We start from the raw sequence: 48,748 nt of genomic DNA, 5'->3' as shown, positions 1-48,748 counted from the left end.
TTAACATTGTTCTCGGCATGATGGTGAGGTCTGGTTGTTTTTTGGCGAAAGTAATTATATCAAATCATCATGCTGTCTAATAATCCCCCGAAAAACATCAACAACCCCTAGATAAAAATTTTTAAAATCACGGTAATGTGACAGAAAAAGGATCAAAATGGTCATGGTTTCACTGGGATACATGTGATCTTGTCGGAGGCGTAAACGATGCCCGCTATCGAGACAAAATTGTTCTCATCGAGAGATGAAAAAATGGAAAAAAATCATCGACATCACAGAAAATTTCAACTAAGTTGTCCATAGCCTATTCCACCTCGGAGCTGTTTTTGGTGTGTACCAAAACTTTGCTCTTGGAACAGGTTTTTCGTCAATTTCTTATCCAGAATTCGGGTTAATGTAAGGTGCGTGTATGTATATAGATATATTAATTATAATATCTGCATTTGCTGGAAGTATACTATCTGGGCTTTTTGGTGGGGGAGCGGGTTTGATTTTTACTCCTACAATTTATTTATTTTTATCTTATGCTAACCCAAATTCTAGTTATATCATGCAAACTAGCATCACAACAATGATAGCTTCTCTAATGATATCTGGTCTAGTTGCTATTGTTAAACATCACAAATACAACCATATTGATTGGAATGTTCTAAAATGGTCTGCTCCACTAATTATAATTGGTTCAATACTAGGTTGTTTTACCATGACTGTTGTTTCAAGCCGATCGGTTATATATGTCTTCTCTTTAGCAACACTAATTCTGGCGATTAGGTCAACACAAAAATTAATTTCTAATACCCAACAAAATAATACAAATAGAGATCTTGGCTGGTTATTTCGTTATATTGGTTGTTTTTTACTAGGATTAATATCAACTTTGTCCGGGGCAGCTTCATTTGTTGTTCCTTATTATGAGAGCATTGGCTTAGATATTAAAAAATCAATAGGGACAACAACTGTTGTAGTCTGGTTGTATTCTGTATTTGTACTAATATTTATGATATCACTCGGCCTAAATAAAAATAACTTACCACCTGGAAATATAGGTTTTTTAAATTATAATTATCTATGGCTATTCATAATACCAACAATACCAGGGGCATTGTTAGGAGCAAAATTAGCCAATATTCTTCCAGAAAGAAAACTAAAAATTGCCTTTACAGTACTATTGTATTTTATTGGATCAAGTATGTTATTTTCATAATACATCTACTTTTGATAACCTATATCTTGAGCAGGTAATGCTGATCGTACTCTGCCAATGCACCCGGCATATCCATGCCAAAACGGGTTATAGAAATCGGTTGCCACGCCGACAGGTGAAATCCAGCACCTCATCGCGGTTATTTTTGCGGCTGATATCCCTGAGTTTTTTGCTCGCCAGTGTTGGTCATTGTCGTCCCTGTTCATTGTGGGCGGTTTTTTCAAGAAAAGTGTCACTGAAGAATTGTATTAACTGAGATTTTGTGGAGATAATTGTCATCGGCTTTATTCTCTGATCTCGGTATTTTGTTTGGCGACAATTATCAGATCGTAAATAAAGCCTTTTTTCTATCTAAAATAACAGGTTGCTGCTAAAGATCTTATTTATGAAGCGTTACTGTGTACGTAAGTCGGTAATAAATCTTCCCTTACGTCTTATCCCATCCATAAAACGAGAAAAAGGAACAAGTTCAATGCCTAGATAGTGTTGTGGCAGTTTTGCATGAGGGAAAAGCCGGTTAACAGACTCGTGAATAACGGTGCTAGGATCGATATGGTTTTTATCGTGATTCATACAGGAAACAACAATCGTAGCCTTGTCATCATAAATTTCGAGACACAACTTGAGTAAAGGTAGCTCATTTTCTATGTTCTTAATCAGCTTATAGATGTCGGTTTCCGTAATAAACGTATTGCCGAAAGGGTATTGTTTTAGGTAGCGTCTTCCATGAATACTGAACTTACGATCTTCATGTCCCAGTGGATCGATCCATTCTGCGTAGTCTCCGACCTCGACGCGGATGGCTGGTGCCGCAGTACGGAGCAGACTGGTCACCACAGCAAGCCCTATTTGTCCCGGTTCTTCAATGACCTCCTTCGTGACTGGATCGACAATTTCCAGGATGCATGTCTGCGGACAGACGTAAAATTCGTTCTGAGAGAAGCCATGTTTCTGTAGGCCAATCAGGCCAGTCTCAGTTGTGGCATATATAAACGGGATAATAACGGCTTCAGGGAACGCAGCCTGAATAAGTTCAGCTTGTTTGCCATAAAACAGCTCTCCCGTACATAAGATGCGTTTTACCTCAGGTGCAGTTATTCCTTGGCTTTGTAGATGATGTGCAAGGCCAAGAAAGATAGAGTTGATACCAGTCAGGACATTTGCCGAAAACTTCTGCCAAGTACTGATGAGATAATCGAAAGGCTGATCAGAGCCAAGAGGTAATTCACTACAACGTCCCGGAAACTGTTCGATGGTGCCGTGAACAAACATAAAGGAAGCACTATTGCCCACACACAGATTTGCGATGATATCTCCGTCTTTTATGAAACCAAACTTCCAATAATAGTTTGCTAGCATCTTCATTGTAGTCAGCCATTCATCTCGCCCAAACAGCGTAGCTTTAGGTTTCCCCGTTGTGGCAGAGGATTGATAGATAATGCCTGCACTCGTATCGGTATTAAAGAAACGGATGGCATCTTTGTTGTGAACAATTTCCATTAATCTTTCATGAGAAAGGACCGGCAGATCCAACAGAGTGGCGCTTTCAGGACTTAGATCAGCGTAAAGTTCCCTGTAAAGCGGTGAATTTGCTTGTGCTAGTGCAACAATTTGTTTCAATGTCCAAATAGTCATCATGTTTCCTCTACTGGTAGAATTGTAACTTCGGGTTTAGTGTCTGTTGTGTCTGGCTGGAGGTATTTATGACAGACTGCTCTGACCTTATTGCAGAAATCCTGCATCTGTGAGGCAGAAACATTGGCATTGGGCATAATTCTCAGGCCAGCTTTATCTCGGGGTACAATCGGGAAGAAGACAGCATAAGTGTAATAGCCTGCTTCTGGCAGTGCTCGTGCGTTGCGGACGAATGTTATTTTTATTTCTATCGTGTTTTAATCGTCCGTCACGTAGCTCAGCTCCGAATTGAAGATGGATCATCTCCAGTAACAATAACAATCTTGTCAGGAACATTTACACCTAGATATATCCATTCAGGTACGATAAAAGACTCAGGAAAAGGTTTCTTATCAGGCATTTTTATAGGTCATGAAGAATTAATATTTTTAGTGCCCTGTCCATTTAAAAACAATTATCACATTACAATCCAATTTATAATTAAAATAAAATGAAAATGTGATATGCAACACATTAATATCATGAAATTCTAATGAATATATATAATTTAAATAAAAATAAGTAGTTATAATTTATTAGGGAAATCTTGTCATAAATATTCCCGCTAAAATATATTCATTTAGCTATAAAGTATTCATAAAAAGGTTTATTATTTGGCATTTTTATAGACTATAATGTGTTGAAGCTATTATTGTTAATGTTGAAATTTAAGTTAGGTTAAATGGTTAGTAGAGGGTTTTCAGCAGCTATTTACACTTCATACTTTTTTGCTTTTTTAGTGTAATTATTGGGGGGTGTAAAATAAGTAATAGAGTAAGTGTCTGTTTTATATTTAAAATTAATGGATAATATAGGATTTAAAATTGTCATTTAAAGTTTAATAAATTATTTAATGCCTAAAGGATTAATTATTAAAATTGAACTGATTTATAAACAATTTAATCCAAGATTAATATTTATTTTCAATATTAATAAGTATAGGGGATTTTATAGTTAAAAGAATATCTAATCTTAATTATAGAATTAAATATTCAATGGATATAAATAACTTTTCATAATTATGATACCTCTTATTTTATTGTTTTCTGTTATTCCTATGGAAAATTGTTTATTATCTTTATTTAAAGGCTGAGTTTAAATTATTTTTCAGGTTAAAAGATAATTATTTAACGAATTTTAATTTTATCTTGCCCGTTAATGGGCAAGAAGTATTTTGGATTAACTTAAATATAAAATTAACATGGTTAATTATATTCTCGTTACTTTAATCATTCATTTAAAACTAAAGATAATAGAGCCTGACGAGCATAAATACCATTCTCTGCCTGTTGGAAATAATAAGCATAGGGCGTTTTATCGACATCGACAGTAATTTCATCAATACGTGGCAATGGATGCAGAACTTTGAGGTTCTCTTTCGCGCCAGTCAGATCAGTGGCGCGTAGAACAAACTGCACTTTTACATTGGCATATTCGGATGGATCAAGACGCTCTTTCTGTACACGAGTCATATAAAGAATATCTAGCTCCGGTAATACTTCTTCAATATTAGCGTGTTGGCTGTAGGTCGCACCTTTTTCATTCAGCATATGAAGAATATGGTTTGGCATTGCTAATGCTTCCGGGGCGATAAAATAAAAGTGATTGCCATTAAATTTCGCCAGCGCTTGTGATAGCGAATGGACCGTGCGGCCATATTTCAGATCACCAACCATCGCGATGTTTAAACTATCCAGCCGTTGTTGAGTTTCCTGAATAGTGAATAGATCCAGCAAGGTTTGAGTCGGATGTTGGTTAGCACCATCACCGGCATTGATAATCGGAGTGTCACCGGAAAATTCAGAAGCCAGACGTGGGGCACCTTCCTGTGGATGACGTATCACGATGGCGTCAACATATTGGCTGATAACGGAAATAGTATCGGCTAGCGTTTCACCTTTCTTACCCAGAGAGGTGTTACTGCTGTCTGAGAAACCGACAACTGAAGCGCCAAGGCGGTGGATTGCTGTTTCAAAAGAGAGGCGAGTACGGGTGGAGGCTTCGAAGAAACAACTGGCGATAACCTTGGGTTTCAGCAATTCAGGTTGTGGTCTGGCTTTCAGTGCAGCAGCAGTCTGCAACACCAATTCCAGATCTTCGCGGCTCAGATCATTTATTGAGATGATATGTTTGCGATATAACGGATTAGCCATTTTTCACTCTCCTCTAATGCTGACATCCGGGGTGGCGATCATGAATTGATTACCGGGCAAAAAAAAGCCCCTCATTGAGGGGCGTTAAATGATTGGTTTAGCAACGGGAAAACAATGACGGCTAGCTGCCTTCTTTCAGGCAGTTGTGCTTGATGACAAAAATAAGCGCTGTCTTTCATGATTTCTCCCGGCAAATTGTGGCGCATTATACTCGCGAAAAATCTTACAGCAAACATTTGACTGAAGAAAAATAATATTGGCAGGAGCATATCTTTAAAGACATCATCCTGCCGATATTCCAACTAATTAAATTTTAAGATCATTTGCTAATGTTGCGACCATTACCGCTTTAATGGTATGCAGGCGATTTTCTCCTTGATCAAACACAATGCTGTGCTCTGATTCAAAAACTTCATTGGTCACTTCCAGCCCTCCATACATATTAAATTCAGCAGCGAGTTGTTTGCCTAATGCCGTTTCTTCATTATGAAATGCGGGCAGACAATGCAGGAATTTGACTTGTGGATTGCCTGTCATACTCACCACATCCATATTGACTTGATAAGGTTTCAAGAGGTGAACTCGTTGTTGCCAAACATCTTTTGGCTCGCCCATAGAAACCCAGACATCGGTATAAAGAAAATCGGTATTTTTAACCCCTTCGGTGATATTTTCCGTCAGAGTAATTTTACCTCCTGTTTTTTCAGCCAGTTTCTGACATTCAGTCACCAGTGCGGCATTGGGCCAGTATTTTTCAGGGGCAATCAACCGAACATCCATACCCGTTAGTGCCGCGGCTTCTAGCATGGTATTACCCATATTGTTACGGGCATCCCCCAAGTAGGCGAATTTGATTTCTGACAATGGTTTTTCTGGTTGATGTTCCTGAATAGTTAGCAGATCTGCCAGTAGCTGAGTAGGGTGAAATTCATCTGTTAGCCCATTCCATACCGGAACACCTGCATATTTTGCCAGCGATTCAACGATTGTTTGGGCATAGCCGCGATATTGAATACCGTCATACATACGGCCAAGTATACGAGCGGTATCTTTGATCGATTCTTTATGTCCAACCTGGTTGCCACTGGGACCGAGATAGGTGATATTTGCTCCTTGATCGTAAGCTGCCACTTCAAATGAACAGCGGGTACGGGTGGAATCTTTTTCAAAAATCAGCACGATGTTTTTGCCTGTTAACAGGGCTTTTTCTGTACCAGATTTTTTAGTCGATTTTAATTCAGCAGCTAGCTTTAGCAAGGCATGAATTTCTGCTGAGGAAAAATCAAGTAACCTTAGAAAATGACGCTGATGGAACGGATTCATTGTTTGGTGTCTCCGTATTTATTGTTTGCATTTAAATTCAATTTATATCTATAAAAATGCAATTTCAACTCCGTATTAGATTTCTTTGATGTAAACAGTGGTTAGCCCGCCTGTGGTGTGGGAGAATGAGTATTGGGACGGCCAACTGCTTGAGGATATTAGGTATGGCAAATCAGAGAGACTTAGAAGAACAACGCGAAGAAACGCGGCTTATTATTGAAGAATTACTGGAAGATGGTAGTGATCCAGATGCACTTTATGCCATTGAGCATCACTTTTCTGCTGAGGATTTTAGTCTGTTGGAAAAGGCTGCGGTTGAAGCCTTTAAACTGGGTTATGAAGTGACTGATGCGGAAGAATTGGAAGTCGAAGATGGGACTATTCTGATGTGTTGTGATGTTATCAGTGAGTGTGGATTGAATGCAGAACTGATTGATGCCCAGGTTGAACAGTTGGTGAATCTAGCTGAAAAAATTGGCATTAATTATGACGGTTGGGGCACTTACTTCGAAGATCCTGATGAGCAAGATGAAGATGATTTGCCGGAGCAGGGTGAGAGTAGACTTCATTAGTATGAGCAGTATGCTAAGAATCCTGTGTTAGTTCTGGTCGTGATTGATACATGTGATTCAAAACAAAATAGTCCTTATCTGCTTTGGCGAATAAGGACTATTGCATTTAATGGACTATTTTATCAAACCGTGTTCTCTAGCTTTTGCAAGAATGGTTCCCTTCCTAATTTGGTTTGCCTCGGTGACTTCCCTTTTTAATTCTTGCCCTAGCTCATTAGAAACCAGATCCTTATGTTTTTCTGCGAGTCCGCTTAATTCTTCTGCGGTGTGAACAATGCCGGTCACTTTCCATACCAATGACAGACCTTTGAATGCCACTTTGGCTACCGGATGTGGTACGACCGCGGCGGCGGTATCCAGTGTGGCGCCGACCGTCGCCCCCAGTGATGCCCCGGTAATTAGCGTATCTGTTGCGACCTCTTTTAAATCATCAGTTGCTTTTTGCAGCTCTTCCAATTTTTCTGGGCTGACGGTAGCAGTAGCTGCTCCTGCCTTAAATACCTTTTTTATACCGTCCAAGGTGAGACTAAAATTATTAATTGCGTCGGTGCCGGCGGCTTTTGTTAGCGCGGTTTTGTTTAGTTCACCTACATTGCCAGCCGCAGCAAATTCTCCAGCAGCCGCGACTAAACTTGCCCCTTCTTTTATTGCTTGAGCGCCAGGGACTTGTCCCTGCGCGAGATGTTCTGCGGCTTCTTTGCGCCCCGTTATGTTATGGGCCATCTGCTTCATCGGGTCATAGTTTGCTTTTAAAGCACTCGCTTTTTGGGTGATTTTGCTGACTTGTTGATCACCGTAGGATTCAGAGACAGGAGATGGCATCTGAGGCTTTTCAACTTGTTGATTTTTATATTTGTAAAGCTCGTATGCCATACCGCCAATGCCTAATGCACCTGTTGCTACGGTTTTAAACATACGCCCATCTTCATCTATGCCGGTCATTGGATTATTTCTTACCATACGGTACAAATTCAGACCATCTACGGTTCCAGCCGGGTCAGCGCTTAACCATCTACCGGCCCACGGTTGATAATAGCGGTAGCCGTAATAGTACAGTCCCGTTGCATCACGCTCTTTGCCTGAATAACGAATGGTTTTGTAACCGGCTTCAACCTGATTTCTCGCCGCCCATACGGCGGTGCCGCCATAGGGGTAATACTCTTCCCAACTAATCATTTCTCCGTACATATCCAGTTCTAATTCGCTGCTGTGTGTAAGATTATCGTAGCTGTATCTGACTTGATCATTATTTATGCCAGTGGGTTGGCCTTTTTCCCAGTGTAGTACGCGTACTTGTGCTCTTCCTGCTTGCCCGACAGTAATAACGTGTAAGTTTTCGGTGATATTGGCGTCGCTTTGTGTGGTGCGTAATTCTAATCCTGGCAGGTAAGTGACTCGTTGTTGTTGTGTGGTATTGGATGTTTGCTGTGCATTTATTTTCAGTAGACGCGTGCCGTCACTGTTATAGCTGTACCACTCACGCGCGGTGTTACCATTTTGGTTCACTTGTTGTAGTGCTCCCCGTGGTGTCCAGTTTAAGGATTGCCCTGATAACAGACTGGTTTGATGACCACCTGCATCAAAGAATGTATCAACGAGATTGGGATCGTTGGTTAGGGTACTGAGGACACCGCGGTTATTACGGTTTGAAATAGTGATATCTGTGGTGTAGTTATTGTTACTTGCCGGAGCACTATGCCGGATTTGTGTCAGGTTGCCGCTATCGTCGTAGGTATAAGTGCGAGTATAGTTAGTGTAGGTGTTGTCATCGGTAGGAAGAGGGGTAATTAAAGGGGGTAGTCGGTTTTCTTGCTGACCAATGTTAGCCATTTCGCGGCCGGTTGCTTTGGTGAGTTGGTACAGAGAATCATAGGAATATGCATTTTCCGGTACTATTTTCTGATTACGCCAGAATCGGGTTGCTTCTGCATCATTACGAATATTGATCACATTGCCAACGGGATCATATTCATAACGTAAATCTTGTAGTGGTTTTGTACTATCTCTAGTTCGGCGGGTTGTAATGTTAATTAATCGTTGGGTCTCTGGTTCATAGGTATATTCCGTAATAACGCCATTACCGTGCTCTTCTCGTAATTTTTGTCCGGCTGCTGACCAGGTAATAGACTGTACAATAACTTTTTCGGCTTGGCCTTTTAGTGTTAACCAGCTACCTTTCAGTTGGCCCGCGACATCATAGGCCAGCCGTTGTATATTTCCCTTGGCGTCGATTTGAGTTAGCAGAGCACCAATGGCATCAGTTTTATGTTGAGTTGTGAATATGTTGCCATTCAGTTTTGTACGCCAGCTATTTTCATCATCACCGCGCCAATTAGCTTCCTGATCGTCGGCTATTAATTGACGAGACTGTGATAAAACCGATCCTGTTAAGGACAAACTTTCCAGTTGTACCAGCCCCGCAGGATCATAATGGCGTATACATCGCCCGGCGAGATTCTGGTTTTTCTCTGCATCTGTATTGTTTGCCCAAATAAGGCGCTCCGTGGTTTTCTCGTTCTTTTGTATTAACTCGGTGACAGCCAGCAAGCGGCCGGGCAAGGTATTACCTTCATAGTGATGGGTCTGACGAGCGCCGATTGCATTGATAGTCAGTATTGGGCGTCCTTCGATATCGTTCAAGGTAATTGTTCGGCCAGCATCGATATTTTCTTCACGCAACGTATTACCAGCAAGATTAAAGATACGAGTAAAGTTTGAGTCACTCCGGTTTTTATATCTACGTGGGTCCGTGCTTTTTACTTGAAATCCTTGAGTATTAAATTGATAGTGAGTGATCAATTCGTTGCTATTGGTTTCATCAGCTTGAGTACGCAGGTATTCCAGCGTACGTATATTCAACCCTCGATTATCTCGTACGCTGACAGATGGGGTATTTCGGTTAATTGCAGAATTGTAGCGACTCATATTGCAGTTCCTTATGTTGTTTTAATCTGTTAGTCGGCTTAATAGTAACGACCTGAGACTTTACTACGGAATGAATAAAATCTTTAACAGAATAGCGTGATAATTTTTGAGGTTGACAGTATGAGAATTAATATTCCAATAGATAGGGATAGAATACTAAAGGGGAAATAAATTATTTTTATTAAATGATGTTTTTACACCGAAATAAATATTTTAATTATTTGATTGTGATTAAGAGGAATTAATAACTGACTTGAATATATATTTAAAGTAATTGTTAACGAGAAAATATTAATTTAATAATGATTGAAATTTTTTGAATGTAAAAAGCGAGATAATTAATTGATAAATAGATAACCACCTCTTGCAAGCAGAGGCGGTTATTTTCTTATTTAGAAACATCGGTGCCGAAATACTGAGTGGAAATGCGTAAATAGGTGCCATCGGCTTTGATATCGGCTAGTGCCTTATCGATAGCAGCTTGTAGTTCCGGTTCGCCTTTACGAATTAGCACACCGACTGGATCGCCATTGGGTTCAGACGCGACAACTTTTACCGGTGCATTAGGTTTGTGTTTCCTAAAATCGAGATAGGACAGATTATCGTTGATAGTCGCATCGGCTCGGCCGGTAGCAACTAAATCGATGGCCTGATTAAATCCTTCGGTGGGGACGATTTCCGCACCAAAACGTTTTGCCAACTGGGCGTAATTGCTGGTTAAGCTATGGCTTGAGGTTTTACCTTTCAGATCGCTAAACGTTTTTATATTGTCATTATTTTTCCGGGTGATAAGTACGGCTTTAGATATGATATACGGGTCGGAAAAGTCATATTTCTTTTTGCGTCCTGGTGTGATAGCGACTTGATTAAGTACCGCGTCATAGCGTTTGGCATCTAGCCCGGCAATAAGGCCATCCCACTTGCCTTCGGTAAACTGGGCTTTAACATTCAGGCGTCGAGCGATTTCGCGGCCAATATCAATATCAAATCCCGTTAAGGCTCCGGAAGCATCGTGATAAGTAAATGGTGGATAGGTTCCTTCGGTAGCGATTTTGAATACGCCTGCTGATTTAATGTTATCAAGATCAGATTCTGCATGAGCAGAATATGCAATGCCGAATTGAATGACACCCGCTAATAATGCGGTAAGCAACACTTTCATTTTCTTTCTCCAAACTGTTAAGAAATCTATTTGATGGTAATGAACTGATTCTAAGATCAATTACGGCAAGGTTATTTTAACGGTGGGTTATATCTCCCAATCCGGTAAAGTATTGGTTAAGGTTGAAACAAATTCCACAGTACGTTGTTTAAGGGCGCGGGTGAAAATCGTTTTCGACGTTCCCGATTCGACGATTTCCCCGGATTCTAAAAATATGACGTCGTGGGCAAGATTAGCGGCCAGACGCAGATCATGGGTAGCCATTAACATCGTGGTGCCTTCCTTAGCCAACTGCTTTAATACGGCAACAACTTCCTGCGATAACTCTGGATCAAGTGCGGAAGTTGGTTCGTCGCATAATAATACTTTGGGCGAAGGTGCTAGTGCCCGGGCAATCGCTACGCGCTGTTGCTGACCACCGGAGAGAGTGGTTGGAAAGACATCGGCCTTGTGTGACATATCAACCTTTTCCAGTAGTTCAAGCGCTCGCTGTTTAGCCTGTTCACGTGACCATTTCTGAACCCAGATTAACCCTTCCATGATGTTCTCAATGACGGTGAGGTGAGGGAAAAGCTGAAAGTTTTGAAACACCATGCCGGTTTGTTGGCGGATCCGTTGTATATCCTTGTGAGCAATCCGCCCTTTGCCGGTGAAGGTCATGCTTTCATTGTCGATTTGGAGCTTCCCGGCCTGGGGAATTTCTAATAAGTTGATGCAGCGTAATAGCGTGCTTTTGCCACTTCCAGATGGGCCAATCAGTGCGGTCAGGTTGCCTTCCTCAATGGTAAGATCGATTTTTTTCAGGACCTTTTGCCCGTCAAAACTTTTTTCAATGCCGGAGAGTTGAATCATCTTTTAATTCCTGTGTGTCACTCTTTTGCGAAAACTTCTTTTCCAGACGGGCTTGTAGTGATGACAATACTGAACTGATGATCAGATAAAGTATTGCTGCCTCAGTATAAAGAATGAGAGGTTGATAAGTTACCGCTGCAATACGTTGTGCAGCAAGGAAAAGCTCCGGTACGGTAATGACTGAGGCCAGTGAAGTATCTTTCACCAGTGAAATAAATGTGTTTGAGAGTGGTGGGATCGCGATTCTTGCGGCTTGAGGTAGAATGATCCGACGCAATGATTGTGTCCAGCTCATGCCGATAGAATAAGCCGCTTCCCACTGCCCTTTTGGTACAGACAATAAAGTAGCGCGAATTATCTCAGAGGTATAGGCGCCAATATTTAAAGTGAAACCAATCACTGCCGAGGTAAATGCACCTAACGTAATGCCGACGCTAGGTAAGGCATAAAAAATAAGAAACAGTTGTACCAGCAATGGTGTGCCACGGATCAGCCAGACGTAGAATTTGGCGACAGCAATAAGTGGTTTTGGCCCGTACAGCCGGATGAGCGCAACAATAAAACCCAGTATTATACCGAGAGTAAAGGTAATAAGCGTTAGTGGAATAGTGAAAGTAAAGCCCGCATAAAACATAGGCCAAAAAGAATCGAGTACTAGATTAAACCAGGAGGGCTCCATATATTTTCCCTATTGTGTAATATAACTATACCCGTTATCTTTCAAGTTGCCTCTTTGTTGGCTGCACTCGCTCACCCCGGTCACATAGTTTGCTATGCTCCCGGGGATTCACTCCTTTGCCGTCGCGATGCATCTTGAAATCCGTAGGGTATATATATTTATAGTGATTTTTTTAAATATCATATGGCAAGCTGTCAACTTACATATATAAGATATAATTATATCTTATGGTTATTTTGGATATATAAAAAAATTTATATAAATTAATATATATAATATTTGACTAAAATATTTTCTGATTACTCAATTCAACACGGTTGATGATAAAGTTCCCTGGTCAGAGTTTGTATTCAACTTTTAGGGAACTGTCTATCTGAATAAGATAATCTTTCACTTATTCGGGAAGATTATCGCCAAAATATTGGGCCCAGATACGCTGGTAAGTGCCATCAGTTTTGATGTCAGTTATTGCTTTATCAATAGCAACTTTTAGTTCTGACTCGCCCTTGCGGAGCAAAACCGCTGTTTGACCTGCATTGGGGGTTGCTGCAACAATTTTTACTGGTGCGTTTGGCTTATGCTTCTTATAGTCCAGATAAGATAGGCTATCATTAATAGTGGCATCGGCTCTGCCGGTACTAACCAGTTCGATTTCTTGACTAAATCCATGAGTGCCGATAATTTCCGCACCATTATCTCTGGCTATTTGGGCGAAGTTGTTGGTTAGAGTATGTGCTGAGGTTTTGCCTTTTAAGTCGCTGAATTTTCTTATGTTATTATTATCTTTATTAATGATAAGTACCGCTTGCGATGTGATATAGGGGATGGAGAAGTCATATTTTTTCTTGCGCTCAGGTGTAATCGCAATTTGGTTAATTACTGCATCAGAACGTCCGGCATCCAGCCCGGCAATAAGTCCGTCCCATTTTCCTTCAATAAATGTTGGTTTGACATTCAATCGGTGTGCAATTTCACGGCCAATGTCGACATCGAAGCCAGTTAAAGTATCCGAGGCGTCGCGATAAGTAAATGGTGGATAAGCTCCTTCCGTTGCTATTCTGAGTGTGCCGGTGGATTTAATCTTATCAAGGGTTGATTCTGCATTAGCTGAATATACGAGACCGAATTGGATAGTGCTTGTCAATAATAGGGTAATAAGTGTTTTCATTTTGTTTCTCCGGGTTGTTATATACCCGTCATCTTTCAAGTTGCTTCTTTGTTGGCTACACTCACTCACCCCAGTCACATAGTTATCTATGCTCCCGGGGATTCGCTCCTTTGCCGCCGCGATGCATCTTGAAATCCATAGGGTATAAATTATTGAATTAATTTATTACTACCTTAATAATTCCCACTGAAATAAATTATTTATGACAATAAATAATTTGATATTTAATTGGGCTAGAATTGCATTATTGTTTTCCTTTTTACTTGTAATAATGTATTTATATGATTTTACTCTCTGTATAATATGCTAAATATAATTATTTAGATATAAAATAAAATTATATCATATTGTCATTTAAGATATATAAATTTAAAAATGAATAAAATAAATATTCACTTATGTTAAGGAGATAGGTATTTTTATTTTCAATATTTTTGATGATGTTTATATAGAATTAATTAAATTTACATTTTATTATTAATTTTATCGTTTACTATTTAAATTAAAAAGCCACTGCAATTCATTGTCAGTGGCTTTGGTGAGAATTTACTTTTTGAAAATATTACAATGCGGCAATGGTTTCTTTCTGAGCCAGCAGCTTCTCTTTGGATGTATTGCAGCTTGCCAGACGTTCACGCTCTTTGGCTACAACGGCTTCGGGCGCACGGCTGACGAAGCCTTCATTTGACAGCTTACCTTCAATGGCACCAATCTCTTTATCCAGCTTCTCAAGCTCTTTATTTAAGCGACTTAGTTCAGCTTCTTTATCGACTAAGCCAGCCATTGGGATTAATACTTCTGCGCCATTAATCAGTTTAGTGACAGAAATCGGCGCTTCTTCACCCGCAGACAAAAGCGTGACAGAAGATAAGCGGCCCATTGCCTGAATAAAATTCAGGTTTTCCGCTACACGACGTTGTGCATCAGCATCGGCATTACGTAGCAAAACTTCCAGAGGTTTGCCCGGTGCGATATTCATTTCAGCACGGATATTACGTACTGCAATAATCGTTTCTTTAATCCATTCCAGATCGTTCAGCGCCAGCTCATCCGTTTTCGCTAGATCAAATTCAGGGAACGGTTGCAGCATAATGGTATCTGCCTCAATTCCCTTCACCACTTTCACCCGTTGCCAGATGGTTTCGGTGATAAATGGAATAATTGGGTGAGCCAGACGCAATAATCCTTCCAGAACTTCAATCAGCGTATGACGAGCACCACTAACTTCCTCCTCTGAACCTTTGTTAATTGCCGGTTTAGAGAGCTCCAGATACCAGTCACAGAACTGATTCCAGGTGAATTCATAAAGAATATTGGCCGCCATATCGAAACGATATGTATCCAGTGCTTCACGATAAGCTTTTACTGTCTGGTTAAATTCAGCCAGAATCCAACGGTCAGCCAACGATAGTGCCATTTCGCCGCCATGTTGGCCACAATCCTGGCCTTCTGTATTCATCAGAACAAAACGGCTGGCATTCCACAATTTGTTACAGAAATTACGGTAACCTTGCAGGCGTTTCATATCCCAGTTGATATCACGACCTGTTGAGGCCAGCGCTGCTAACGTAAAGCGCAGGGCATCGGTACCATGCGCTTCAATACCTGCCGGGAATTGCTTCTCGGTACGTTTGCGAATTTTTTCAGCCAACTGAGGCTGCATCATATTGCCGGTGCGTTTTTCCAGCAGTTCTTCCAAAGAAATACCGTCAACCATGTCCAGTGGGTCAATAACATTCCCTTTGGATTTGGACATCTTCTGACCTTCTTCATCCCGGATAAGACCGGTCATGTAAACCGTCTTAAATGGAACCTGAGGTTTGCCATTTTCATCTTTGATGAAATGCATGGTCATCATGATCATACGGGCAATCCAGAAAAAGATGATATCAAAACCACTCACCAACACATCGGTTGGGTGGAAAGTTTTCAGCGCGTCAGTTTGTTCAGGCCAGCCAAGGGTAGAGAAAGTCCATAGACCGGAAGAGAACCAAGTATCCAGTACATCTTCATCTTGGTTTAAAGAGATATCTGTGCCCAGATTATTTTCACGACGGACTTCTTCTTCACTGCGACCAACATAGACATTACCGTTGGTGTCATACCATGCCGGGATGCGGTGACCCCACCATAATTGGCGAGAGATACACCAATCCTGAATATCGCGCATCCAGGAGTAATACATATTTTCATACTGTTTAGGTACAAACTGGATATCACCATTCTCAACGGCTTCGATAGCTACTTTCGCCAGAGGCGCAGTACGGACATACCATTGATCAGTCAGCATAGGTTCAATAACTACGCCGCCGCGATCGCCATAAGGAACGGTCAGATCATGAGCTTTAATTTCAACCAGCAGGCCCAGTCTTTCGAACTCCGCCACCATCGCTTTACGGGCAGCAAAACGCTCTATGCCTTGATATTCAGTCGGAATATCAGAGCTGTAAGTGTCAGAAATCTCGCCATGAGTATCGAAAACTTCTGCTTTATGACGGATGTTGCCATCAAGAGTCATGATATTGATCATCGGCAGGGCATGGCGTTTACCGACTTCATAGTCATTGAAGTCATGGGCAGGTGTAATTTTTACGCAACCGGTACCTTTCTCCATATCCGCATGTTCATCACCGATAATAGGAATGCGGCGGTTAATTAATGGCAGAATAATTTCTTTGCCGATTAAATCCTTATAACGCGGATCTTCTGGGTTAACTGCTACGCCGGTATCGCCTAGCATAGTTTCAGGCCGGGTAGTCGCAACGATTAGGTAATCTTTCCCCTCTGCGGTTGTGACACCATCGGCCAATGGATAACGTAGATGCCACATAGAACCTTTAACTTCACGGTTCTCAACTTCCAGATCCGAAATTGCAGTGTGCAATTTCGGATCCCAGTTAACCAGACGTTTACCGCGATAAATGAGATTTTCTTGATACAAACGGACAAAGGCTTCTTTTACGGCGTTGGATAGACCTTCATCCATCGTGAAACGCTCGCGCTCCCAGTCAACGGAGTTACCCAGACGACGCATCTGATTGGTAATCGTGCCGCCGGATTCAGCTTTCCACTGCCAGATCTTATCGATAAACGCATCACGGCCATAATCGTGACGGGTTTTGCCTTCTTCTGCTGCGATCTTGCGCTCAACCACCATTTGAGTAGCAATACCTGCGTGGTCAGTACCGGACTGCCACAAAGTATTTTTACCCTGCATTCGTTGATAGCGGATCATGGTATCCATAATGGTTTGCTGAAACGCGTGGCCCATATGCAGGCTGCCGGTCACGTTTGGTGGCGGGATAACAATACAGAAACTCTCACGGCGGGTATCGCCGTTAGGCTTAAAGTAACCACTTTTCTCCCAATGGTTATAAAGAGGTTGTTCAATTTCTTTAGGATTGTACGTTTTATCGAGAGATGGCTCGGCTTGCGTTTGAGTTGCGGGTGTTTTTTCCATTTTATCTTGATACTTAGTATGTTGGCGGCGTTGCCATGGTCAAATTAAAGCCGACGCTGCGATAGGATTTATATCGTTCACGCGCCAACTGTTTCAAATTTTCATCTATAGGAACGAAGTCTATCACTTCATGGAAAGCGGTGGCAAAGTCTGCAAATTGCGGCAACAGATTTATTAGGATATCACGGGGGGCATTTCCCCGTTTTTGCGGCCAACATAACTCAACTGGTGCGCCATATCTTGGCCCTTCACCCGCAAGATTATGTGGAACGAACTGATGAGGTTCCCGTTGCCATAAGGCTTCATCTAACTTTTCTGCCTGCTGCTGATTTTCACAGGCAATGAGTACCCGTTTTCCTGCTCGCCATTGGTCAGCCGCAAATTGACATGCCAACCATTCGTGAGCTTGCAAATCTGCCTGAGGTGATGGCTGTTCCAGTAAATAAAACGTGGCACTTTTCATAATGTCTCTGTTACGGAGAAAGGGCATTGTCAAATGCCCTTTTGATAAACTAAGAGAGGAATCAAATCAATCGTCGTTATTGATACCGGCACTTCCCGCACGATTTAACAGGAATTGTGACAGTAGTGCAACCGGGCGACCTGTTGCGCCTTTTGCTTTACCTGAACGCCAGGCGGTACCTGCGATATCCAGATGTGCCCAGTGATATTTTGTTGCGAAGCGGGACAGGAAACAGGCTGCGGTAATCGCACCACCCCCACCGCTACCGCTATTCGCCAGATCGGCAAAGTTAGAATCGATTTGTTCGAGGAACTCGTCAGTCATTGGCAAACGCCATGCGCGATCACCGGATTGTTCTGAAGCATTGAGTAACTCATGGGCCAGTGGATTATGGTTGGATAACAATCCACTGTAATGGTTACCAAGAGCCGTTATGCAAGCACCGGTTAGTGTAGCGATATCAATGACTAATTCTGGATCAAAACGTTCAACATAAGTTAATGCATCGCACAGAACCAGACGGCCTTCGGCATCGGTGTTGAGTATTTCGACAGTCTGACCAGATAGGGTGGTTAAAATATCTCCAGGTCGGTAAGCGCGACCTCCTGGCATATTCTCGCAGCCTGCCATGACGCCGATGACATTGAGTGGTAATTGTAGCTCAGAAACCACACGCATCACGCCATAAACCGTTGCAGCCCCACACATATCGTATTTCATCTCATCCATGCTACCAGCAGGTTTGATTGAAATACCGCCGGAGTCAAAAGTCAGCCCTTTGCCAACCAGAATGATGGGCTTGGCCTTTTTATCAGGACTGCCTTTATATTCCATGACTGACATCAGAGATTCATTTTGAGAACCTTGACCAACCGCCAGATAGGCATTCATGCCTAGTTCTTTCATCTGCTCTTCACCAATCACTTTTGTTGTAATATGGCTATTGGCAAAATCTGCGAGCTGGCGTGCCTGAGAAGCCAGATAAGCTGCATTACAGATATTGGGTGGCATATTACCAAGATCTTTGGCCGCTTTGATACCGGCAGCAATAGCGAGGCCGTGCTGAATTGCACGTTCACCGCTGGTTAATTCCCGACGGGTCGGAACATTGAAAACCATTTTACGCAGTGGGCGGCGCAACTCATTTTTATTACTTTTTAACTGGTTGAAAACATAGAGAGATTCTTTTGCTGTTTCTACCGCTTGGCGTACTTTCCAATAATTATTGCGGCCTTTAACATGCAATTCTGTTAAGAAGCAAACAGCTTCCATTGAACCTGTTTCATTGAGGGTATTGATAGTTTTCTGAATAATCTGTTTATACTGGCGTTCATCCAATTCGCGCTCTTTACCACAGCCGATAAGCAGAATACGTTCAGATAACACATTGGGAACATGATGCAGCAGCAGTGATTGACCAACTTTGCCTTCTAATTCACCACGGCGTAGCAATGCACTGATGTAACCGTCACTTATTTTATCAAGTTGTTCAGCGATAGAGGAAAGGCGACGAGGTTCGAAAACGCCGACAATGATACATGCACTACGTTGTTTTTCCGGGCTACCGCTTTTTACACTAAACTCCATGCGTTCTCCTGAATCTTAAAGACAAAGGCGGATACTATCGCTAAAATATAGCGTTCCGCATTAATCTACCCCATAGAAAATTAACTATTTATGTTAAGCTAAACGCACTATTTGTTATTATTTAGCTAACTATATAAGTATGTTCTGACTGGGAACCTGAATATGGAATGCTTCGATATCATTTTAGCAGTGAGGAAGCCAAACTGATGCACATAATAAATGGTATATATACAATGAAGTTAGCGATTTTCCTGCAAAAAGACAAGTTTTCACAGGCGTAATAAGCGTGATCATCATTAGATATCTGGTACGGGAAACCCTGAAAAGCCAAGTTGCGATACTCTTTATCCTTTTACTGATCTTTTTCTGTCAAAAGTTAGTGGAAATTCTGGGTGCCGCAGTGGAAGGAGATATCCCGGCAAATTTAGTTTTATCCTTGTTAGGGTTAGGTGTGCCTGAGATGGCGCAGCTGATTTTGCCCCTGAGTCTGTTTCTTGGGGTATTGATGACTTTCAGTAAACTCTATACTGAAAGTGAAATTACTGTTATGCATGCGTGTGGCTTGGGCAAGCGTGTGCTGGTGGTTGCGGCGCTGATTCTGGCGTTATTTACTTCTGCGCTAGCGGCAGTGAATGTCACTTGGGTCATGCCGTGGTCCTCGAAATATAAAGAACAGGTGCGGGCCGATGCTAAAGCTAATCCAAGCTTGGCGGCGATCATGGAAGGGAAGTTTAAACCTTCCGAAGATGGTAATCTGGTGCTCTATATTGGCAACGTGCATGGCAATAAATTTGAAAACATATTTCTTGCCCAGCTTCGCCCCGTTGATAACCAGCGTCCTTCCGTTGTGATCGCTGATGGTGGTCATATGGTGGAGCGGCCTGATGGTAAACAGGTGGTTATCCTTAATCATGGTACGCGTTACGAAGGTACAGCAATGTTGCGTGATTTTAGGATCACTGAGTTTCATGACTATCAAGCGATTGTCGGGCATAGGTCTTCAATCACAGATAGTAATAAAGTTGAACAGAAGTCCATTGCCCAGTTATGGCAGGATAATGACAAGGATTCCCGCGCTGAATTCCATTGGCGTTTGACTTTGGTGCTCTCGGTACTGATTATGGCCATGATGGTTGTACCGTTAAGTGTAGTCAACCCGCGCCAAGGGCGGGTACTCAGTATGTTGCCTGCGATGCTGCTATATCTAATTTTCTTCTTACTGCAAAGTTCTCTGCGTTCTAACGGTAGTAAAGGCAAATTGGATCCCCTTATCTGGATGTGGTTAGTTAACGGGGCTTACCTGATGTTGGCGCTGGTTCTCAATATTTGGGATACCTTGCCGATGCGTAGGATCCGAGCTCGTTTCAAAGACCGAGGAGTAGTCTGATGTTTGGTGTATTGGATCGTTATATCGGGCGGACTATTATACAGACTATTCTGATGACGCTGTTTATGCTGGTATCACTCTCTGGCATTATTAAATTTGTTGAGCAGCTAAGAAAAGTGGGGCAGGGGGAATACACCACTATTTCCGCTGGTCTTTACGCTTTGTTAAGTGTGCCGAAAGATATTCAGATATTCTTCCCGATGGCAGCTTTGCTTGGCGCCTTACTGGGGCTTGGTACGTTGGCAACCCGTAGTGAGTTGGTGGTCATGCAGGCTTCTGGATTTACCCGTATGCAGATTGCTGGCTCAGTGATGAAAACGGCTATTCCGTTGGTGATCCTGACTATGGTTATCGGTGAATGGGTTGCGCCACAAGGTGAACAGATGGCACGTAATTACCGGGCTCAAAAGATGCTTGGTGGTTCTCTGGTTTCAACAACTAAAGGTATGTGGGCGAAAGATGGGGACGATTTTATCTACATCCAGCGGATTGTGAGTGATACAGAGATTAAAGGCGTCAATATCTATCATTTTAGTGATGATAAAAAACTACTCTCTGTAAAGTATGCCGCCAGTGCGGTTTACGATGAGGATAACGACCTTTGGAAACTTTCTCAGGTGGAAGAATCTGATCTGACAGACAGTAAAAAAATCACTGGCTCACAACGTATTTCTGCTGACTGGAAAATTCTCCTGACGCCAGAGCAGTTGAATGTGGTAGCGCTTGAGCCTGAAGCACTTTCCATTAGCGGCTTATATCAGTACATCAAGTACCTTAAGCAGAGTGAACAGGAATCAGGCCGTTATCAACTGAATATGTGGAAAAAAATATTTGCGCCGCTTTCAGTTGCAGTGATGATGTTGATGGCACTCTCTTTCATTTTCGGACCATTGCGCAGTGTGCCGATGGGAGTGAGGATAATAACAGGGATTAGCTTTGGCTTCCTATTTTATGTACTTAATGAGATCTTCGGCCCACTGAGCTTAGTGTACAGCATGCCAGCAGTTTTGGCGGCGCTGTTACCAAGCTTGTCGTTCCTTGCTGTGAGTATTTATTTACTCCTTAAGAGACAGTAGTTTTTAGAAATTGGGGAACCATAGGGATAGGGTTTTTGGCTAAGAAACCCTATCCTGGATATCTCGATTTTAGGACGTAAAAGATTCAAGCTTGATGGTGATTTTTCGACAATGCAGTGACTAGTTGATTAACCCCCGTTGTTACGCTACTGAACTGGCTGTGTTGTTTACGGGTGATCACCACAAACACCCCGATATTTTGTTCGGGGATCATTGCCATATACGTATTGAACCCACCTCCACCACCGGTTTTCTGATAAATACCCGGTACATCGCCGCGGCCGTTCATGTAAACCCACCCAAGGCCAACGCCATCTGCCTGACCGGCAACATCCATCCCTTTAATTGAAGCCAGAGCGGAACGCTTAAAATAAATACCTTGTTCGCGACTCGCGGTTTGTTTACGTAACTGACTGTCTGATGATAAAAATTGCTGCATCCAGCGCTGCATATCTTTTGGTGTTGAATAGATTCCACCACTGCCTGCCGCAGCGATCGTATTTAGACATGGACTCGGCTTATAACTTTCCATCAAACGAGCACACTGAGAGCGGTTTGGTGTCAGTGTAGTGTCTTTCATGCAATAAGGTCCGGTGATCTTATCGTGTAACAAACGGGTGTATGGCTTACCCGTAGCCTTAGAGAGCGCATCTGCCAATAAATCGTAAGCCAGATTGGAATAAGATGCTGTTGTGCTTGGTGCGGAGTCTAATTGAGCTGTTTTTAGCCAGGTCCAGCGATTGGCTTGTGTAGGCCAGACAAAAACAGGACGCCCCCATCTACCTTCCGGTTGCTCACGAGGTAAACCACTGGTATGGCTTGCCAAGTGGAATAACCGGATAGGTTGAAGAGGGCTGTATTGGGGCACTTTCACGCCATAATAGCTATAGTCCTGCAACGGATCGGTGGAGCGCAGAACCTCATCCTCTTCGAGCTTGATCATAACCTCACTGGTCATCAACTTAGTCAGCGAGGCAATACGGATGATTGAATCAGGCTTGGGACGGATGCCGTTTCCCGGACGAGTTTCACCGAAACTGCGGTAAACCGTTTGATTATTATCAATCACCACCATCGCCATGCCTTGCGCATTGCTGCCGTTGAAAATATCCTGTGCATACTGATCAACCAACTGTGAAGCCAGCTTTTTAGTTCTCGCATTTCCTTCGAACACTTCCCATTTCAATGGTTGTTTCTTCGGTTGCAGAAACTTTGCCGAATATATTTTATTTGAAGAAGAGCAGGCTGTAAGAGCCAACATCATGGTAGAAATGGAGAAAATCTTAAAAAACTGTTTATTCATTTTGAATTGACCAATCAGGCATATTTCCAGTGAATTCACAAACAGGCTAAAGATAGCAAAAGCGGCTATTTATTCTTTTTAAACAATGCCATCAACGCACCAATGACAATGCCCAAAAAGATCCCGGCACCAATCCAGCTAATAATCGTCATAACCATTTACCTCATAGTGAACTATCATGCTGAGATTATATAAGGTGATTATAGGTTGTCTATCAGCGTCGGATGTTTCAGCTAACTATGATTGTAAAAGTTGTTGCGGGGAGAGTCGTTTTTTCTCTGGTATTGTAGAGAAGGCGTTATTTCAGGTGGAAAAGACATTGCTAGGTGTACTTTTTAGGGTTTTGATGTTCAGTAATTGAACGCACATTTGTGTTGAGAAATGAGTTTGATCTTTTTTTCAACACTTAAACCAAAGTTAGAGGGATAACAGTTGCTAACAGATCGCTGACAGGTATAATGACCCTCGTTTTCCGCATACTACTTACTTCAGTGCCGAAGTGGCGAAATCGGTAGACGCAGTTGATTCAAAATCAACCGCCTTCGGGTGTGCCGGTTCGAGTCCGGCCTTCGGCACCATGACTATGTTCATAGCAGTTCACCAAAGTCCACTTATCCAAGAAAACTCCTTATAAATCAAATAAAATAGTCTATCAAGGTCTATTGTCGTCCGTTGCAATCCACATATCTGTGGGGGCATAATTGGGGGCATCTTCCGATTCGATTAATAATGTGCCCCCAACATGAAACTCAATGCCAGGCAAATAGAGGTAGCAAAGCCAAAAGATAAAGCCTATAAACTCGCTGATGGTGGCGGGTTGTATCTGGAAATTACTCCGAGAGGTTCAAAATACTGGCGTATAAAATACCGCCGACCTACTGATAAAAAAGAAGACAGGTTAGCATTTGGGGTTTACCCGGTAATTTCTCTTGCTGATGCCAGAGCTAAACGTGATGAGGCTAAAAAACTGATAGCTAGTGGTATAGATCCCAAAGCAACACAGAAAGAGACACAAGCTGAGGCATCAGGCGAATTCAATTTTGAAACTATTGCTAGGAAATGGCACTCCAGTAATAAGCGGTGGGGTGACTATAACCGGGCGCGTGTACTGCGCAGCCTTGAACAATACATCTTTCCTCATATTGGTAAAATTGATATCCGTCAGTTAAAGACTAGTCATCTATTAGTACCTATCCGAATGGTGGATGATGCAGGAAAGCATGATGTAGCTCAACGGCTCCAACAGCGGGTAACTGCTATCATGCGCTATGCCGTACAAAATGACATTATCGACAGTAATCCGGCTATAGATATGGCCGGGGCGCTGACCATGCCTAAAACTAAACATTATCCTGCATTGCCATCCAATTGCTTTCCTGAATTATTGGAACGTATAAGTCATTACCGTGGCAGGAAAATTACACGTTTAGCGGTGGTACTGACTTTACTCACTTTTGTGCGTTCTAGTGAGTTACGTTTTGCACGATGGGATGAAATTGACTTTAATAGTTCAGTGTGGGAGATACCTGGTCAACGAAATCCAATCGAAGTAGTTCGTTATTCTTACCGTGGCATGAAAATGAAATCAGCCCATATTGTGCCGTTGAGTAATCAGGCAATAGATATCTTACAGCAACTTAAAGAGCTTAGTGGGGACAATGAACGGCTTTTTCCCGGCGACCATGATCCTAATAAAGTTATGAGCGAAAATACGGTAAATAATGCATTACGAGTGATGGGATATGATACAAAAACGGAAGTATGTGGGCATGGTTTCAGAGCGATGGCTTGTAGCGCTTTAGTTGAATCCGCCTACCAATAAACCCATGATCTTTCAAATTATAAATCATTTCTAAATATGGGTTGTAAGAATCAACGGTTTTGAATAATAACAAAAATGCGGTTAATGTTGATGATGACAATGTTATAAAATCAACATATTTTTTTACATAAACAGGGACGGTTGAAGGACTAATGGTAAACATCATATACAAAATGAAGCCAAAGACGAGTGGTAAAATAAATAAAAAATGTGGAAGTTATAATCAAAAAAAAGATCGATTGTGAAACAGGTGGCTATTATTATTAATGGGAGAACGAAATAAGAAAAATAATGTTTGGTTTGTAACATTCTGGGAAGGTTTTGCGAAGTTTCCTGCTCAGGTTTTTTAGGTGTCTGATATGTTAGATCAATATTACAGTGTATTTCGATTCCATCAATAATACCTTTGAGATTTACATCACCTATTTTTTTACTCTAGCCTTCTGGTATTGCTTTGTTGTTTTCGCTCATTACATTTACCTTCACTTTGATAAGATCAGAACGGTTGGTAACATTCTATTCCTTTTTAAAACAAGGAGACAGCATAGCTTGAATGTTTTTTTAACGTTTCCTATGAATTTTGTTTTACCTTTTCAGACCAAAGGAAGGAAAAACAAGGCAACTCAGAGAAGCGGAGCTTCGATGAGTTAGCCCTTGCTTTGACATTTGTTGCTAAGAAATTTTAAGCCACTCTCTTGTCAAAAGTGGCTTTTTGTAAACGTGAAAATTAATTTTTATAAAAGTAATTATAAACTTGAATATCTCGGTCTTAGATAGAAGCGATAAGGTTTATTAAAATAATCTAATTCATAGTATTCTAGATTATAATCAATATCATGATTTTCGTAGAAGAAAGCATCATCCTTACTGACCTGTGTTTCTGGATCTATAAGATTTTTTCTTCTTGCATCAAAAACTACCAAGTAGGCTTGAGGTAATCTTTCAGGACTACTAGTGAACTCGTTATCTATGTACTCAATTAATTGTTTAGCACCTTCTCGTGCCCTGTTTTCGTCATAGATAGTATAAGGTTTATTAGGATTCTTTGGTGCGATTTTTAAAGAAGTACCAAGCCATTTTATTTCAATAAGAGCGGTTGCTTTACTGTGAAACCATGAAATTTTTATATCTACGGGTTTTGTATCATCTGTATTTTGTTCTGCCCTAACATCAGCATCTTTTAATGTCATATTCAAAGCCTGAACGAGAGAGTTACGCATGATATGCTCTGGTTTGTTGGTTAAAAATAACCTTGCACCAGCGACTCCATTGTGCCAAATGGATTGAAGAATTTTACATGTTGTCTCTCTCGCCATTTTGATATAGTACGTTTTCAAAGCATCATCTAATGAATGGTAAGTTGGCGCACAAAAGTTGCTTGTTATCATTGGTGAAAGAGGAACTACTTCATCAGTAAAGGAGCCAATGTAAAAATGCTCTTTTTTATTATTGAGGCTATAAAATATATAATTTTTACGCAATGTTTCGTCATTGTGTAAATCGTTGTTTTCAGTTATTGATAAAGCACAGGCTCCATCATTTAAAACTTCAAAAGATATACATTTGTCTGTTCGCGATGATATTATTGTATGTATGTTTTCAAAACCATAAATAAGTGTGAAATTCCCTTTTGGGAATATCATTTCTTTATTGTCAAAGTTTTCAACTTTAATGCAAAACATTAAATTAAAGCTTACCCTTTCTGCTGGGAAATGTTGATAAAATATCTTTATCCTATCCATTAAAAAAGAAAGTTTATCAGTACCGTTCTTACCAAAGACTTGATTTGCATGAAGTGTCGGACTACTTGCAATTAAATCACGAATTCTTCCAAGGTCTGCCTCGATAAACATAAAATTATCCTTCAGTTCTCATAATACGGGCAGATAACCAAATTACAGCAGGTGATAATAAATCTTTATTTTCTTTCCCAATCATTTTTGATATGACATCATATTCGTCATATAAAATATCTATGTTGTCTTCATCATCCAGCAATGGAGCCGCTTGAGCCAGGCTCGTGCTTAAAGACATGCCCGGAGAATTTTTTATTGCATTTCTGATTGCATCCGATGGTATATTGAGTCCACATTGTAATGCTGTACTGATTAGTTCTCTTCTATTTGCTAAAGATTTGTCATGAGAGAAGTTATTAAGTTCAGTGGTTATAATATCTTTATTTGGATGAAACAAACCATTATCATCGCTATAAATAAATCCTTTAGTCAATAAAAAATCTATGGCGTGTTGCAATTTGTTAGAAAAAGGGAATCCATATGTTGTTACGGTATATTTATAACCCCAACTACTTATTGACTCACCCTTGAATAAAGCCAAGACACATGATAGATAAGAAAAAAGATGATACTCTACAAAAGATATAGGACGTAGTGATGCCGGCATTTCATCCATTATAATAAGTGAATCAAAGTATGCGGACGGTAGTATTTGTTTCATGATCACTCCATGGCTTCTTCAATATCGTTATAGGCTCTGGTGAACAAACCCTCCTCACTTTTCTGAACTTCTGTAAGGTTCGTCCATTCTGTCATTTTTACTATTTGCATACCTTGTTTTTTTTGCAGATTAGCAAGTCTTAATACAAGATACGAACTTCTTAGATTTGCAGTCATAAGTATGAAGTTGTTTTGTTTCGCATATTTAGAAAACATCGAACCTGCTCTTGCTTCATATGCTATATCTAAAGAACCTTCAGGAGTATCAATAAGTAGTGTAGCCGAACCATTGCACATGAATTCAGTTATTGCCATTCTTAATGCAATATCAATAAAAAATCTCTGACTTTCTGATAATTTATCTGAAGTAGTTCTTAGCTTATTATTCATATGTAGCGTCAGACCAAATCCGGATTTTGTCTTCGGCTTATGGGGTTCTAAAACTACATCTACTGGCATTCCAATGAATTCTTCTGCTAATTCTCTAAATCTTAGAACAAAAGATTCTGCGTATATAGAATAATTTACCTTCAACTCTTTTTCATATTTTCTTAATTGCTCTCGGAGTTCATTTCGTTTTTTATAGAAGGCCAAACTGTTTTTATTAAATTTTTCTTTCTGTGCTTCAAGTTCTTTTATTTCCTGAGTGAAATAATTAGGATTTGGTGTGCTCCCTAAAAGAATTGCGCTTCTATTGTCACTTTCGAATGAATCAAGCTCTCCTTGTGCTGCTTGTTCATTAGCTTCAGCAATATTTAACTCGGAAATTACCCGGTCTAAAGCTTGATAAGTTATCTCAAGCTTTTCTTTAATGTCTGCTCTTTCTATATCGATATTTTTGATTTTTTGAAGTGCGAGTTTATCTGCATCAGAATCATCAATTACTTTCGATAAGCATAATGGACATTTATTTTTGGATATTATGTCTTCCAGATGTTGAGAAATATCATTTGATTCAGAATTACATAGAGCACATTTATGATATTCTATACTTACCTTGATTAACGGATGATATCTCAAGTGGCTCATATTAGACAGACGAGATGAAAACTCCTTTCTATATTCAACCTCTAATGCTGAATATTTTGAATTTAATTCAGCACATTTCACTTCTAAGTCTTTTTTTTCTAAGTTTATATGAGAGGTTCTATTTTGTGCATATTTTACATTCTCACAGAGTTTTTTATGTCTTTCTAACGTTTGTGCTTGCGATAAACCATCATCACTATGCTTATCCCTCATCGCTGATAATAATTCATCAATTTGACGTGTTATCTGTTTTGCAGCAAACTTGGCGTTTCGTCCTCTTGAATCCTCTTTTTCCATTTCATTCTGTAGATTTTCAGCTAAAATAGCCACTGATGGATCTGTTCCAAAAGCAATATATAACGCATTTGTTAATATATCGTCATTCCAGAGCAATAAATGTCTTGATTCATCAAATACAGATATAAAATGGAAAAGAAAAATATATTGGCTAAAATCCTTTAATCCTGTCAGTTCGATTATTTTTTGCTGATAAACTGATTCCATTTCATCAGCATTACTGTTGCTTGTATCTAATGCTATATGTTTATTATTTTCGAGGTCTTCTATCGATAAGTTTGAAACTTTGCCATCAGAAAATAAATGACGTGTTACTTCTATTTTTGTATTGTTACATTCTAGAAGTACGGATACTTTTGCTCGTTCACGTAAGTTTTCACTTATTCGACCGTTAAAATAATCAGTTGTCCTTGTGTTCTTGGTCGCATTCTTAGCATATTCAGGAGCCGTTGAGAAATTTTTCTCAGTAAGTGGAATCGCCCCAGTTATACAGTACGTAACAGAGTTAAGGAATGTGGACTTTCCTAATCCATTAGCACCGATTAGGCAATAAACATTTTTATTGACTTCCGTTATAATATTTGGATTGCTTGTATATAAATCAAAATCGTATAGTCTAACTTGTCTAATTATAGGTAAGGTGATCTTATTTCTTCCGGTGGTCATGATTTTACCTTATTTTCTTGAAAACTAAACAATGTTCAGATAGTTCAAATTTACCGCCATGCTGGGAACTACTCCTCATTGAACGTATCTCTCCTTTTTCTTGGAGAATAAAACCAAGAGGTACTAAGATTTCTTCAAGTATGACACCAACGTCAATATGAACACCTGCATATTGGCTATCACCTATAGCTACTATAGCATGATGATTTATAGGTAATATTCTACTAAACTCTTTAAAAATAGTTTGAAGATCTTCGAAATAATTATAAACCATTTCAGGAATGTTTTTGTTCCAAAGCTCCTTCCTGGATTTATTTAAATTATCGAATACCTTTATTAAGGTCTTAGAATTTAATTCTATGTCGGCATCGAAATTCCATTTCGCTTGAACATGAGAACGAAATGTTTGATTCCTTAGTTTTTTGTTGTCAATGTTATTTTTAAGGTAGTCTAACATCCATAACTCAATATTATAGACATCAGTATAATCAAAAGAATTAGGGTAAGGGGGTGAGAAAATAATAACGTCTGCTTTTTCAATATCTTTTAAAATCTTTCTTGTATCACCGTTATGAATTAAGTGTGTACTATTATTTTGTGTGTGAAATAATTCAATGTCTTCCAGTGCATTGTATACTGCCTTGTTCATAGACCTAATTACATCATGCCCTGTTTTAACTCTTGAATCCCAATTACGTCTATATCTTCTACCTTTACCATTAACAATAGCATTGCTATTTTCAATAAGAACTGAACCTAATAATACCTTGAATAGACGAGCTTCATCATCCGACATTACTTTCGAACTCCGGAGCAATGCTCTGATAGTAGAATATGTATTTTTATAGAATATGAATCTACCTTTTATCCCCGGTTCTGTAAAAGATAAAGGCATACCTGGAGTTAACAAGAAATCATCGGTAATAATTTCTAAATTATTAATTATCTTTTTATACTCCTTCAAAAAACTTTCAGGAGAGACATAATTTAATTTTACTGAGACTAAGTCTGATAGAAATGGATTAACTTCTGTTCCAATTGAATTGATTCCCATCATTTTGCAGGTGACGGCAGTTGTTCCACTCCCCAAAAATGGATCTAAACATGTATTGACTTCATATGGTAATGAGGCCAGGGTGTCAACGACGAACTTTGGAGAAAAGGCTTCCTTAAAGCGGAACCAACGTTGAAATGGGAGGTTTATTGTCCCTTGGTTGGAAGATGTTGGAGCTTTTTCATTATATTTTGAAAGCCACTTGCTGAAATTATCGTGTTCACTCTTGGCAATGAACCTGAAAGAGTTGGTAATAGTTTCATTGATTTCTGACTGCCAGAATGACATATTTCGTATATCCATAAATTTATTTTCTGCCTTATACCACATTTTTTAATGAAAATCAATGAATTATATTTTTTATTTCCATTGATAATAAATGTCAATATTTGTAGTAATAAATAAAATTGTACGAAAATAAATTATTCACATAATATCATTTTTATAAATGAAAATTGTTTGTTCGATTATCACAAACTTGGACTGATGGTATCTTAATTAATAGGTTTTATTTTAATCCATTAAGATCATAAGGATAGTTGCGATGTACGAGTCCGGTCTTCTCCATAAACTTACGTAACTACCTGAAAAAATAATAAATTACTTAGCTTTTGAGTCTATAATCGCCCATTCGTATCCGTTGACATCCATGATATTTGGGGGCAGTTCTTTTCGATAATAAGTTGACCCCCAAATTATGCCTTATAACAGACATGGAAGCTCGTGCGTGAAAAAGAATACAAACTTACTGATATATAAGGTTTGTATCTTCTCATCAAACCCAGTTGTTCAAAATGGTGGTATCTGAAATATCGGTTTGCGGGTAGGGAAAGCTAGGGAGCAACACGATAGTATTAAGATAATGATCCGTAATGGCATCAATCTCAGTAAAAAAAGGAGGTAGAAAAACAAGAAAAGAGGGCGTTCAGAATTCTGTGTCACGTTAATTTAGCGGTTACAACGTTATCACATTATCCAAACGCCCTTCAAAGTAAATATAGAGTTGCGACAGTGTTAGATTCCAGCTCTGTATTGGCATTGTCCATTTTTCCTGTGCATTGAGAAGCCCCAGATAAAGCAGTTTCATCAGACTGTTTTCATTCGGGAACGCCCCTTTAGTTTTTGTCAGTTTCCTGAACTGACGGTGGACTGACTCGATGGCATTGGTTGTGTAAATCACCTTGCGGATGCCCGCCGGATAGCGGAAATAACCCGACAGGTTACCCCACTTACGACGCCAGCTCTGGATGACTACCGGATACTGTTGACTCCATTTCGCATCCAGTTCGTCCAGAGCGCTTTCTGCTGCGTCTTTTGAGACCGCACGATACACGGGTTTCAGATCAGCCATGAAGGCTTTGTGGTGCTTTGAAGCTACGTATTTGATGGAGTTACGGATCTGGTGAATGACGCACAGCTGCACCTCCGTTTGCGGGTATATGCTGTTGATCGCTTCCGGGAAGCCTGTCAGGCCATCAACGCAGGCGATGAGAATATCTTTCAGTCCGCGGTTTTGCAGGTCTGTCAGCACGGATAGCCAGAAGTTTGCGCCTTCGTTTTCAGACAGATACAACCCAAGGACTTCCTTTTTTCCCTCAAGATTGAGCGCCAGTACGGTATAGACAGCCTTACTCACGTAACGACCATCCTCACGGATTTTGTAATGGATGGCGCCCAGCCAGATAAAGGGATAAATGGCTTCCAGCGGGCGCTGCTGCCACTGTTTTAACTCGGGAATGACCTTGTCTGTCACAGCGCTGATGGTGGCGCTAGAGACGCTGAAGGCATACAGGTCTTCAATTTCCCGGCTGATATCGGTGTAGCTCATCCCGAGGGCAAACAGGCGGATAATCTTCCGCTCTATCTCGTCTGATAACGTGGTCTGGTGCTTCTTAACCAGTTGGGGCTCAAAAGTCCCATTACGATCCCGTGGTGTAGCCAGTTCAAAGTTACCGGTCGGGGCTTTGATGGTCTTTTTGGTGGAACCATTCTTCCTGTTGGCCTCAAGGTCATTAGCCAGATAGGAATCAAGTTCGGCAGCCAGAGCGGCTTCAGTAAGCTGCTTAATCAATGGGGTCAGGATGCCATTCTTACCGGTCAGTGCCTGACCTTCCTGAAGCGCTTTCAGGGCTTTGTCGAAATCGAAAGATTGAGTCATGTATCATTCCTTTTTGAGATATATTACTGGAATGACACAGAATTTCTAACACTCCCCAAGAAAATGTCAGACTGGGGCTGAATTATTAGCCCCTTAATAACCCCAAGTATTATTTGATATTGGCAAAGGTGCACAGCAATTTAGCTGCACACTAATACAGTGCCAGGCGCAACGCTTCTTTACTCCGCTAGCTATAAAGCACTAAGTCAAAGCTCGGTTTGTACTGGTTAATAACCAGAGGATCGCAATTTTAGCTATTTGACATATAGTGAAGTTATCAGGTCAGCGTTTCTGAACCTACCCTTAAGCTTAGCGTGAATCATATTCCTTATCTAACCGTTCATACATGCTCATAGCAGATTCCATCCAACTGTAATCTATTCAGCAAGTAAACCGCCGTTACCTCTTGAACATTGGTTTTTTCTGTTATAGTCACAACAACAATCATTTAAACAACTTTTTGATTTTTCTTTTCTATTTGATAACGAACAGGACGACCGAGTTTTTTCACTTGTCCCTCATCAATAGCTCGTTTTAACCATTCCTTCAATTGAGATTTATGCAGACCAGTGTTCTCGATAAGGGTATCAAGTGTAATAGGGCTTACTGTCAATCGATGGAGCTCAGTAATAAACAATTGATAAAAATCCACAGCCTGCATTACAGTTTTTTCTGCTTCTGCTTCTGCTTCTGCTTCTGCTTCTGCTTCTGCTTCTGCTTCTGCTTCGTGATCGATTGAACCCTGGATTTCATCTTGTTCGATTGAGTGAGCAACAATTATTCGATTTTCCGCTACCTCTAGATCAAATTCCGATGCAGGTTTCGCAAATAATTCTGACTGTGCTGGCATGAAAAATAGATCAACCTGTTCAGCTTCTTTCTGCGAAGCAGTAGAGTTTTCTACGGAGAACAAATCAGAAACCTTAAGGTTGTGAACATCTGCCTCACACCAATGCCCTCCCTTCGCAACTAAATCAGTATTTGCCGCGCTACTGTCATTCGTTGGTTTTACCCATAATGGCACCCAACACTTTTTCAGGTTTTCTTCTGCCCCGCTTAGTGTGCCGCCTTTTTTCCCCGAGTGAATTACCAGCGAGCTGTCTGCCAAGCAATAGATATATTTGTTTCGGGCCATAGCGTTTCCAGTGCTGAAGCCAGCCTCGGGGTAAAAGGGTGAAATCAGCATTACGCTGCCATTCATCAAACCTTTGCGCCATTTTGCGCTGGTAGCGGCTTTCAGTAGGCTATCTGCCAGTACCCCAATAACGTTGCCGCCACCAAGCATTGCTCCCACCATAGCTGTCTCATCCACACCACGGGCACCACCGGATACAATCGCAATTCCCTCTGATGCCGCTCTTGAACCGACCAGCTCGGTATAAGACAAGTCCGCATTGTTGGCCTCACGTGAGCCAATAACCGCTAAACCACCAACATTCAGTAAGGCTTTATTACCGCAACCAAATAGCACAGGCGGTGAGTCGGTTTTCAATTGCTGTTTTAAGCGCTTGGGATATTCAGGGTCAGAGCGGGTAACTACCCAAAGACCTGCTCGATACCATTTTTCAACGGCCAATGCTAGGCTGTGACCACGATTCAGTAACTGTATAATTCGTTCTGTGCTGATGCGAGAATCCTGCCAGTTGCTTAATATTGATTTAGGCTCAGATACCAACAAATCTGCTGGTGTTGTGGATTTTTCTTTCAGCCATAACGCAAACCTACCCCATTCAGCATTAGTGAGGGGTTTGATATCATCACTGCTCGCCTTGGAAAAATAACTAGTGAGCAATAATGTGGCTTGTGCTGTTGGCGATAAATTCATGAGTCTTTCACCGAAGAAGAGGCAAGTGCTGCGGGATATACAATACCACTACCCGCTTGCTGTAACAAAGCTGCAATAACGGTAAGAGTCCAACCAGAGTCAACGATGTCGTCGATAAGGAGTACTGGTTGATTTTGTACAATTTGTATTATCTCAAAAACACCGTCAAGGTTGTGGCATTGATGAAAACTATTTTGCTGTTCCTTTTGGGGCTGGTTATCTTGAACTTTTGCTACCGCATCAACAAATGTCAGGTTCAACCTTTGTGCTAGCCGACGTGCAAATGCAGGGACTAAATGCGGGTGTCTTAAGGAAGGAACACAACATACCCAAGTTGGACTAGGATGAGGCTGCCAACGCTGTGAGATCATTTCAGCCATAGCATCAACTAGTTCATCAGAAAAATAACCCGAATGTTTATTTTCAATAACAATTTTCCCCCAACCAGCATCTCCCCATCGAGAGAGAACCCTACCTGGCTGAGCAACTAAGCAACCTAACTGCCGTGGAAAACAATATGTAGGAAAGGCTCGATTAGAAGTTGCTACCTGTTTTCTTGGTTGGATAATCATTTCGGCATGTTTAAGAAAAGTGCCTGCCTGATGAACTAACACTGGATCAATAGTCTGATTAACAATAGGCTGGCCGATGCATGACGAGCATTTGCCACAAGGTGTAGGGTCGTGATCATCCAGTACACGGCGCAAGAAAGTCATCTTACATCCGGTATTTGACAGATAAGCCTGTACTTCAGCCCACTCTTGCTTACGCTGGTTGGTGAGGTGAGCGATACGGGTGCGATCCATCGCATAAGGCACGGGTATTCTGCGCCATAAGTTTCCGACTTTAATCACAGGAGCGGTGTTCTCTGTACTTAGCAGTTTTAATACCTTTTCAATCTGGCCATAGCGTAGGTTGGTTTGCTCTTCAATGCTACGAAGCGATAAACCATCACTATTAGCTAGTACTTGCAAAATTTCGTTTACCTGAGTTTCTGATGGGAATGCCGAATTCCTGAAAAACTCATGAATATCTTGATCTTCTATACCAGATATCAACACACCAATAGCGTTGTCGATACCACGCCCTGCGCGGCCGACCTGCTGGTAGTAAGCCACGATAGAACCTGGTGCTTGATAGTGAATCACAAAGCTTAAATCCGGCTTGTCGTACCCCATACCCAATGCAGTAGTCGCCACCAGCACCTTAAGTTGATTGGTTAGCAATAACTCTTCAAGATATTGTCGGTAATCGTTACTGTTTTCAAAACCATCAGCCTCAATACTGCTATGGTAGGCTCTGGCATTTATGCCATTGACGTTCAACCAATTTGCTACCTGTTCGGCATCACGCACTGTTAAGGTGTACACAATGCCAGTACCATGCAAGGTGGGAATCATTTGCGCCAACCAAGCTAGGCGAGAGGATTGATCAGGCAGAACCATCGCTTGTAGCGAGAGGCTTTCACGGATCAGTGGACCACGCTGGATCTGGATATTACCCAGTTGTGTTTGGATATCAGCCACCACGCGGTTATTGGCAGTGGCCGTTGTGCCTAATACCGGTGTATTAGGTGGCAACTGGCGCAAAATATTTACTATACGCCGATAGTCTGGGCGGAAGTCATGGCCCCAGTCGGAAATGCAGTGGGCTTCGTCGATCACCATCAGAGCAATACGGTCAGCAATAGGATGAAGCACGGTTTCAATGAAGTTATCGTTGGCGAGCCGCTCAGGAGAAATCAGCAGGCAATCTATTTGATTATTTATAATCCTTTGTGTCACCGTCTGCCAGTCCGCTGTATTGGTGGAATTCATAGTCTCGGCTACGATGTGCAGGCGCTGGGCGGACTCAATCTGGTTACGCATCAGGGCCAGCAAAGGAGAAACAATAATCGTCGGCCCCATGCCGCGATCACGGAAAATTTTGGTGCTGATAAAGTAAACTGAGCTTTTACCCCAGCCAGTACGTTGTACTACCAACAGTTTCTGCCGTTGGTTAACCAAAGCATCAATAGCTTCCCACTGACCATCGCGAAACTCAGCATTTGGATTGGCTAGTGCAGTTTGTAGTAGTTGTTGGGCCTGAGCTCGATTCATTATCACTCCTTGTTTATACAATTAGCTCGCCATTCATTAGCTTAGATAACCCTAATCACCTTCAGGTTCATGTTACGAATAATGCAATTTGTGAGGCAGTATTACCTAACGGCATAAGGATTGTTTACTCATTTCGTTACTCGTTTTTTGATCATTCCACCTTGGAGTTATTGTAAATGATGATATGCCTCTACTGGCAACTCCTTGGCTACATCACGAAACCAAGGCAAACCATGCCATACCGCTGGATCGCCAATTATGAAAATGTGTTTTTTTGCTCGGGTGAGCGCAACGTTTAACAGATTAGGCTTGCTGGCAGCCCATTTTGCGCCGCTATCATTATTTTCGTCGCAGCCTAGGACAAAAATGACAATATCGTTTTCTTTGCCCTGAAAAGTATGCACTGTACCAATACAATTTTTTTGCCACACGTTAAGTTCTTTTCGTGTTATCAATGGCATAGATTGCCGCCAGGTAGCCAGATCACGCTTTCCTAATAATTCACACAGTGCTGACTTAACTGCTTTGAACGGTGTAATAACATAAATTGAATGAAGAGAAACATTTGCAACAAGCAGTTGGTCCAATAACTTGAGCAAATCTTTACCGTGGCTGTCACGATATTGTTTTTCACCTGTCCCTCCAACCGATGCCAGCCAATGATTTTCCAGAATGCTGTTCACAGATTGGCAGTGAATCTTGTCAGCATCCAGCCCATGAATCATGCGGCCATTGTAGGCCATCCTATTAGCCAAACTGAACATCGGTTCAATACAACGGCGGTGTACCCACAATGGAATACCTAGCCAGATCAGGTTGTTCATGACTTCTAATTCACATCCCCAATGATTGACGCGATCAGCAACCTGCTGCACTGAAAGTAATCCCGGATTCCAGTCTTTAGCCTTTTCATTCAGAGCATCTAGGCAAAGACGTTCAACCAACGGCGGAGGGGTCGTAAATACCGGTTCAATCTGCAAAGGGTCTCCAACAACCAGTACCCGTTTTGCACGCCAGAGTCCCCCGACAGCTTGTTGTGGAGGTGCCTGGCCGGCTTCATCGATCATTAACCAGCCGAGTTCTTCGCTTTCCACTCCGTGGAACATGCGCCCCATAGATGCGAAAGTTGTGGATAATACGGGCACAAACATAAACAGCGTTTGCCACCAGCGTATAGGCGTGATTTTGGAATGAGGTTGTGCTAAAAAAGCCGTGAGATTAAATATGAAGTCTCCAAAACGAGGTACTCCTAGTGCTTCATAAAGCCAAACCTGATGAAGTTCCATTGCTGTGATAAATAATGCGGAACGTTGACGATTTATCTGTGCGTTCTGCCAAAGGGCCGTTCGTTGTAATGTTGCATCAGTGATAGGTTGGTTGATATCTGGCAATGTGATATCAGGAAACTGCTGTTTCAAAGTTTGCAGAGAACGATGGTCATTCTCCCGTTGTTGGATAATTTTTTCGATATCCTGTTGTAAGGTTCGCTTTTTTTCAGTTATGTCATTAACTGACTTGTGTTGTTCCGCAACACTCTGGGCTTGTTCGGCTTGCAATCTCATCAGTCTTAATACTTCGTGTTGTGCACACTGCAACGTTTCTTTATACACATGCACTCGCTTGCGATTCATCAGACGCATTAGCCATCCTGGTGCATCACTTTCGATAATTTTTTGTTGCTGTTCCGCATGTTGGAGCTGTTTTCCTAATACATCCTGTTCTGTTTTCACCTGTTCCAGCCTGTTAAGCTGTGTTTCGTACAGTCCTTCTATTTGCTTCAACTTCAGTGATAACGTGTCGAATGAATCGTTATGCTGTTTTTCTATCAGATGCACAAACATTTCTAGTTGCTGTTGAAGTTTTTTTGTCTTTTCCAGACATACGAGGAAACGTTTTTTAGCGGTGGCGAAAGAGATGGGGTTGTGATAGTGCCTCCAGCGCCAAAGACTGAGAAAGTTCTCTTCAGCGGGACGAGAGGCTTCAGTTGGAGTGTCGCGTAAAAAATGTTCATCAAAAAATAAGCGATTAGAAAATTTAGTCCGGTTTGGTTTGTTGCCCAAAGCAGCGGAAATGATCCCCCAGCATTGTTTCTCTTCCTTCAATGGACGATAGAGATGATAGGTTCTAACTTTTCCCTGACTATTTTTACTTTTTTTATGTTCGCGCTTCGGACGGTTCTCGGCAGCTATCTGGTTTGCGGTTGGTGCTAAATAGTCAAGCGATTGGAATTCTTCAGCCAATGATTTCTTTTGCGGCAATTCTTTTGATATGTTTTCTGCTGCGGCGTTGTTGGATGACGTAATGACCATTTCGAAACCAGTGAGCGCATTCACAATAAAACCGGAATTGTCCAGCGTGTCATCAACTTTTTGATAACGCGTAAGTATCTTCGCTCGTTCAACAATGTTATGTGCTATTAGATCGCGCAGAAGCGTCGTTTTTCCAGTTCCCGGAGGGCCGTTGACGGAAAGCAGCCCACCATCAGCGAGCTCTTCTATCGCCGTATTAATAGCAAATTGCTGCATTAGCGACATGGCATGTTTGGGATCGGAAGGCCAGCGTCCATGAGGCATCTTCGCTGGATGAAGTTTACTGATGATGGAAGCAAGCCCGTCTTGTGAATAAAGGTCAGGATTCCTTGGAACACTATGATGAGAAAGATACGCTCTGAGAGCTTTGCATCTATCTCCTCGTTTTAGGGCCGTAATAGCGTATTCAATGTCCTCAAAGAAAAAACTATTTAAAATAGGAAGTGCAAAGGTTTTATCATTCGCGCTGACTTCTTCTTCAATTTCATCGCCGTTTTCTTGTGATGCTTCTGTACAGTCGCCATTTCCCTCCATCCAGTCTATTTGTAAAGCATATTGCCATTGGGGTTCAAAATCTGCCCAACTCACCAGATGTGTCGTCAACAGTGTTAAAATATCATTTGCTTTTAAAATACCGGGGCCATTTTTTCGTATTGGCCTCAGAGAGACGTTAAAGTTGCCGAGGGTATTTTTAAGATGCTCGCAACTGGCTGAAAATACCTTCGTATTAAGCTGCTCAAAACGTTCATCACGCAGGTGCCCTAAAGCCCAGGGAAGAGAACTCACTGAAAATTTATCCAGAGCAGGGTTTCCTTCCGCGCCTAATGGAATTTTGGCAAAGCAGGTTGTTCCTTCTTTATCCAGCCGTTGCTCAAATTCTTCTGCATAATACCCTTCATCTGGACCAAACACCGCTTGGCTGATCGCGTTAGCGATAGCTTTATCAAACAAACCGACGTACAAGCTGTATAAGACTTTTTGATCGGGAATATCATGTTGTTGACGGAGTTCTGATGAAAGCCAGGGGAGTGCCTTATCTCCTAGTTGATAGAGTGTTTTAAGCGGAATTAGTAAACTTTTATCTTTTTTTTCAAGTGTATAAGGTTGGAAGAATTCTATACGTTGCCAGGTACGGAGAATATCATTCGAAAGGGAAGTTGCGGCCATCATAGCTCTTTGAATTATCTAATAAATGCCTTGAATGATAAGAGTACAGCAATCAATATGGGTTTTGTAGTCGTTTGGCTTAAGCATTATGACATACGTCACAGTCTGGTAACAAAGCCCCCCATACTTTATTCATCTTCCTTATCACGAAGCACTATTCGGGAATGCTAGCTACAAGATAGGTTAAGTGTCGTATGTTTGCTATGATGAAGAAATAGCCAGAGGAGAACAGCAAATTAAATGGATAATTTAATAAAATTATTCCCTGATGTTGCGGATGCGTTGGGGATTGAATCTGTCGCAATTGTAGAGAAAGATTAAGACATGAGCCCCAAAATGAAGCCCAATGTCCGTCAAATCGAGACCGCAAAGCCTAAATAACGTTAACTTTACCTAAGAACAGCAATTATTAGCATCACATAAATTCAAGCTCGGCTTTTTGGGTTGGAGCGAATAAGTAATTAATCCCGACACAACCTCTAACAAAAAACCGAGCATATTAAGCCATACTGGAAAAGAGAACCAACACGTTACATTAGATTCCCGCTTAACACACCACACACATTGGTTTACCTGAAACGGGTTCGGGGTGAATTTCCGTTTCAATGCTGAATACCTGCTGTAATAATTTCGGTGTCATAACTTCCTCGGGTGAGCCTTTGGCGACAACCTGCCCTTGGGAAAGCAGTACCAGGTGGTCACAGTACCGGCTAGCCTGATTGAGGTCATGAAGTACGGTCACGACCGTTTTTCCTTCGTTGTTCAGCTTACGCAGTAGCTTCATCAATTCCACCTGATGGTTGATGTCAAGATACGTAGTGGGTTCGTCGAGCAGCACCACCGGCGTATCTTGGGCCAGAACCATTGCCAGAAAAGCGCGCTGGCGCTGTCCGCCAGAAAGCTCGGTAACGCGTTTATCAGCAAGATGGCTAATCTGCGTTTTTTCCATTGCTTGTTGTACAAGATGACGATCATGAGATGCTAAACGCCCCCAGAACGTCAACCAGGGGCTGCGTCCGTATGCAACCAGTTCATGGACGGCGATCCCCTCTGGTGTGAGAGGATGCTGTGGTAAGAGCGCCAGATGTCTGGCGAGCTTGCGTGAGGAAAAGTGCGCTAACGGTTTACTATCTATTGTTATCTTTCCAGATAATGGCGTTAATAGCCGTGAAAAGCATTTCAGTAATGTCGATTTACCGCAGCCGTTGGGGCCGAGCAGCGCCGTGATTTTTCCGGTCGGGAGGGTGAGCGACAGGTCATTCAGAATGCGTTTCTCCCCGTAGCCCGCAGATAACTTTTCCGTAGCCAGTTGCATTTAACGTGTCCTCACTAAAAGCCAGAAGAAATAAGGGGCGCCAATGATGGCGGTCAGCACGCCAGCAGGCAGCTCTATCGGAGGGGCTATGGTCCTTGCCAGCAAATCGGCTAGCAGCAGAACCTGTGCCCCCATAAGCATGGATGCGGGTATAAGCCAGCGATGACGTCCTCCCACAAGTCTGCGAACGAGATGGGGTACCACGAGGCTGATAAAGCCAATCGGCCCGCAAACGGCGACGCCTGTTGCGGCGAGCGCGACTGCCAGCATTAATCCCCATGATTGTACGTGTGGGAGCGAAACACCCAGTGTGTTGGCGCTGTCATCACCGAGCGCCAGCAAATCTAAATCACGACAAAAGCGCAGGCTGAGAGGTATCAGTATCATCAATACCGGCAGGGCTATAGCTACAAACTGCCAGTCGCGTCCCCACAGGCTGCCGGTCAGCCACAAAAGCGCGTTATTGATATCTTGTGGGCGTGAGAGCATGAGGTAGTCGGTGATGCTTGTCCAGGTAGCTGAAAGTGCCACGCCAACCAGTGCAAGGCGCAGCGGCGAAGAGGGGCCAGCAATTGCCCTCAGCAGGATTAGCGCAGCCATTCCACCGCAAAAAGCGAGTAACGGAAGCCACTGCACCGACAGAGAAGGGAAAAGGATCAGCGCACTTACCGACGCCAGACTTGCTGCATGATTGACCCCCAGTATATCGGGGGAGGCCAGTGGATTACGAACAATACCTTGAACTAAGACGCCGGAAAGCGCCAGTGCAGCGCCTACGGTGATGGCTAATAAAATACGCGGTAGGCGGTACTGCGTTAGCACAAAGTGGTGTTTGTCACTGGGTTGCCAGCCGCTTATTAACGCTTCCCAAGGCAGTGGTTGCGCGCCCATGCGTAGCGCTAGCACCAGCGTAACTGCCAGCAACATGACCAACAGTGAGATAACTTGACGTTTCATGTTCGCCTCCTTGCCAGCCACACAAAGCAGGGTGCGCCAATCAGCGCCAGCACCGCGCCTGCCGGGAGTTCTCCGGGCCAGGCCAGTGCACGGGCCAGTAAATCGGCAAGTAGCATAAACACCGCTCCCAGCAACATGCACATTGGCAGTGTGCGGCGTAGATCGTAACCAACCCAGAAACGTGCCAGATGGGGCATTAGCAGACCAATAAACACGATTGGCCCCGCTACACTGACGCAGGCACCGACCAGAATTAGCACCGACAGACTGATGAAGATACGCAGTCGCGTCAGGTTCACGCCAAGCGTGTGGGCACTGACATCGCCAGCGTTGAGCAGATTAAGTGATTTTGCCGACAACAAAACCACCGGTACAGTGACCACCACGAAAGGGAATAGTTGCCAGAATTCAGGCCAGCGGACATGGGAGACTCCCCCCGCCAGCCAGTAAAAAATGCCATAAGCATGATCTTCGACAAGTAGTAGCGTAATACGTGTTAGTGCCATACATAAGGCAGATAAGGCAATGCCCGCCAGAATTAGCTGGTTGCGATCGTATTTTTGCTGCCAGCTACCACTTGCGGCCATCACCATCATCCAGCTAATTCCACCGCCGCAGGCCGCCACCAAGGAAATGGAATATCCGGCCAGCAGTGCCGGGTTGAAAGCGCTGACTAGCGCCATTGCCAGTGCTGCGCCACTGTTAATGCCCAGTAAGGAGGGGGAGGACAGTGGATTATGAGTGAGCGTCTGGAGGAGTGCGCCGGCCAACGCCAGAGCTGCGCCGAGCAGAATAGCAACCAGACTGCGTGGTAGCCGCAGATTGATAACCAGCGCTTCAGGTAGCGTCGGTGTATGACCTGGCACTAGCGCTTTAAGCGCGCTGATGGCGGGAATGGGAATAGCGGAGTAGCAAAACAGGCTTAGCCAGAATGCACTAAACAGTGCAACCAGTGGCAATCCCCAGCGCCAGACCGCATGGTGATGGCATCTCATGGTGTCTCATTAACCGGCTGATGATGGAAGATTTTTACCGCATCATTGCCAATGCGTTCAGCGGCAAATATCCCGCGCATGCGAGCCCAAGTGTTGCTGTCTACCGCTGCTATCTGATGCTTGTGCTGTGCTGTCATCATCTGCCACAGAGTATCCTGCTGCCAGCGTTTCACGATGCTTTCCTGACGATAGTGGGCCACGATAAGCCAGTCAGGATTGAGAGCCAGTAACTGTTCAAGGCTGAGGGAAGCCATTGCCGCATGGTTAACTGGCGCGGGAACTTTCAGCCCTAATGCCGTTAAGACGCTGCCGGTATAGGTATCGCTGGAGTGCAGGTTAAATTGCTGTTCGCGCGAGGTGCCAAAAACCACACTGACACCTTGTGGCAACTGGCTGGCATAGCCTTTCATGCGTTCACGGTGCTCTGCCAGCCGTTTCTGCATCTCACTCTCTTTCCCCATGACTTTGCCGATGATCGCGGCAGATTGCAGGTTTTCTTCGTAGGTTTCGTTGCGGGATTTTAGCAGCAGGACCGGGGAGATGCTTTTGAGTGCCCGATAAATCCCCGCGTGGCGTTGACTGTCTGCAATGATGAGATCCGGCTTTAGCGCGCTGATGGCTTCAAGGCTTGGCTGGGCGCGAGTACCCGTTGATTGCCAAGGCTTAATACGCTGGCGAACATCCGTGAGAATGCGTTGCGGATCGTTGTCATCGGCAATGCCCACCGGGCTGATATTGATGGCGGCCAACGCATCAGCAAACGACAATTCCAGCACGACCACGCGCTGAGGAACGGTACTGAGGGTAAAACTGCCTTGCTCATCCTGTACCGTGACCGCAATGGCATGGGGCAGGCTGATGAAGAAGAGCAAAACGATAAACGTAACGCGAATCAGTGCAGACATAACTTAACTCCAGAAATAGCAAAGCCGGGCAATGGCCCGGCGAACGGATTAATGTAACATCAGAACTTTAGCGAACCCTGCATATAAAACGTACGTGGCTGCCCGGCGTAGATGCCTTTGTTATTATCATCATAGGAACGGGTGTAATACTCGTGGTCGAAGATGTTTTTCACCCCAAAGGCCAGACTCAGATTGGCCATTTGTGGGCCGAAATCATACGCCACGCGCGTATCCCACAGCATAAAGCCCGGAATGCGACCGGTGCTGCCATTGGCGCTTTCCTGCACGGTATTAGCGTTATCCGCAAACTGGCTGGATTGGGATGCGCTGTTGAGGTTGAAGGTCCAGTTGCCCGGTTTGTAATCTATACCAAACGCACCTTTATGTTTCGGTGAGAACGGTACTTGATTGCCGTAGGTGTTACCTTCTTCACGAATTTCTGCGTTCACATAGGTGTAGCTGGCGTAAACCGAAACGTTATTCAGTTTGGGAGTAAGTTCGGAAAGATCGTAACGTGCCTGAGTTTCCAGCCCAGTGTGTCGGGTTTTTCCACGTGCGGTAACCGTATCATTAGTTTGGTTGGAGTCGTACTGATTGTTGAAGTTAATCAGGAACAGCCCCATTTCCGCTGCCAATGCGCCGTCATCGTAGCGAGTTCCGACTTCCCAGGTTCGCGCCTTTTCAGGTTCTACATTGCCGCTTTTCACCGCCTTGCCAATTTGGCTGTACTGTACGGTACCGAACGAGCCTTCCGTATTGGCGTAAAGATTCCAGCTATCAGTAATATGATAAAGAATATTGAGTGCGGGCAACGGCGCATCGTAACTGACTTCTTGGCGGGTGCCTTTTACATTGTTGTTTTGGAAGGATTTGATATGTTCGAATCGTATCCCCGGCGTGATGGTCCAGTTGCCGATATCAATGCGGTCGTCAATATACCAAGCATGTGCTTGGGTGCCGGAGCGGGTATTACGGTCATAAGGGCTTGACGTGCTGGGTAATTCGCCGCTGCGAGTGGCGGTGTAGTAACGCATTTCGTGACTGGATTCATTCACATAACGGTAGCCAATCCCTACTTCGTGGGCCGAAGGCCCTAAATTGAAGAGCTGGCTATAACGCGGTTCGATGCTGCGCACCCAATATTCTCGTGGGGAAAGGGTAATGCGCTTGCCCTGCTCAAGATAACCGCTGCGCAAGGTATGAGTATATAAGCCCTGAATATTGAATTTGTGCTGTTGGTCGGGTTGATACTGATAGCTGAGACTTGCAAGCTGACGGCGGCCCCAGAAGCGGTCATATGGGCGAGTGGATTGCCAGCGATTGGCGTCGTAATCGGCGCGTGAAAGGCCCCCGGGCATATCCGCACGGCCATCATAATATTGCAATAAACTGTTGAAGGTATGTACTTCATTGGGTGCATAGCGGCTTTTGAGCATCACATCGTCAATGTGCGTGGCGCTGTGTTCGCGCCAGTCGCTGCCGCGTGTGCCGGAGTAGAGAAGCGCCGTGCCGAAACCGTTATCTGCCGTACCGCCAATCATGAAGTTATGGGTCTCTTTGGGATTATTTTGTGAAGATGTGGGGCTAAGTTGTCCTTCCACACTTGCGTCAATACCAAAATCCTGCGGGATAGCGCGGGTCACGAAATTCACTACACCACCGACGCTTTGTGGCCCGTAGCGCACAGCGCCGCCACCGCGTACCACATCTACTGCATCCATGTTGCCGAGAGATACTGGCGCTAACGATAGTTGTGGCTGTCCATAAGGCGCGAAGGGTACCGGAACGCCGTCCATCAAAACCGTAGAGCGGCTGGCGAGACGCGGGTTCAGGCCACGGATGCCAAAGTTCATCGCCAGATCGTGGCTGCCGGTACCGTTGTTTTCTGGTGCGTTGACGCCGGGAATGCGGTTCAGCACTTCACGCATTGTGGTGGCGCCTGTTTTAGCAAAATCTTCCCGACGGATAACATCACGTGCGCCTGCATGTTCAAACACGTCAGCTTCACGTGCACTACCTAGCCAGTCGCCTACCACGGTCAGCACGTCTTTCTGCGCAACAGCGGCGGGTTCGAGTGTGAATGTGTTATCACCCAACGTTTTCACCTGCAAATCAGTGCCGACCAGCAAGGTGTTCAGTCCATCGGTGATGGAGTAATTGCCGTGTAGACCGCGACTCTGTTTGCCTCGCGTTAAGCTGGCATCTACTGAAAGGGTAATACCGGCGTGGGTGGAGTACTGATTGAGAACTTTATCCAGTCCGCCCGCATTAATGTCATAGTGTACGCTAGCTGGCTCTACCGCAGCATACGTTATCCCTGAGGTTAGGTAAGCCACCGGTAACAGGCTCAAACGAATCGCCATTACCAGCGGTGTTGCTTTGTGAAGCGCGCGCAGTGGCTGTGCACGTAAAGGCATCATAACGTCTCCATAATCATTTTGTTGCTGTATTCACTTATGAAGTCGAACAAGGAAACAAAAAAGGACAATTGAAAATGATTATTTTTTACGTTAACGATTTTTCTACGGGCAGAACATTCACCCAGTAACGGGTAATATATTGAATCTTAACAGGAAGTGTTTTCTCTATGACGGTTAATATTGTATCGGTGTTTTTCATCGGGAAAGTACCGCTTAACCGTAGTGAGGCGACGGCCGGATCGCAGCGTAATACACCGCTTCGATAGCGAGCGAGGGTTGTTATCACTTCACTCAGTGGCTTATCGCAGAAGCTTAGTATACCCTGCGTCCACGCGTTGTCTTCGGCGGTTGCCGCGGTCAGTTCACCAAAATCGATGGCGCTGAATCTTAGGCTTTCTCCCTGACGCACAATACATTTGCGGTTGGTACCGGTCAGTATCACCTTTACGGCATGTTGCTGAACGCTAAGTAGTGTGGTGTTGGCTTCCTGACGAACCGTAAACTTGGTGCCTAGCGCGGTCAGTTGTGCATGACGGGTTTGTACACGCAATAGTTTTGCTTCGGTATCATGCCCGGTAGTGATGGCAATTTCGCCGTACCAGAGATGTACCAGACGTTGTTGAGGGGTAAAATGGACATCTACGGCACTGTCGGTATTGAGTGTAAGCAGTGTGCCATCGTTCAGTCGATGATGCTGAATATCCCCTCTAGCTGTATGATAATCGGCCCGCAGACCTTCTCCCACTTCCGAACACCACAGTTGCCAGCCACCGCCAATTCCCAGTAGCAACAGTATGCCTTTCATCACTCTGCGTCGCGACAAGTGAGTTTCCTGAAGTGCATGGCTTGCCACATTGCCGGGCACGACCAGCATCTGGTTGCGCAGATTTTCCACTTGCTGCCATGCCCACTGATGATCTTGATGCTGTTCGTACCAGCGTTGCCATTTTTCAGTTTGCAGTGGGCTTACCTGATCGCTACTCAGTATTGCATACCAGTGTGATGCTGATTTTAATGCCTGGCGACGAGAATGGGTTAACATGGTATCCATATCAGAGTCCATGTTCCAGGCGAAACAGCAGGCAGTGCTCAGTGGCTTTGGCCATATATTTTTTCACGGAACTGACGGACACATTGAGGCGTGAAGCAATGTCGCTGTAGGTCAGATTTTCAAGCTGAGACAATAAAAACGCTTGGCGCATTTTGTTGCTCAGACCATCGATCATCTGGTCGATTTGCTGGAGTGTCTCAAGTTGACACTGACGGATTTCCGGCGAGGGCATAAACGCCTCGGGCCGTTGCGCCAGCAGTTCCAGATAGGCTTTTTCCAGCGCGTTGCGGCGAAACAGATCGATCATCACCCTTTTAGCGATCGTGCAGAGGAAGGATTTTTGGTCGCGAATGGCTTGTAGCGAGTCGCCGGTTATCACACGCAGGAAAGTGTCCTGCACTACGTCGTCGGCATCAAAGGATGATTGCAGTTTGCGCGTGAGCCAGTTTTTCAGCCAGCCATGATGCTCGCCGTAAAGCGATTCAAACGTTAGCTCAGCAGAAACAAAAATGCGGTCAGACATACCCTATAACATCAAAAGTCAATAATCACGGCATCATCTTAATGTGAGAATAGTTATCATTACAATCATTACGAAGGTTTTTTATTTCATGTTGATGTGATTCGAGTCGATGTAGTCGGGGGACTTATCACTCATTCAAGTAAATATGCCTTATCCTGATTTTCCTATGAAAAGGACGCAACCAAAAGGAGCAACAGATCCCGGTTGGGGAAGCATCAGTGGGAAGAAGCTATGGCCACGCTTGCTTTGCAATTAGAAAAATTCAAAAAGGAAAATGGTGCTGAATTTGCTGTTTTTCAGTAACATTTGAATCATGAATACTTCAAACTGATTTCTGCATATATTGATAAATTTGAATCATGAATACTTCAAACTGATTTCTGCATATATTGATAAATTTGAATCATGAATACTTCAAACTGATTTCTGTATATATTGATAAATTTGAATCATGAATACTTCAAACTGATTTCTGTATATATTGCTAAAAAATAGCGAATCCTTGAAATTACCAGATAAGGCATCACAAGATGAAGATTCAACAAGTACCAGTCATAGAGTATAAGGATATTTCTACTAGCCATTTTGAAGTCATCCAGTTTATAATCAAATATGCTCCAGGAGGCCAAGCAGAGGATAAAACGAAATAGATACATAGATAAATCTGAATATGAGACTGTTGGAAAATTTGAATCATGAATACTTCAAACTG

Annotated in this window: 32 protein-coding genes, 1 tRNA gene and 2 pseudogenes; 7 read left to right on the top strand and 28 right to left on the bottom strand. The window is 42.9% G+C overall.

The features are described 5' to 3' along the window. Window positions 1-108: 108 nt before the first annotated feature. Window positions 109-301 (bottom strand): annotated as a pseudogene (locus SLS51_RS17475) (IS982 family transposase); the annotation flags it as partial. Window positions 302-409: 108 nt separating this feature from the next. Between SLS51_RS17475 and SLS51_RS17470 the strand changes: the two are divergent. After that, the gene (locus SLS51_RS17470) at window positions 410-1,204 is read left to right on the top strand and encodes a sulfite exporter TauE/SafE family protein (protein ID WP_323839917.1); all 795 of its coding nucleotides are present in this window, start codon (window positions 410-412) and stop codon (window positions 1,202-1,204) included. A 393-nt stretch (window positions 1,205-1,597) separates the two neighbouring features. Here SLS51_RS17470 and SLS51_RS17465 read toward each other — a convergent pair whose 3' ends face one another. From SLS51_RS17465 to argF, 3 genes are all read right to left on the bottom strand, one after another. Then, complete coding sequence (locus tag SLS51_RS17465; RefSeq protein ID WP_323839916.1) at window positions 1,598-2,842, bottom strand: phenylacetate--CoA ligase family protein; 1,245 nt, start codon at window positions 2,840-2,842, stop codon at window positions 1,598-1,600. A gap of 1,265 nt (window positions 2,843-4,107) precedes the next feature. Continuing rightward, a complete protein-coding gene (gene pyrB / locus SLS51_RS17460; RefSeq protein ID WP_323839915.1) occupies window positions 4,108-5,031 on the bottom strand; it encodes an aspartate carbamoyltransferase in 924 nt (307 codons plus the stop codon). 306 nt (window positions 5,032-5,337) lie between these two features. Further along, window positions 5,338-6,354 carry an ornithine carbamoyltransferase gene (gene argF / locus SLS51_RS17455; protein WP_323839914.1) on the bottom strand — a complete coding sequence of 339 codons (1,017 nt, stop codon included), beginning with the start codon at window positions 6,352-6,354 and terminating at the stop codon, window positions 5,338-5,340. 164 nt (window positions 6,355-6,518) lie between these two features. On the opposite strand from argF, the gene rraB reads away from it, so the two are divergent. Next, entirely contained in the window at window positions 6,519-6,926 is a 408-nt protein-coding gene (rraB, locus tag SLS51_RS17450) for a ribonuclease E inhibitor RraB (RefSeq protein WP_011148570.1), read from the top strand. 114 nt (window positions 6,927-7,040) lie between these two features. Here rraB and SLS51_RS17445 read toward each other — a convergent pair whose 3' ends face one another. The 8 genes from SLS51_RS17445 to pepA form a co-directional block, all read right to left on the bottom strand. Continuing rightward, window positions 7,041-9,851 carry an RHS repeat-associated core domain-containing protein gene (locus tag SLS51_RS17445; RefSeq protein ID WP_323839913.1) on the bottom strand — a complete coding sequence of 937 codons (2,811 nt, stop codon included), beginning with the start codon at window positions 9,849-9,851 and terminating at the stop codon, window positions 7,041-7,043. Window positions 9,852-10,239: 388 nt separating this feature from the next. Further along, entirely contained in the window at window positions 10,240-11,013 is a 774-nt protein-coding gene (locus tag SLS51_RS17440; RefSeq protein WP_323839912.1) for an amino acid ABC transporter substrate-binding protein, read from the bottom strand. Window positions 11,014-11,100: 87 nt separating this feature from the next. Then, a complete protein-coding gene (locus SLS51_RS17435; RefSeq protein ID WP_323839911.1) occupies window positions 11,101-11,865 on the bottom strand; it encodes an amino acid ABC transporter ATP-binding protein in 765 nt (254 codons plus the stop codon). Next, window positions 11,843-12,544, bottom strand: a complete 702-nt coding sequence (locus tag SLS51_RS17430) for an amino acid ABC transporter permease (protein ID WP_323839910.1) — start codon at window positions 12,542-12,544, stop codon at window positions 11,843-11,845. The genes SLS51_RS17435 and SLS51_RS17430 overlap by 23 nt, the downstream gene beginning before the upstream one ends. Before the next feature lie 394 nt (window positions 12,545-12,938). Continuing rightward, entirely contained in the window at window positions 12,939-13,712 is a 774-nt protein-coding gene (locus tag SLS51_RS17425) for an amino acid ABC transporter substrate-binding protein (protein WP_323839909.1), read from the bottom strand. A gap of 562 nt (window positions 13,713-14,274) precedes the next feature. Continuing rightward, window positions 14,275-17,172, bottom strand: coding sequence for a valine--tRNA ligase (locus SLS51_RS17420; protein ID WP_323839908.1), 2,898 nt, complete (start codon window positions 17,170-17,172; stop codon window positions 14,275-14,277). Window positions 17,173-17,185: 13 nt separating this feature from the next. Continuing rightward, window positions 17,186-17,635: a DNA polymerase III subunit chi gene (locus tag SLS51_RS17415; RefSeq protein ID WP_011148563.1), complete on the bottom strand. Its 450-nt coding sequence runs from the start codon at window positions 17,633-17,635 to the stop codon at window positions 17,186-17,188. Window positions 17,636-17,701: 66 nt separating this feature from the next. Beyond that, window positions 17,702-19,222, bottom strand: a complete 1,521-nt coding sequence (gene pepA / locus SLS51_RS17410; protein WP_323839907.1) for a leucyl aminopeptidase — start codon at window positions 19,220-19,222, stop codon at window positions 17,702-17,704. Between the two features lie 286 nt (window positions 19,223-19,508). Between pepA and lptF the strand changes: the two genes are divergently transcribed. Next, the gene (gene lptF, locus SLS51_RS17405) at window positions 19,509-20,609 is read left to right on the top strand and encodes an LPS export ABC transporter permease LptF (RefSeq protein ID WP_323839906.1); all 1,101 of its coding nucleotides are present in this window, start codon (window positions 19,509-19,511) and stop codon (window positions 20,607-20,609) included. Further along, window positions 20,609-21,685, top strand: a complete 1,077-nt coding sequence (gene lptG, locus SLS51_RS17400; protein ID WP_323839905.1) for an LPS export ABC transporter permease LptG — start codon at window positions 20,609-20,611, stop codon at window positions 21,683-21,685. The genes lptF and lptG overlap by 1 nt, the downstream gene beginning before the upstream one ends. 85 nt (window positions 21,686-21,770) lie before the next feature. Here lptG and ampH read toward each other — a convergent pair whose 3' ends face one another. Then, window positions 21,771-22,988 (bottom strand): D-alanyl-D-alanine-carboxypeptidase/endopeptidase AmpH, encoded by a 1,218-nt coding sequence (gene ampH / locus SLS51_RS17395; protein ID WP_323839904.1) that lies wholly within the window; start codon window positions 22,986-22,988, stop codon window positions 21,771-21,773. Between the two features lie 493 nt (window positions 22,989-23,481). Between ampH and SLS51_RS17390 the strand changes: the two genes are divergently transcribed. Together SLS51_RS17390 and SLS51_RS17385 are read left to right on the top strand one after the other, a co-directional pair. Further along, window positions 23,482-23,566, top strand: a tRNA-Leu gene (locus SLS51_RS17390). 164 nt (window positions 23,567-23,730) lie between these two features. Beyond that, window positions 23,731-24,810: a tyrosine-type recombinase/integrase gene (locus SLS51_RS17385; protein ID WP_323839903.1), complete on the top strand. Its 1,080-nt coding sequence runs from the start codon at window positions 23,731-23,733 to the stop codon at window positions 24,808-24,810. Window positions 24,811-25,556: 746 nt separating this feature from the next. On the opposite strand, the gene SLS51_RS17380 is transcribed toward SLS51_RS17385, so the two are convergent. From SLS51_RS17380 to SLS51_RS17365, 4 genes are read right to left on the bottom strand one after another with little or no spacing between them, the layout of a single operon-like run. Beyond that, window positions 25,557-26,663: a hypothetical protein gene (locus SLS51_RS17380; RefSeq protein WP_323839902.1), complete on the bottom strand. Its 1,107-nt coding sequence runs from the start codon at window positions 26,661-26,663 to the stop codon at window positions 25,557-25,559. Between the two features lie 4 nt (window positions 26,664-26,667). Further along, complete coding sequence (locus SLS51_RS17375) at window positions 26,668-27,267, bottom strand: hypothetical protein (RefSeq protein WP_323839901.1); 600 nt, start codon at window positions 27,265-27,267, stop codon at window positions 26,668-26,670. A gap of 2 nt (window positions 27,268-27,269) precedes the next feature. Beyond that, entirely contained in the window at window positions 27,270-29,258 is a 1,989-nt protein-coding gene (locus SLS51_RS17370) for an AAA family ATPase (protein WP_323839900.1), read from the bottom strand. A 4-nt stretch (window positions 29,259-29,262) separates the two neighbouring features. Continuing rightward, a complete protein-coding gene (locus SLS51_RS17365; protein WP_323839899.1) occupies window positions 29,263-30,600 on the bottom strand; it encodes a DNA methyltransferase in 1,338 nt (445 codons plus the stop codon). A 435-nt stretch (window positions 30,601-31,035) separates the two neighbouring features. On the opposite strand from SLS51_RS17365, the pseudogene SLS51_RS24710 reads away from it, so the two are divergent. Continuing rightward, window positions 31,036-31,143, top strand: a pseudogene (locus tag SLS51_RS24710) (Arm DNA-binding domain-containing protein); the annotation flags it as partial. A 124-nt stretch (window positions 31,144-31,267) separates the two neighbouring features. Here the strand turns inward: SLS51_RS24710 and SLS51_RS17360 are convergent. From SLS51_RS17360 to fecI, 11 genes are all read right to left on the bottom strand, one after another. Next, complete coding sequence (locus SLS51_RS17360; protein WP_323839898.1) at window positions 31,268-32,470, bottom strand: IS256 family transposase; 1,203 nt, start codon at window positions 32,468-32,470, stop codon at window positions 31,268-31,270. A 448-nt stretch (window positions 32,471-32,918) separates the two neighbouring features. Then, a complete protein-coding gene (locus SLS51_RS17355; protein WP_323839897.1) occupies window positions 32,919-34,295 on the bottom strand; it encodes a DNA-processing protein DprA in 1,377 nt (458 codons plus the stop codon). Beyond that, complete coding sequence (locus SLS51_RS17350; protein WP_323839896.1) at window positions 34,292-36,394, bottom strand: RecQ family ATP-dependent DNA helicase; 2,103 nt, start codon at window positions 36,392-36,394, stop codon at window positions 34,292-34,294. The genes SLS51_RS17355 and SLS51_RS17350 overlap by 4 nt, the downstream gene beginning before the upstream one ends. A 167-nt stretch (window positions 36,395-36,561) precedes the next feature. Further along, a complete protein-coding gene (locus tag SLS51_RS17345; RefSeq protein ID WP_323839918.1) occupies window positions 36,562-39,870 on the bottom strand; it encodes a DEAD/DEAH box helicase in 3,309 nt (1,102 codons plus the stop codon). A gap of 547 nt (window positions 39,871-40,417) precedes the next feature. After that, window positions 40,418-41,185, bottom strand: coding sequence for a Fe(3+) dicitrate ABC transporter ATP-binding protein FecE (gene fecE / locus SLS51_RS17340; protein ID WP_323839895.1), 768 nt, complete (start codon window positions 41,183-41,185; stop codon window positions 40,418-40,420). After that, a complete protein-coding gene (fecD, locus tag SLS51_RS17335) occupies window positions 41,186-42,142 on the bottom strand; it encodes a Fe(3+) dicitrate ABC transporter permease subunit FecD (RefSeq protein WP_323839894.1) in 957 nt (318 codons plus the stop codon). It lies immediately after the preceding gene. Beyond that, window positions 42,139-43,137, bottom strand: a complete 999-nt coding sequence (gene fecC / locus SLS51_RS17330; protein WP_323839893.1) for an iron-dicitrate ABC transporter permease FecC — start codon at window positions 43,135-43,137, stop codon at window positions 42,139-42,141. Before fecC ends, fecD begins: the two co-directional genes overlap by 4 nt. Continuing rightward, a complete protein-coding gene (locus SLS51_RS17325) occupies window positions 43,134-44,042 on the bottom strand; it encodes a Fe(3+) dicitrate ABC transporter substrate-binding protein FecB (protein WP_323839892.1) in 909 nt (302 codons plus the stop codon). Before SLS51_RS17325 ends, fecC begins: the two co-directional genes overlap by 4 nt. 59 nt (window positions 44,043-44,101) lie before the next feature. Beyond that, entirely contained in the window at window positions 44,102-46,462 is a 2,361-nt protein-coding gene (gene fecA, locus SLS51_RS17320) for a TonB-dependent Fe(3+) dicitrate receptor FecA (protein WP_323839891.1), read from the bottom strand. Between the two features lie 85 nt (window positions 46,463-46,547). Beyond that, a complete protein-coding gene (gene fecR, locus SLS51_RS17315; RefSeq protein ID WP_323839890.1) occupies window positions 46,548-47,513 on the bottom strand; it encodes a ferric citrate uptake sigma factor regulator FecR in 966 nt (321 codons plus the stop codon). A 1-nt stretch (window position 47,514) separates the two neighbouring features. Next, the gene (fecI, locus tag SLS51_RS17310; RefSeq protein WP_323839889.1) at window positions 47,515-48,036 is read right to left on the bottom strand and encodes a ferric citrate uptake sigma factor FecI; all 522 of its coding nucleotides are present in this window, start codon (window positions 48,034-48,036) and stop codon (window positions 47,515-47,517) included. Window positions 48,037-48,748: the final 712 nt, after the last annotated feature.

It is taken from the genome of Photorhabdus africana (genome assembly GCF_035181445.1).
GTDB lineage: Bacteria > Pseudomonadota > Gammaproteobacteria > Enterobacterales > Enterobacteriaceae > Photorhabdus > Photorhabdus laumondii.
The sequence above is the reverse complement of the archived record's forward strand: the minus strand, read 5'-3'. Positions and strand labels throughout refer to the sequence as shown.

Excerpts from the sequence above, each read along its gene's own strand:
- SLS51_RS17350 (WP_323839896.1), bottom strand. The coding sequence starts at position 36,394 with ATGAATCGAGCTCAGGCCCAACAACTACTACAAACTGCACTAGCCAAT.
- SLS51_RS17370 (WP_323839900.1), bottom strand. The coding sequence starts at position 29,258 with ATGACCACCGGAAGAAATAAGATCACCTTACCTATAATTAGACAAGTT.
- SLS51_RS17435 (WP_323839911.1), bottom strand. The coding sequence starts at position 11,865 with ATGATTCAACTCTCCGGCATTGAAAAAAGTTTTGACGGGCAAAAGGTC.
- ampH (WP_323839904.1), bottom strand. The coding sequence starts at position 22,988 with ATGAATAAACAGTTTTTTAAGATTTTCTCCATTTCTACCATGATGTTG.
- fecC (WP_323839893.1), bottom strand. The coding sequence starts at position 43,137 with ATGAGATGCCATCACCATGCGGTCTGGCGCTGGGGATTGCCACTGGTT.
- rraB (WP_011148570.1), top strand. The coding sequence starts at position 6,519 with ATGGCAAATCAGAGAGACTTAGAAGAACAACGCGAAGAAACGCGGCTT.
- SLS51_RS17345 (WP_323839918.1), bottom strand. The coding sequence starts at position 39,870 with ATGGCCGCAACTTCCCTTTCGAATGATATTCTCCGTACCTGGCAACGT.
- SLS51_RS17440 (WP_323839912.1), bottom strand. The coding sequence starts at position 11,013 with ATGAAAGTGTTGCTTACCGCATTATTAGCGGGTGTCATTCAATTCGGC.
- pyrB (WP_323839915.1), bottom strand. The coding sequence starts at position 5,031 with ATGGCTAATCCGTTATATCGCAAACATATCATCTCAATAAATGATCTG.
- SLS51_RS17375 (WP_323839901.1), bottom strand. The coding sequence starts at position 27,267 with ATGAAACAAATACTACCGTCCGCATACTTTGATTCACTTATTATAATG.
- SLS51_RS17465 (WP_323839916.1), bottom strand. The coding sequence starts at position 2,842 with ATGATGACTATTTGGACATTGAAACAAATTGTTGCACTAGCACAAGCA.
- SLS51_RS17425 (WP_323839909.1), bottom strand. The coding sequence starts at position 13,712 with ATGAAAACACTTATTACCCTATTATTGACAAGCACTATCCAATTCGGT.
- argF (WP_323839914.1), bottom strand. The coding sequence starts at position 6,354 with ATGAATCCGTTCCATCAGCGTCATTTTCTAAGGTTACTTGATTTTTCC.
- SLS51_RS17415 (WP_011148563.1), bottom strand. The coding sequence starts at position 17,635 with ATGAAAAGTGCCACGTTTTATTTACTGGAACAGCCATCACCTCAGGCA.
- fecI (WP_323839889.1), bottom strand. The coding sequence starts at position 48,036 with ATGTCTGACCGCATTTTTGTTTCTGCTGAGCTAACGTTTGAATCGCTT.
- SLS51_RS17420 (WP_323839908.1), bottom strand. The coding sequence starts at position 17,172 with ATGGAAAAAACACCCGCAACTCAAACGCAAGCCGAGCCATCTCTCGAT.
- SLS51_RS17430 (WP_323839910.1), bottom strand. The coding sequence starts at position 12,544 with ATGGAGCCCTCCTGGTTTAATCTAGTACTCGATTCTTTTTGGCCTATG.
- fecD (WP_323839894.1), bottom strand. The coding sequence starts at position 42,142 with ATGAAACGTCAAGTTATCTCACTGTTGGTCATGTTGCTGGCAGTTACG.
- SLS51_RS17470 (WP_323839917.1), top strand. The coding sequence starts at position 410 with ATGTATATAGATATATTAATTATAATATCTGCATTTGCTGGAAGTATA.
- SLS51_RS17360 (WP_323839898.1), bottom strand. The coding sequence starts at position 32,470 with ATGACTCAATCTTTCGATTTCGACAAAGCCCTGAAAGCGCTTCAGGAA.
- lptG (WP_323839905.1), top strand. The coding sequence starts at position 20,609 with ATGTTTGGTGTATTGGATCGTTATATCGGGCGGACTATTATACAGACT.
- SLS51_RS17385 (WP_323839903.1), top strand. The coding sequence starts at position 23,731 with ATGAAACTCAATGCCAGGCAAATAGAGGTAGCAAAGCCAAAAGATAAA.
- pepA (WP_323839907.1), bottom strand. The coding sequence starts at position 19,222 with ATGGAGTTTAGTGTAAAAAGCGGTAGCCCGGAAAAACAACGTAGTGCA.
- SLS51_RS17380 (WP_323839902.1), bottom strand. The coding sequence starts at position 26,663 with ATGTTTATCGAGGCAGACCTTGGAAGAATTCGTGATTTAATTGCAAGT.
- SLS51_RS17445 (WP_323839913.1), bottom strand. The coding sequence starts at position 9,851 with ATGAGTCGCTACAATTCTGCAATTAACCGAAATACCCCATCTGTCAGC.
- SLS51_RS17355 (WP_323839897.1), bottom strand. The coding sequence starts at position 34,295 with ATGAATTTATCGCCAACAGCACAAGCCACATTATTGCTCACTAGTTAT.
- SLS51_RS17365 (WP_323839899.1), bottom strand. The coding sequence starts at position 30,600 with ATGTCATTCTGGCAGTCAGAAATCAATGAAACTATTACCAACTCTTTC.
- fecR (WP_323839890.1), bottom strand. The coding sequence starts at position 47,513 with ATGGATACCATGTTAACCCATTCTCGTCGCCAGGCATTAAAATCAGCA.
- fecE (WP_323839895.1), bottom strand. The coding sequence starts at position 41,185 with ATGCAACTGGCTACGGAAAAGTTATCTGCGGGCTACGGGGAGAAACGC.
- SLS51_RS17325 (WP_323839892.1), bottom strand. The coding sequence starts at position 44,042 with ATGTCTGCACTGATTCGCGTTACGTTTATCGTTTTGCTCTTCTTCATC.
- fecA (WP_323839891.1), bottom strand. The coding sequence starts at position 46,462 with ATGATGCCTTTACGTGCACAGCCACTGCGCGCGCTTCACAAAGCAACA.